The following is a 43,525-nucleotide window of genomic DNA, read 5'->3' as shown; positions in this document are numbered from 1 at the left end:
CGTTGTGGATACCAAAACAAAGCCGTTAAGAATCTCGCCGTGCGTGAATGGGATTGCCCCTCGTGCGGCACACATCACGAACGAGATCTTAACGCAGGACTTAATCTTAGAAACGAAACCAAACGCATCTCAACCGCAGGAACTGTGGAGATCGCCTAATCAATTAGAAATCAAATGGTTTCTGTACTTAGGAATCCCCCACTTCAAGGAGCGTTAGCGAGTAAGTGGAGGGTAGTTCAAACGTGTTCAAGCATTCGCTCTAAAGCGAGAACGGCATGTTCTGCTGTTTTTGGATCAACTTTAATTTGATTGATGATCTTACCTTCTTCCAGTCCTTCGAGGGACCACAATAAATGTGGAAGGTCAATTCTGTTCATCGTCAAACATGGGCACATAAACGGATTCAGCGAGACAATTTCCTTATCAGGATGCTGGTCAATAATCCTTTTCACAAGATTCATTTCTGTTCCAATCGCCCATTTGCTTCCGGCAGGAGCTGCTTCAATTGTGTCGATGATATATTTTGTAGAGCCTGCCAAATCACTTTCAGCAACTACCTCTCTGCTGCATTCCGGATGTACGATGATTTTCATATCAGGCTTGGCGAGGCGCAAATCTTCGATATTTTTCACCGTGAATTTTTCATGGACAGAACAATGCCCTTTCCATAAAATCACGATAACATCCTCTGGATTCCCATCAAATTCAAGCTCGTTTGTCAGCGGATTCCAAATTGCCATCTTATCAAGCGGAACACCTAAATTATAAGCCGTATTTCTTCCTAAATGCTGATCTGGCAAAAATAGAATCCGCTGCTTTTGTTCAAAAGACCAGCGCAGCATTTTTTCTGCATTTGAGGAAGTGACAGTTGCCCCGCCATTTTTCCCGACAAATGCTTTGATTGCTGCGGTTGAATTCACATAGGTCAATGGCAGAATTGTATCCCCATACATTTTCTGAAGCTTTGTCCATGCCCGCTCAGTCTGCTCAATATCCGCCATGTCAGCCATCGAGCAGCCTGCTCTCATATCAGGCAGCAAAACATTTTGTCCTTCACTCGTCAGCATGTCTGCTGTTTCAGCCATAAAATGCACGCCGCAAAAAACGATGTATTCTGCCTCTTTGTTTTCTGCAGCGGCCTGTGCAAGCTGCAGGGAATCCCCCGTAATATCTGCAAACTGAATAACCTCATCTTTTTGATAATGATGACCAGGTATCAGCAGCCTGCGGCCAAACTTTTCTTTTATCTGTTTAACTCTTTCGATCATGTCCTCTTCTGTGAGTTCTTTATAATGAGAAGGCATTTTTTCATTTGTTTCAAATTGAAGCATATCAAGAACATTCACTGTAACTTCCTCCTTATTCTGCATTCATGCTTAAATCAAGAGATTTGGCGGAATGAGTCAGCATTCCAAGTGAAATATAGTCCACTCCGGTGTTACCGTATTCAGCCAGGTTTTGAAGGGTAATACCTCCGGAAGCTTCTGTAATGATAGACGGAGGTGTCAGATCAGCAAAAGCTTTCACTTCTTCAGGGCTCCGGTTATCAAACATAATGATGTCCGCTTTTGCTTCGATTGCTTCTAGGAGCTGCTCCTCAGATTCGATTTCAACCTCTACTTTTATCATGTGCCCTGCATGCGCCCTGACCTGTTTTACAGCTTCAAAAATAGAACCGCTGCTTGCAATATGATTATCTTTAAGCATAATTCCGTCATATAAGCCAAATCTGTGATTGTATCCGCCGCCGCACCGAACAGCATATTTTTCAATCATTCTTAGGCCGGGTGTCGTTTTCCGGGTGTCCGTAATCTTCGTATGAACAGAATTCAGGCAAGTCACTGCCTGATTTGTCAGTGTCGCAATTCCGCTCATTCTTTGAAGCAGGTTTAGGATGACTCGTTCTCCTGTAAGGAGGGAACCTATCGGACCTTCAATGACAGCTGCATGTTCACCTTTATTTATTTGTTCACCATCTTGTTTCAGAAGGTTAACTGATACATTACGATCAAGAATTTCATACCCGATTCTGATCACATCCGCACCCGCAAAAGTCCCGTCTTCCTTGGCTGTAATCACAGCATTTCCCCGCTGGGCTTTTGAAAAAATATACGAGCTTGTAGCGTCATGATCGCCGATATCTTCAATAAAGAAAGCTTCTAATTGTTTTTTCAATTTAAGTAAATTCAATTTCCATCACCTCTGAATCATTCTTTAACCCTGTATCGTATTTAGAAAGAAGAATTTGTTTTTTCAGCCATAACCGGTCTTCTTTATAAGGATAATCTGTTCTAAAATGGCCGCCCCTGCTTTCTGTCCTTCTCAGTGCAGAAGCCACAATAAGCCAGCCTGCTGTCAGCATATTTATTTTTTCGTATTCTTTATTTGTGAAGTTATTCACATTGATATCCCAAAAAGAGATTGGCAATAAGAATTTCTCAAACCAGCATTTTGCAACAAAAAGGCCTTCTTCAGAACGCTCAATGGCAGCAAAGTTCGTCATCAACCACTTTATCTCTTCCTTGGAAGGTAAAATGATTTCCTGCATCCTGCTGGTTCTGGTTTTCACCGATTCAGGTTCTCCAAATGCATGTTGAGGAGAATTTAAGATGTGCATGCCTAGGCGGCTGCCAAAAACAAGGCCTTCAAGCAGTGAATTACTTGCCAGTCTGTTTGCACCGTGAACTCCTGTGCAAGCAGCTTCCCCAACTGCATATAACCGGCTGACCGACGTTTTGCCATCTATATCTGTTTTGATTCCGCCCATAAGAAAATGCATTCCCGGGGCTACTGGAATCAAGCCTTCATTTAGATTGACCCCATGTTTTTTACACATTGCGGAAATCGTTGGAAAGCGCCTTTCAAAGGCTGGGATGGACGAGATGTTAAGGAACACGCGGTGTCCTTTTTTCATCTGTGAAAAAATCGTTCTTGCAACGATATCCCTTGGAGCAAGATCTCCAAATGCATGAATACCTTCCATGAATCGAATTCCACTCTCATTTTGAAGGAAAGCTCCTTCTCCTCTTACTGCCTCAGATATAAGCCCTACACATTCACCATTCACCAGAAGCATTGTCGGATGAAATTGAGTAAATTCCATATCCGTGAGGACAGCACCAGCCCGAAATGCCATTGCAAGTCCGTCACCTGTTGTAACCTGTGAGTTGGAAGTATGTTTGTATAGACTGCCGCAGCCGCCCGTTGCGAGAATGGTGTGCCCGGCAAAATACTGCTTAAGGTCACCTTGAGCATTCCGCGTAAAAACCCCCCTGCATATTCCATCACTGATAATAAGGTCGAGCGCCATTTCATCTTCAATGATTTCTGTGTTTTCATTTAACTGTGATAATAAAAAATGAATCACAGCTTTTCCTGTGGCATCTCCGCCTGCATGAAGAATTCTGCTGAATCTGTGTGCGCCCTCCTGACCAAGCAGTAAATTACCATGTAAATCCTGATCAAACTGAAACCCATCTTTTATAAGACCAAGAACTTCTTTTGCCCCTTGCTTTACAAGCAGTTCAGCAGCAAAAGCATCATTATGATGAGATCCTGCCGTCATCGTATCATCGTAATGACCCTGCCAGCTGTCATATTTGTCAACAGCTGCTGCAATTCCCCCTTGGGCCAGCATAGAATTGCTCTCGTATTTAGTTGATTTAGTAAGTATGGTGACTTTTCTTGATGATTGAAGCTGATAGGCTGCAGACAGAGCTGCAATGCCGCTTCCGATAATGACTGCATCCGTTTGAGGCACAAAATAACCCCCTATTCTTTACAAGTGTCTTGACACTTATATTTACATAAAACTAAAATAATGACAAGAGATTTTTTTGAACCTTGAGAGGAGACTCAAATTTGATTTATTTAGATTACGCGGCTACAACACCCATTAGCGATGAAGCCCTCCATGTATTTGCCGAGGCATCAAAAAAGGCGTTCGCAAACAGCAATAGTCTGCATGATGAAGGAGATGCCGCCAGAACGTTATTAGAAGCTTGCCGCGGGCAGATAGCAGACCTGATTGGCGGTAATGCCTCTGGAGTTTGCTTCACTGGCGGAGGCAGTGAAGCTAATGTGCTTGCCATTGAAACACTCTTAAAAAATTCTCCTAAACACAAAAATCATATAATTGCGTCTGCACTAGAACATTCTTCTATCTATAATTATTTACTATCTCTCGAGCAAAAAGGCTATGAGGTAACATTTTTATTGCCTGATAAACATGGTAAACTACATGTAGAAGCAATAAGAGATGCCTTAACGGAACAAACCGCACTTGTTTCCATTCAGCACGCAAATTCTGAAATAGGCTGCATCCAAAATCTAGAGAATATCGGTTATTTTTTACACGATAAGCCTGTTTATTTTCACAGCGATTGTGTTCAGTCGTTTGGAAAGATTCCCATTAAAGCAAATGCGTGGAAGGTGGATGCGATTTCTGTTTCAAGTCATAAGGTGTATGGACCAAAAGGGGTCGGGGGCCTCTATTTGAATCCTCGTAAACACCTTACTCCTGTTCTTTCGGGCGGCACACATGAAAATGGATTTAGAGCAGGCACGGTGAATGTACCGGGTATTGCAGCATTTACCTATGCTGCGGCGGCAGCTTGTTCAGTCATGCAGACAGAATTCAGCAGACTGGAATCGTTGAAGAAAAGATTTTCAGCAAAACTCAGCGACTATCGCGAACATGTTCACATGATCAATAAAGATCTGGATGATCAGCTTCCAACTATTATTGGCCTTGTGATTCGTGGGATCGAGGGACAATATATGCTCCTTGAAGCCAACCGAAGAGGACTGGCCATTTCCACAGGTACAGCCTGCCAAATTGGCATGCAGACTCCTTCAAAGGCGCTGATGGCTATCGGCCTGACCAGCGATGAAGCCCTGCAGTACATCCGGATTTCAACAGGTAAACATACAAATGCCGAAGATCTTGATAAAATGGCTGTCATCATAGAAAAAGCAATTAACGAGAGGTATATGGAAAGAAGGGAAAGACTGCATGAGCGAAGGTAAAATCCCTGGAACGAAAAGAAGAGAATTAATCCTGAATTGGCTGAAAGAAACGAAAGTTCCCATGAAAGGCAGCGACATGGCAAAGAAGACTAATGTCAGCAGGCAAGTCATTGTTCAGGACATTTCTTTGTTAAAAGCACAAAATGAACCGATCCTTGCAACAAGCCAAGGCTATGTTTATATGAAACAGGAAAATGATGAACTGCCTGCCTATAAGCGCATCATCGCAAGCAGCCATAAACCCGAAGCAACGGGTGAAGAACTGAATATCATTGTTGATTACGGTGTAACCGTGAAAGATGTGATCATTGAACACCCTGTATACGGGGAATTGACAGCATCCATTATGGTAAGCAACCGTAAGGAAGTTCGTGATTTCATTGAAAAAATTGAGGAAACAAAGGCAGCCTATTTATCCCAGCTTACAGAAGGATTGCACTTGCATACATTAGTAGCTGACCGTGAGGAAAAATTAGATGAAGTATGTGCTGCTTTGAAGACGGCGGGGTTTCTTGTTAACGAAGAAGATTAAACTAGATAAAAACCGGCTTGCATTTTGCAAGCCGGTTCATTTTTTATATAGAATAAGCGCTGTATGTACCAAGAGTCCGGACACTGCAGCCCAGGGCCTCAAGCTCTGCCATCGCACCTGGAATCAGGACATCATCCATTTTCATATCAATGTCGATAATAAAAAAGTAGTTTCCAAGACCTGTTTTCATTGGTCTTGATTCGATTTTTGACAAATTCAGCTTTCTCCATGAAAAAGCAGACAGCACTTGGTGAAGGGCCCCCGACTGATCTGAAGGCAAGGTAATCATGAGGGTTGTCCGGTCTGTGATCTTATTTAATTTTGTCTTGATATATGTATGCTGGTTTGGGTGCAGCACAGCAAACCGGGTATGATTATGGGTATAATCATGGATATTCTTGCGGACAATTTTGAGATTGTATTCTTCAGCTGCCAGTTCATTTGCGACAACCGCAATATTTTCTTCAGGATGCTCCTGTATGTATTTTGCAGCTGCACCGGTAGATGTCGCGTACTCATACTTCGCTTTAGGAAGCTGATGATGAAGAAATTTATGACATTGCGCAATGGCATGGGAATGAGAGTATACTCTTTCTGCATCTTCCCAAGAGTCTTCCCTTGATGGATGAACCATCAAGTGCTGCTGAATAGGCGCCACAATTTCCCCAATGATGGAAAGCGGCTGTTCATGAACGAGGTAGTCGATCGTTAAGTTAACAGAACCCTCTAACGCATTTTCAAGCGGGACAACAGCTAAGTCAATTTTCCCATCAGCTGCTGCATCCATGCATTGCGGGATGGTCAAAAATGGAACATGCTCGGCATGATCTTCGAAAAATTTTGTGACGGCAAGATGTGTAAATGTAGCTGCCGGACCTAAATAACCAACTTTATATGACATAAGAAACCCTCTCCCCTAAGCTCCAGATCCTAATATCTCTACTTTCTCAACAAATTCAAGACGCTTCAGCTTGGCCATGACGCTATTGATATCTTCTTTCATTCCATTTGTATTTAAAGACAGCGTGACATTTGCGCGTCCCTGCAGCGGAATCGTCTGATGGATTGTCAGTACATTGCAGCCTGCTGTGGCCACAACTGCGAGAAGCTGTGATAATGTGCCTGATCTGTCTTCCAGATGAAAAAAGAGCGTGATAATGCGCTCGTTTACCATTGTATGGAATGGAAAAACAGCATCACGGTATTTATAATAAGCGCTTCGGCTCATGTCCACGCGCTGAACAGCTTCAGCAACAGAGTCTGCTTTTTTTCGTTCAATCAATTTTTTAACCTCAAGCGTTTTTCTCATCGCCTCAGGCAGAACGTCTTCCCGTACTAAAAAAAAGGTTTCTTCCTTCATGACCTGCTCCTTTTCTTCATCTGCCTGTGAAAAAAGAAGAGCGGATTAAGGCTCTTCTTCTTTAGGCTATTCAACAAATTCAAATTCAAATTCAAGCAATCGCACGATATCGCCGTCTTTTGCTCCTCTTTGACGGAGCGCTTCGTCGACACCCATTCCGCGCAGCTGTCTTGAGAAACGTCTAATTGACTCTTCGCGCAGGAAGTTTGTCATTTTGAAGAGATACTCCACTTTCTCTCCTGATACGACAAATGTTCCGTCACTGTCACGGGTAATTTCAAATTCTGCTGCTTCTTTATCAAATTTATAAAGAACACGGTGATCGGAAAGATCCTCTTCCTCATAAAGCGGGAATTCCGGTGTCTTTTCAATTGTGTTCATGATTTCAAATAATAGTTCGCGGACGCCCTCACGGGTAATAGCAGAAACAGGGAAGATTGGAAGGTCATCCTCAAGCTTTTCTTTAAAAGCTGCAAGGTTTTCTTCTGATTCCGGCATGTCCATTTTATTTGCAACGATAATTTGCGGTCTTTCTGTCAGACGCAAATTGTATTCTTTGAGCTCAGCATTGATAGTCAGATAATCTTCATAAGGATCACGGCCCTCGCCGCTTGACATATCAATGACATGAACGATGACTCGGGTTCTTTCAATGTGGCGCAGGAATTGATGACCAAGTCCCACTCCTTCATGTGCACCTTCAATTAAACCAGGCAGATCCGCCATAACGAAGCTGCGGCCATCTCCTGTTTCAACAACACCAAGGTTCGGCACAAGCGTTGTAAAATGGTATTCGGCAATTTTCGGTTTAGCCGAGCTTACCACAGATAACAGCGTTGATTTTCCAACACTCGGAAAACCGACTAAGCCAACATCTGCAAGAAGCTTAAGCTCCATAATGATGTTCCGTTCCTGTCCGGGCTCTCCATTTTCAGAAAGCTCAGGAGCAGGATTGGCAGGTGTGGCAAAACGGCTGTTTCCGCGTCCTCCGCGTCCGCCTTTTGCAATAACAGCCTGCTGTCCGTGTTCAGTCAGGTCAGCAATAACCGTTCTTGTTTCTTCTTCCATAACGACCGTTCCAGGCGGAACTTTAACAATCATCGGCGTGGCATTTCTGCCATGCTGATTTTTCGACATGCCGTGCTGTCCGCGGTCTGCTTTGAAATGACGCTGATAGCGGAAATCCATTAATGTGCGCAGGCCCTCTTCCACTTCAAAAATAACGTCAGCGCCTTTACCGCCGTCTCCGCCTGCAGGTCCGCCCTTAGGAACATATTTTTCGCGGCGGAACGCAACTAGCCCGTTTCCTCCGTCGCCGCCTTTTACATATATTTTCACCTGATCTATAAACATGGTAATCCTCCGCTCCAAGCCAATTATGCAACTGCGACCGTAATGGTCAGTTCGTCCGGGGAAAGCTCATAATGTATTACTGACACCTGATTCTCTTCATTTGACTTCAGCCAATTTAATAACAATGCTGTCTCTGTTATTATGCCATTAAAATCAAAAAAGAATCGAACTTGTCCCTGATTGGCTTCCGTTTCTATTGTGATGCTTAAATGATTCTCATTAGACTTGTCAACGGAATTGTCAAGAACCTGAAAGAATTGCTCACACCATGCAGCAACCTTCACATCGTATTCGGACAAGTCATTAATGGAACCAAGGACTTCATACTCCAGAGAATAGTGATGCCTTTTCCAATTGAACGTCATTAAGAGGCTCGCAAATGAAAGCATTTTTAGATTGCAGAGCTTTGATTCGCTTTGTGCTTCGATGACGATTTCTTCAATAATCTGCTGTACGCGATCGTGTCTATTTAATGATAAGTTTCCTTTGATTAATTGCAGTTTATTCATCCAATCGTGACGTGAATGACTTAACACGTCGACAATATTCCACTCTTCATTTGTTTTTTTCATGTCGGCACTCCTACTCCCTTTTTTCTCTATTCTTTTCTCTAGGAGCTTTAAGACTTGGAAACTGAATGTCGTACTAAATTATAACAAACTATCCGGGGGAAAATAAGTGCAATTTGAAAAAAGCAAGAGGAAATCAATGTTATGGGGAGGTTTTCATGAAAAAATAACTGTTTTATCGTAAGATTTCTGTTTTAAGTACCACATCTTTCCGCTAACTGCTGATTTCATACTTGTGGCTCAAAACAGAATTGAAAATAAAGAAAAACTCTAACCAGAGGGCTAGAGTTTTCCTAAAAGAAATTATGCTTCTTGTGCTACAGGATATACGCTAACTTTTTTACGGTCACGTCCGAATCGCTCGAAACGTACAACTCCGTCCACTTTCGCGAAAAGAGTGTCGTCACCGCCGCGGCCAACGTTTTCACCTGGGTAAATTTTCGTTCCGCGTTGACGGAAAAGGATAGAACCACCGCTTACGAATTCGCCATCCGCACTTTTAGCGCCAAGACGCTTAGAGATTGAATCACGACCGTTCTTAGTAGAACCTACTCCTTTTTTAGAAGCGAAGAACTGAAGATCTAAACTTAAAAACATTCTAGTCCACCTCCTGCTGATTGTTATTTATCGTAATTTTTATGAAATGTCCATAGTTCAATTCAATTGACTGCAGCGATACGAGCATGCCTTCAAGCAGCAGCTGAGCCTGTTCGCCCGCTTTTTGCTCTAGATCATGAGGCAGCTGAAACGAAAGAAATCCTCCGTCTCCTCCCTGTTCAACAATCGGCGTTATGCCTGTTAACTTATGTATCGCATTAACAGCGCCAAATGTGACGGCAGATGCTCCGGCACAGACAATATCCTTTCCATGTACATCGAAATCGGCATGTCCAGATAATGTAAAGGATTCAATTAATCCGCCGCTTGAGCGGTTAATGACTGCTTTTATCATCTTAAATGGCCTTAAGCGTTGATTGCGTCAATTACAAGTTTCGTGTATGGTTGACGATGACCTTGTTTTTTGCGGTAGTTTTTCTTAGCTTTGTATTTGAATACAGTGATCTTTTTAGCGCGGCCTTGTTTTTCAACTTTCGCTGTAACAGTCGCTCCATCAACGATCGGGCTACCAACTTTCACGTCATCTCCGCCAATGAATAAAACTCTGTCAAAAGTAACAGTGTCGCCTTGTTCACCAGCAAGCTTTTCAACGTAGATCGCTTGACCAGCTTCTACCTTGATTTGTTTTCCACCAGTTTCAATAATTGCGTACATTCCTATGCACCTCCTAATTAGACTCAGACTCGCCAGCAAACAGGTGATCCGGAGCAATCCGAAAAACTTTATACCTGCATCTGTGCGGTTGTAGCACGGGTGCTACAATCAATAACATAACAATACTATCAAAATAGGCTCCAGTATGTCAATTATATTTTATCTTTATTTTTCAAAAGCCGCTGAATCATTTCACGATTTCCCAGCTGCACAATTTTATAGTGATCGGTCCATTCTTTCTTTTCCCTCAAAAAGATCTCAAAGTGCAGGGCTTTTTCCAATCGTTTAAGATGTTCATCATTTTTCCCTCTTAATATTTCAGCAGCATGGGGAGGCAGTTCAATTAAGGCAGCCTCATGCTCCATGTACTGCAGCTCCCATAGTTCCCGTTCAATTTTGAAAGCGATTGTTTCAGAAGACAGCACTTGGCCTGTGCCGCTGCAGACCGGGCAAGGTTCGGTGATGAGAGAGGGAAGATCGGGACGCACTCGTTTACGGGTCATTTGAAAAATATTCATTTGAGTAAAACCAAGCATTTTTGTTTGAACTCTGTCCAGCTTCGCTTCCCTGAGCATTTCGCGCAAAATAGCCTGCCTGTCCTCCTGCCTTGGCATATCAATGAAATCAATGATGATCATTCCGCTTAAGTTGCGGAGCCTGATCTGTCTTGCCGCTTCTCTTGCCGCTTCTAAATTCGTCTTCCTTACCGTATCCTGCAGTGAAGACTTGCCTGAGAATTTCCCTGTATTTACATCAATAGCGGTTAATGCTTCTGTCTGATCGATCACAAGATAGGCGCCATTTTTCAGCCAAACCATCCGTTTCAGTGCTTTATCTATTTCCTGTTCAATCTTGTACGCATCAAAAACAGGCTGCTTTGATTGGTGAAACACAACTTCCAAGATCTCATACCGGCTTTTTAAATCCAGGGCGAGATCGCTGTCATCGCACACGATCTGCTGCAGCGTACCAGGATCGATTTCCCGCAGGATTCTGTCAAAGAATGGCGTGCCTTCAGTTAAAAGGGCAGGTGCCTTCGTATTTGCATGCAGCAGAGCCTCGTATTTTTTCTTCAAATATCGATACTCGTTATGTAAGGTTTCTTCTGCTTGTCCGCTTGCTGCAGTCCGGAAAACAAGTCCTTCATTCTCTTCGCAAAAATGAGTTCCAATGGACCTGAGCCGCTCCCTTTCAGATGGATCCTCTATTTTTTTTGAAACAGCCGTATAGCCTGAAGTCGGCATGTATACGAGATATTGTCCGCCAAATTCAAGGCTCGCGGTCAGTTTCGGTCCCTTATGTTCAGTTGCTTCTTTTGCCACCTGAACCAAAAGCTGCTGTCCTTCATTAAGCTTGGCTGATTTCAAATCAGGGGGGAGATCATTAACTGAAAGGTATCCGTTCTTTTCTAACCCGATATCGACAAAAGCGGCCTGCATGCCTTTAAGAACATTTAAAACACGGCCCGCATATATGCTGCCGGCCGTTTCGTTTATATGATGAATGTGAATTTCCTGAACTAGATTTTCTTCAAGCAGTGCACAGCGATTTTGACTGCCTTTTGCATTTAGAACTAACTTACGCAATGATCATCCTCTTTTCTGTAGATGTCTTTCTCATATTTACTCATTTTATCAGTCCTGCGTCAATAATCATAATTCAGCTCGCCGACAGTTGATTGTGTCCGCTTATCAGCAAAAAAGGCATGAAGAAGTTCATTTTCATCGAGCTCAAACAGCTTCTTTCCGTTTCGTTCAACAATAATCGGATGCTTGCACCCCCGTCTGAATTTCAGCAGCGTTTGATAGATGGGCTCTCCTTCATCTACAATAATCGGCTCTAATATTCCAGGGTCCTGCTGGTTGCCGTAATATCTCTCGAGCAAAAATCTCATGCTCACAAAACTGCGGTGTTTATATTCCATATATAAAGAATAAATAAGGAAACCTGCAATCACCCAAACATTAAGCTGCTGCGGGTAAAAAAGGAGAAAAAATAGAAGATACAGAGCTAAGGACACAGCTGAAACCATAAGCATAGTCCGATGAGCATCCTGATAGGACCGCTTCATTGATACGATCAAAAACAGCAATTTTCCTCCGTCCAGAGGCCAAATCGGCAATAAATTGAACAGAAGAATCATGACATTGTAGAAGGTAAAGAGCTGATAGGTTTCATAACTAAGAAAACCTGCCGTTTGCAAAAGGAAAGCTGCTCCCTGGAGTGGAAGATGCTGCAGAGGTCCTGCGGCAATTGTCAAAAGCTCTTCCTTCAAAGGCCTGTTCCCGTGCTCCTCCACTTCTGCCACACCTCCAAATGGAAGCAGAACAATCGATTTCAGTCTCCAGTTGAAATGTCTGGCTGTCATGGCATGACCCAGTTCATGTATGAGGATAATGGACAGCAAAATCAGCAGTGACTGAAAATGAGCCGTCATAATCGAAATCCCCATGATTAACCATAGAATAGGGTGAATATGAATGTGAAGAAAAACAGATAAATATTTAGTCAAAGGATATCACCTGAATCGGGTCGATAAATTGATCACCCTTTTTAATAGCGAAATAATACGTCCCCTTTTGATCTTCTGACGCTTTGATTTTGCCGATTTCTTTTCCGCTTTCCACAAAATCATAAAGGGAAACATTTACTTCCTCCAGATTGCCGTACCAGCTCTCGGTTGAATCTGCATGCTGAACGACAACCGTCAAACCAGAGTCTTCTTTTTTAGCAATTTCAATAACAATCCCTTCATTCATTGCTTCTACAAGATTGCTGCTCGTTTCAACCATCACACCCTGGCCATTATCTTCAAACGTCTCAAGCACTTTTCCTGAAGCTGGAGCTGTGAATTCTGTATCTTCAGACTTTGGTGCCTGATCAGAGGTTTTAATAAGGGCAAGCGGGTCGCCAAACTGCTCACCGTACCACTTTGAAATCATGGCAAACTGAAAGTCCTCTTCAAAGGTACTTGTGACCACATTCTGAACTTTTTCAAAAGGAGGCGAATCATTCTTAAAAACAATGGCGGCCACGAGAACTAAGCAAGCTCCAATCAGCAGCTTAAACATAAATACATCCGGTTTAAATAATGGATGGGAGCCGCCTCCGCCTCTTTCCGGATCATAAGTGTGATAAGCGGAGCCTCCATATTTTTCTTCATCATCTGTGAATGATAAATCGGGCAGCTGTTTTTGAGGTTTTATCCTCTCAGCTCCTAAACTGCGGTCCCGTTTTCTTTTTGCCATTCTCCTGCGCAAATCATCCGCTCGATTCCCCATTGCCACACCCATCCCCTCGAATCACATTTACTCAATTTTATGCCTTGTCCTTTTGGAATATGACAAGCCTGCGGAACGGCATCCATGTGTTTTTGAAAATGGAGCAGCAGTGAAATTTATATAAAAAAAGCAATCTCCTAAAATCAGAGATTGCTTTTTGAATGAAATGAAGTATAAAATTTTGCGCTTCGGCTTATTTTGATTCCTTATACTCTTACGCCGAAAAAGCGTTTTATTTTTGTAAAGACACCTGGATTTGCATCTTCTAATGATTGCAGAGGAATGGATTCTCCCAGGATGCGGCGGGCAATGTTCCGGTATGCAATAGATGCGCGGTTGTTTGAATCCATTGCGATCGGCTCACCATTATTAGACGCTTTAATGACATCATCATCATCTGCTACGATTCCGATTAAGTCGATCGAAAGGTGCGTCACAATTTCATCCACATCAAGCATGTCCCCATTTTTCATTAAATGGTTGCGGATTCGATTGATGACCAGCTTCGGCGGTTCAATGCCCTCTTCTTTCTCAAGCAAACCGATAATGCGGTCTGCATCACGCACTGCTGATATTTCAGGAGTAGTCACAACGATTGCCTTGTCAGCACCTGCAACAGCGTTTTTAAAACCCTGCTCGATGCCTGCCGGACAATCGATCACAATATAGTCATAGTCTTGCTTAAGCTCATCTACAAGCTTCTTCATTTGTTCAGGATTTACAGCCGATTTATCACTCGTCTGCGCAGCAGGAAGCAAATAGAGCCTGTCTTCAAAGCGTTTATCTTTTACAAGCGCCTGATGAATTTTACAGCGGCCATCAACAACATCCACTAAATCGTAAATGATGCGGTTCTCAAGCCCCATCACAACATCGAGGTTTCGCAGGCCGATGTCTGTATCTATGAGACATACGCGTTTTCCTAAAATCGCTAAAGATGTTCCTAAATTAGCAGAAGTCGTTGTTTTGCCAACTCCGCCTTTGCCAGAGGTAATAACGATAGCCTCACCCACGGTCAAATTCCCCCTTCAAACCTTGTCAAGTTAGGTCGTAAATGAGTCAACTGCTGCAGTCGATCAATGATGATAGTTTCACTTTCATCTATGTAAGCACATTCCATCTCGTGCTTTTCTGTCTGAATATAATCAGGTGCACGGTTTACAATGTCGCAAATTCTGATTTGCGACGGTTTCATCACCGATGCGGCGATGACGGCCGACTTGTTCCCGTTATATCCAGCATGCGCAATGCCTCTAAGCGTTCCCATGATGAAAATGTTTCCGCGTGCAATAACAGTGCCGCCCGGGTTAACATCTCCGATCAGGAGCAAATCGCCTTCAACTTTTAGAACCTGTCCGGATCGAATCATTTTAGCAACCGAGACCACCTCTGCTTCTTTTTTCATTTGCAGGGCATGATCTTTTGTCACAACATTGCTTTCAAACGTTTCAACAACCAGATTCCGTTTTTTTTGTATAACAGCTTCAATTTGATCCTGCTGTTTTTGATGAAGCAGACGGTTACCCGCTTTAACGTTAACGGTGATATATGGCCCATCTTCATGAATGTATTGCTTTAAGGATAACATTTGCTCAAGTTCATTCAGCAGTTCTTCAAAAGAACATGAATCATCGAGATGCAGCGTTAATCCATCTTTTGTACCTTTTATTGTGACAAATTGCTGTTTTTGAGCCTTCATGACGTTCACCTCAACGACTATACTATTTCGACAGATAGATGCAATCTTCCTCTTTTTTTATAAGAGAATTTTGATTATTCGGCTGATGATCCAACATGTCTGCCGCAGCGATAGCCATAAACCAGAATGTGATTCATCAATAATCGCTAGTCATCCAGATAATCACTTTTGACTCTCGATATAAAGCGGCTCATCGGATAAATCAGGAAAACAGCCCCGACAGAATTCGCAGCCACTGTAGGCAAAAGCCTCAGATTAGTAAAATCATAGAATGGCAAATTGGAGTAGCCGATCAGCATTTGAATGCCATACGAGTAGAATTCCAAAAGTGTAACAGCAAGCAAAGACAAGAAAAGCACAACGAGCATATTTCCCTGCAGTGCTTTCAAAGCTTTTGAAATTAAATAAGCGAATAGCGGATAGGCAAATAAGTAAATGCCAAGTATTTCTGTATACACAATGTCATGCAGCAGTCCAAAAACCAGGCCGTAAATCAGTCCTAATTTTTGACTGTGATATGCCGTGATAAAAACGATCGAGAGCATAACAAAGCGCGGAATGATGACCTGGTCCTCATTTGTAAATGGAAGCTCAATCAAGTCAACAAACGTGCTTTCAGAAATAAAAATAAATAAGATCAAAAGAGGAAGGAGAATGCGGTTCATTATTCTTCCTCCTCCTCTGGATCCATATTATCGATATCAATTGTTTCTTTCACTCGCTCTGTAACAAAAACACGATCAATATCATAAAGATCAGCTTCAGGTTTAATGTAGGCCATTTGCGAGAGTCCGTATGAATCAGGCTCTACTTCCATGACTTCACCGATGACAAGTCCTTCAGGGAATATTCCGCTGCTCCCAGAAGTGACCACCTTCTGCCCTTTTTCGATTTTAACATCCGATTCAATTTTTTTAAGGAGCAGCGCTTTTTTCTTCTCATCATATCCTTCGATTAATCCGAAAATATTTGGCTGCCCTTCCTTGCCCTGTATTTCAGCTGCAATCCGGTTTTTTCGGTCTGGCGAGCTTAATAGCTGAACGGTTGAATTGAATTTTGACGTATTTTTTATTTTTCCGATTAATCCTTTATCCGTAATGACGGCCATGTCCTTTTGGATACCGTGCTGTGATCCTTTATCAATCGTAATCAGATCAAACCAGCGGCCAGGATCCGGATTTCTTGCAATTAGAGTGGCAACGATTGGATTATATTTTCTAAGCGATTCTTCTGCACCGATTTCAGCCCGGAGCTTTTCATTGTCCCGCTTCAGCTCTTGAAGCTCGGTCTCTATTTTCATATGCTCGTCAATTTTGCTTTTAAGCAATTTATTTTCTTCATATGTATTTTTCAAATCGCCGACATTCTCAAAGAAGCCCGCTACATATTGTGCGGGCTTATGAAATACAGTTTGGAATAATCCTGTTGAATCTTTAACAAATTGTTCTGGCCATGTTAGCTGTCTGTCTTCTTTTAAAGAATACCCAATCAATGCCACTAAAAAGATGATACTAACCAGCAACAAGATAAGACGTTTATTCAAGAAAAACTGTGGCATGTGACTTTACACCCTCTTAATGTTTATTTCACAATTAGCGGCTGTCTCTTGCTTTTGTTTTGAACAAATGAATATGCTCAAGAGCTTTCCCTGTACCGATTGCAACACAATCAAGCGGGTTTTCTGCAATTAAAACAGGCATGTTTGTTTCTTCGCTGATCACTTTATCAATGTTGCGAAGCAAAGCTCCGCCTCCAGTAAGAACAATGCCGCGGTCCATAATATCCGCCGCAAGCTCAGGCGGTGTTTTTTCAAGTGTATTTTTAACAGAATCAACAATTGAATTGACCGTATCACGCAAAGCTTCTGCAATTTCTTTAGCGGTAATTTCAATCGTTTTTGGAAGACCTGTCAATAAATCACGGCCGCGAATGTCCATATTATCAACACCTTCAGCGGACCCTGCAGAACCAATTTCCATTTTAATAGATTCTGAAGTACGGTCACCAATCATTAGGTTATATGTTTTGCGGATATAATTGACAATGGCATCGTCCATTTCGTCACCGGCAACGCGGATAGATTGAGACGTAACAATTCCTCCAAGAGAAATAATCGCCACTTCTGTCGTTCCTCCGCCAATATCAACTACCATGCTTCCAGTCGGTTCCCAGACAGGAAGATTCGCACCGATTGCAGCTGCAAACGGCTCTTCAATCGTATAAGCATCACGTGCGCCTGCTTGTCTTGTCGCGTCAATGACTGCACGCTCTTCTACTGCTGTAATGCCGGAAGGAACACAGACCATAACATAAGGCTTGCTTGCGAAAACACCTTTACCTTTTGTTGCTTGTTTTATGTAATACTTCATCATTGATGCAGTTGTTTCATAATCGGCAATTACGCCGTCTTTCATCGGGCGGAGCGCCACAACATTTCCAGGTGTGCGTCCAATCATATTTTTTGCGTCGTTTCCTACTGCAACGATAGACTTAGTGTCTGTCTGCATCGCTACAACAGAAGGTTCACGAACCACAATTCCTTTTCCTTTAACGAAAACAAGGGTATTTGCTGTACCCAAATCTATACCAAGGTCTCTTGTCCCAATTCCAAACATCAGATGTATCTCCCTTTCTAAAAACCGAATTACTTTCTACTATTTATTTTCAAATGTCATATGAGAACTAAAAAAACTCATAAACATTATTATAGCGTAATTACGCAAAAATAAAAGTGTTACAAATATCCTTTTTCTTTTAAACTCACATATTTTTGCTCACCGATAATAAGATGGTCCAAAAGCTCTATTCCTAACATTTTACCACACTCTGTTAACCTTTTTGTGACTTCGATGTCTTCGCGGCTTGGAGTAGGGTCTCCCGAGGGGTGATTATGGATGCAGATAATTGAAGCTGCCGACCGTTTCAGAGCTTCTTTATACACTTCGCGGGGATGGACAATCGAGGCATTAAGGCTGCCGATAAAAACCGTTTGTTTGTGAAGCACTTGATTTTTCGTATTTAAATAGAGGCAAACGAAATGCTCCTGTGATAAAAACCGCATTTCTTCCATTACATAATTCGCACCGTCTTGAGGGGACTTGATGACATATCTGTCTTCGTATGTGAGTCGGTTAATTCTTCTGCCCATTTCAAGAGCAGCGAGGATCTGCACGGCCTTCGCTTCCCCTATTCCAGAGATGCTTGTCAGTTCCCCAACCGATGCTTCTTTAAGAAACCTTAAACCCTCAAAGTGAGTGAGGAGTCTATTTGAAAGCTGCAGAACAGATTCCTTTTTTGAACCTGTTCTAAGCAAAATAGCAAGCAGTTCGTGATTTGCAAGACTTTCAGGACCGTCGTGGATCAATCTTTCACGGGGCCTGTCTTCTTCAGGGAAATCATGGATTTTTAAAACTTCCAATCGTCGTCTCCTCCTATTTCCCTCTCTGCTTAATCCTTTATTTAAGCGAAAACCCTGCTTTCTTCAGCTCTCTGACCGTGCGTGCGACAGGCAATCCCACAACCGAAAAATAGTCGCCCTTTATTTCTTTTACAAATAGGGAACCGAGCTCTTGAATTCCATAGGATCCTGCTTTATCCATCGGCTCCTCTGTCTCGATGTAATCTTCAATCTCTTCTTCTGAAATTGTCCAGAAGGTGACATCTGTCTGTTCATAAAACAAGATTTTCTCTTTTTGAAAAAGAATGGCAACCCCCGTTAAAACCTGGTGAGTATTGCCTGATAATTTAGTAAGCATCCGCTTTGCTTCTTCTGTATTGGCCGGCTTGCCTAAAATTTCTCCATTATAAACAACAACGGTATCTGCTCCAAGAACAATTGATTCATTGAAACGGTCTGCAACGGCTGCAGCTTTTTGCTCTGCAAGCGACATCACAATCTCAGAAGGCGGAAGCTTTGGATCCACAACTTCTTCTACATCACTGATTACAACTGTAAAAGGCACACGAACATTCTCAAGCAGTTCTTTTCTGCGCGGAGAACCTGATGCCAAAATAAGGTGCTGCTTCATTCTTCAACATCCTTTCATTCGGTTTAAAAGGGAGATACATTCGTATCGTAGCAAACACTGGGGGGATATACAAATAGGAAAAATCCGATTTTGCAGAACATAAGCGCAAGCACCAAGGCCCGCTCCGACAGGCAGATAAGAATCCGACAGAAAAGTCCGGGTCCCGATTTTTCATGTGAAAACAGGTTTAGGAATCTGGTTGGTGAAATATGATCGCTGCACTGGAGCGGGAAACGGGAGGTATTCTCTGCTTTCATTTTTTGGAGAGGTTATCCGTGTCATTCTTCCCCTCCAATACCGTTATTCGATTTAGCGGGGTACGATTCCGCCGCTTACTTACCCTCCAATACCGTTATTCGATTTAGCGGGGTACGATTCCGCCGCTTACTTACCCTCCAATACCGTTATTCGGTTTTGCGGGGCGTTTCAACTTGCCATTGATCAGATCACAGCAAAGTCCGGTTCCAGACTTTTTTGGCGGTTTCGTTCTGACCGGAACTAGGCGATTCCGCTTGCCACAGATAACATTATTTCCCTTATTCACAACCTTTTACATTTTATAATTTCGCTATACAACAAAAAAAGATTGTCCTCAATTAAAGGACAATCTTCATTTTAATGTCAGCAAGAGATCCATAAGCTTTTGCTGGGCAGCCCATCCTGTTTTTTCGTTTACATCTTCTTTTAGAAGCATGGAAACATCCGTCAAACCTTTTTTCACAGCTGCAAGATTTTCATCTTTCGGTTTGAGTTTGTTCAGTTCTGTCAAAATCGCATCAGATTCCGCCTCAATCCTATCTGTCTGACCTGTAACAGCAGATGAAGATAAAGTCACTAACGATTTAAAATGATTGATAATGGCACTTGCGTCTTCATTTGTTTTGATAGAAAAAACAGCACTTTTCCCGCTCCATGGTTCGATGGCGCTGGTTTTGTACACATTGCTCAAACCATCTGTTTCCTGTTTGGCATTTCCGACACCGCCATACACAAAGTATGATCCCTCTTCTTCAACAGCTATAGCAGGAAAACCTTTGCTTTTAAGGTCAGAAGCTGTCGTTTCTGCTCCTTCCTCTGATGAAAATTTTCCTATTTGAGCGAAGAACAGCTGAATGTCAGCTGAAGCTTCCCCTGAACCTGCCGCGCCATCCTTAGAATCGGCTTGAGAGGCTGCTTGCTCTGTCTCAGCGTCAGCCTGCTGCAGAGCTGCCGGCAAATCCTCATTTGAAATAAAGTTCAGTGCAACGAATCCAAAGCTCACGCCAAGCACAATCGCGAGAATGATGGTAACCGCATATTGTTTAAATGGATAGGCGCTAAGCGGATTCTTTCTGCCCATGCCGAAGTAAGGGGAGACTTTGCCCTTTGAAGATGATTTTTTAGAAGCAACTACTTTCGGATCATCCTGAAACACTTCACCGTCGTCCTCAGGCAAAACCCAAGAAAATTCATCCTCTTTCTCTGCACCAGAAGCGGCAATTTCTTTCTCAGCCATCACTTTCTCATCCCAGCTCAGAACAGGAAAATCCAGAGAGACTCCATCCTGTCCGTTTTCGTCCGGTTTCTTTTTCCCCTGTTTCACACTCTTCAGTTTGCGTTCTTCCCCATTGATCTTGATCTTAATTGCATTTGCCCGCTGCTTGTCCAATTCAACACCGCCTATCTGAAACGATTCTCGTATCTGAATTCCATGCTAGCATACGAAAATAAAAAAAGAACAAGACATTTGTCGTCTTGTTCAGAAAGGTTTTCGTCAAATAAACACCCTATTCGCCATCCTCAGATTCAAGTGACGGAGAAAGAGGATTAAATTTATTGCTTGGCTGTGGAGCAGCCACCTTAGGTGTTTCCGCGCTGAGATCCTGCAAACCATCCGCATAAAAAGCTGAAACCTGCAGCGTATATGTGAGCGGCTCTGCTTCCTGATCAAGTGAAGTAAGCTCAGGAAGCCCTTCAAACGTCAAGATATCAACTTTGGTGATCCGAGGCTGTTTCTCTAGGGTTTCAATAAATGTTTCCATCTCAAAGTAATGGATGGATGTAACTTCAAGTGACAGAATCACCCTTTTCAGACCTTCAGGTGCATCCAGCAGGGGCGCAGGCGATTCTGCAGCGACTGCAGGAGAAGAGTCCTGCGTCTCTGCCGAATCAGCTGTTTCCTGTGTTCCGCCCTCTTCAGGTGCTGCTGCCTGACTTTCCAAAGATTGATCTGCTTCAGGTTCAACGGGAGCAGCAGGCGGCAGCAGAGCGTCTTCACTTTCAGCAAATGTCACATTCTGAATCCTGCTGTTTGACACAGTTTCTGCTTTTTCCAGGTCAAGGACAAGCTGCTCAACCATCGGGGAAACCGGGACCTTTCGCTGTAATTCTACAGAATTTACAACTGGCTTAGTTTGTGTCGAAGTGTCGCTGCTTTTTTTCTGCTTTAACTGCTCTTCTTGCATGGTTTTCATACTTGCTAGACTATCAATCTCAGAATTCACTGGTTTGATGAATAGATAATAGGCACCGGCATATAGAGATCCGAGCACCAAAGCGGCTGCAAGCAGCAAAATGAGATGTTTTTTATGAAGATGGATTGTCATTGGTTTCATCCTCACTGGATTGATTCACATAGTCTGGGTTTACTTTCAGCAAATATTGAGCTTCAGATCTCGGAAGAGCCTCTTCACTCGCTGAATCTCTTTCTGAAAGAGAATTGTCTTGATCTGCTTCTTCTGCTGCTGCAGACAAACTAGTTAAATTTGCTTCAGCGAAAAAAATAGAGTCCTTCAATCTCGCTAAATAGTAGGCTGCTTCACGATTGGTGTCAAACTGAACGGTAAGCGTCAGTTCTCCAGCATCATTATATGAATAAGCTTTGAAAAACCCTCTCTCAGGAAGCTGTTTAGATAGCTCTCTTAAGATAGGTACTGTATCAAGAGAAACACCCGATGAATAATCAACAGCTGCCTGTAAAGCGGCTATTGACGATTGAGAGCTACCTGCTGTGCCTGAGTCATTTGTAGTCAAGGCTGCATTTTCCGCCTCAAGCTGTGTGATTTCTTTTTGAATGGCACTGAGATTTTGATTCGCTGAATAGCTTTGTATGAAAAAGATGACAGCCATAATTAACGTTAGGAATGCAATAATGAAATAAAGGGATAAATTAGCAACGTTTCTCGGGTCTTTTTTCGGAAGTAAATTAATATCAGCCAGCATCTAGTGCACCTCTTTTAATGCAAGACCTGCCGTTAAGTAAAACGAAGCAGGAAGCGGAGACTTGTCTGCAAGCTCTGCCTGCACATGATTCAATGTATCAATTCTCAAATCATACCTGGTGTTAAGCCTTTCATGAACAGCAGCAAGCATGGGATGATCGCCTGTCAAGATAAACGATGAAACTTCATCATTGCCCTGATTTAAGGAGAAACGATAAAAATTCAGAACGTGATCCATTTCTTTCAGAATTTCATCAACCTGCAGCATAAATTCCTCTCTTGAAACAGAAACCTTTAAATATTTTTCGCCTGATTGCTGAAAAATCAGTTCTTTGTTTTCTTGAAAGGTGATGTCTCCATGATCCAGAATCATGTGGTTTTTCTCTATTTCTATATTGCGCATAAAAACGGGCTGCTGCTGCTGAAAAATACTTAAATTCACAGCTGACAAATCAAATTGAATCAGCATGGCTGATGAATCTGTCTTCTCAGCTTCACCCAATTGAGAGTAAAGACGATAATGGCAGAGCGGAGAAATATCTGCAGCGAGAGGCTTTAGTTTTGCCCCATCAAGCAAATCTGAATAGGATCGCACAAGCTCTTCACTTGAAGCAAAAAGGAGCAATTGAAGATGCTTGTCGCTTCTTGACAAAACAATATAGTCAAAGACTGCCTCATCGAAAGGGAGATGAATAGATGAACCAATTTCAACATAAAGATGCCCTCTAATTTCATCATCTTTAAGGTCACCTGGAACCATAACCTTCCGGATGACGACAAAAGCATCAGGAACCGTAAACCGGACTTTTCTGCCCTTGATGCCCCAATCCTGTACACACTCGTCCAAGATCATCGACAACGTATCAAAATCCTGAATGACGCCTCCGCGAATCAACCCTTCCGGGAGAAAGCGTTCAACACATGTCTGGACGACCACCGGCTTTGACTGTTTTAATTCTATGTATCGGATCACTTCATCTTTAATAGTCAAATTCCCTATTTTCTTTTTAAGTGCAAATCCAGATAAATTCACTTGTTTCTCCCCCTACCCTATAAACCAATCAATCTGAAATACCACATTAAAAGTTCTTCGCCGTAAAAGTAAGCAAGCAATGTCCCAGCCATAATAGACGGACCAAACGGCATCGGCTGCCTGCGTTTCACTTTGCCCGTTAAAATAGCAGCAAGGCCGATCACGGAACCAGCCAGGCAGGATAAAAAGAAGGACAGCAGAACCAGTTTCAAGCCAAGAGCGAGACCAAGCACAGCAAACAATTTTATATCACCGCCGCCCATGCCGCGGCCTTTGCTCAAGAAAGCAATCGAGAAGAGCAAAATGAAACCGGCCGCAGCCCCAATCAGCGAATCCCACCAGGGAGCCAGCGGAATAAAAATTCTTTCTATTAAAAACAAACCTGCAAAAAAGAGCAGCACTTTATCAGGAATAATCATATATTTAATATCCGAGACAAAGATAATCATAAATAACGAGATGAGAGTAAGCGCAATAACCAATTCTTTTGACCATCCCACCAGCAGCGGTGATATCGTAAAAAGAATTGCCGTCATCATCTCAACAAACGGGTAAAGCGGAGAAATCCTCGCCCTGCACGTTCTGCACTTCCCGCCCTGAAGCAAGTAGGAAACAACAGGAATAAGCTCTCCTGCCGTTAACGTATGATGACACCCCGGACATGCTGACCGGGGCGCCACTATGGATTCTTTATTTGGTATGCGGAGACCTACTACGTTGAAGAAGGATCCTAGTAGGAGGCCACTAATAGCCAGGTACATAATTAAAATCGATGTCATATCCAATAAAACTCTTTCATTAGTTCTTCAGTTTATCTGCAATTTGTTGCTCTGTAGCACCTGTACTAAAATCAGTTATAGCAGAATTAACTTTATGTCCAGTTAGAGTATAAACTAGTTGATTACCATTTTTAGAAATCGTCAAAGTAAAATCACTAGGCTTGTCTAGATACTCCGCTAAATCGTTTTTAGTACTCGTTTTAACTAATGATACCGGGTAAGAAGTAGGGTTTTTAGAAGCCACATATAATTTTGAAGCATCGATAATCTGTGAAGCCTCAGATAAAGCAGCATCCTCTTTAGACTTTTGTATAACTCCCCCAATAGCCGGCACAGCAATAGCAGCAATAATCCCTAAAATAACAACAACAGCAAGTAACTCAATAAGCGTTAATCCTCGTTCGTTCTTTAACATCTTTTTAAGCATGTCTTTCTCCCCTTAACTAGTAAATTGGTAATATAGTCCTTTGTATGCAGACTATGGTTATTGTAGCATATAAATTGGATGATGTTGTTAATTTTTTGTCAAATTTTAATTTATTTTGTTAAAAATATCAAACATAGGTACTAGGATAGAAGTCACGACCACCCCGACAATTCCTGCAAGGAAAACAATCATTAACGGTTCGATTAATGATTTGAGCCGATCTGTCGCCTGTTCTACTTCTTCCTCATAAAAATCAGCTACTTTTGAGAGCATTTCATCTAATGATCCCGTTTCTTCTCCAATCGCAATCATCTGGGTGACCAGCGGCGGAAATACCCAATGATCCTTCATTGGCTCTGTCAAAGAGTTCCCTCTTTCCAGAGCATTTCTTGAATCCTTCAGTACTCTGCTGATCACTTCGTTTTCAACGATATTCTCAACTATAGATATAGCCTGTAAGATTGGAACGGAGCTTGAGAACAGGGAACTTAACGTTCTTGTCATTCTTGCAAGAGCTGCTTTTTGCAGCATTCTTCCGAAAATAGGGGTTTTCAAGATGACAATATCCAAGTAATACTTCGTTGAAGGCTGACTCTTCATGAATACAAGACCGATCGAGATTGCTAGAATGCCTAAAATGACCGCCCACCAGAACGTTTGCATCCACACGCTTGCTCCAAGTACAAATTGGGTAATCAGAGGCAGTTCTGCTCCAAAATCGCTGAACATATCTACAAATGTCGGCACAACCGCTACCAATAAAAAGATGACTACTGCTATAGCAACAATGCCGACAACTGCAGGATAAGCTAAAGCTGAAATGATTTTCTGTCTGGTTTTATACTGCTTTTCGTAATGAACGGCCAATCTGTCTAATGTTTCATCCATGTTCCCGGCAGCTTCACCAGCCTTCACCATGTTAGTAAACATCGAAGTGAAGATCTTTTTATTCTTTCCGGCCGCTGCTGAGAGAGGGTTACCTGAACGCAAGTCCTCTTCTACGTCAAATAAGGCTTTACTTAGAGCCTTGCTGTCTGTTTGTCTTGCCAGAATATTTGTCGCTTCTACGACAGATATTCCTGCTTTTAACAGCGTTGAAAATTGCCTCAGGTAGATGACAAAATCCTGCAGTTTCACAGGGTTTCCAATGCTGATGTCTTTTGTCAGCAGCGTTTCCTGCAATTCTTCTATTTTTGTGATCCGCACGCCTTTTTCTTGAAGCTTCAGAACGGCTTCGCGCCGTGATGTACCGACGATCACTCCGCTTGACTGGCCAGTTTTTCCACGGCCTTCATATTTAAATCTAGCCATTAATCATCGTCTCCTGTAAAAAGGGATCCGGCATTTCACGCAGAATCACTCCTGATTGCACAAGTTCTCTTATGCTTGCCTCAAGCGTCATCATTCCTTGATCGCGGCTAGTCTGAAGAATGTTATAAATCTGGTGGATTTTTTCATTGCGTATTAAATTGGCGATTGCCGGATTGTTGACCAATACCTCTGTTGCTGCTCTTCTTCCTTTAAAATCAATCGTCTGAAACAGCCGCTGCGACACAATCGAAACGAGAACCGAGGCAAGCTGAATTCTTACCTGCCCCTGCTGATTTGGAGGGAAGACATCAATGATCCTGTCAATCGTTGAAGGAGCGCTGGATGTGTGCAGAGTCCCTAAAACGAGATGTCCTGTTTCAGCTGCGGTAATGGCAGTATGCACTGTTTCTAAATCCCGCATTTCCCCTACTAAAATCACATCTGGATCCTGGCGCAGCGCTGCTCGTAATCCATTTGCAAAATTCAAAGTATCAAAGCCGACTTCTCTCTGATCAATGATGCATGATCCATGTTTATGCAAATACTCAATCGGGTCTTCTAGCGTAATAATATGCTTTCTGCTCGATTGGTTCATATAATCGATCATCGCTGCAAGAGTTGTAGATTTCCCGCTGCCAGTAGGACCTGTAACCAATATTAACCCTTGTGGTTTGCGGGAGATCGTGCTTAAAATCTCTGGCAGTTTGAGGTCCTGAAGTGTTGGGATTGATGTAGGAATAATCCTGATTGCAAGCGCTACACATGAGCGCTGCTTATACGTATTCACCCTGAACCTTGAGACCCCGGGAATGCCATAGGAAAAATCAAGCTCGCCTTTTTCCTGAAACTTGTCCCACATCGCCTGCGGCAAAATCGATCTCGCCATCTCCTCTGTATCAGCAGGCTGAAGAATGGTATTGCTGTATTTTTTCAGTTCCCCATTAATTCTCAGCATAGGCGAAATTCCGACTGTTAGATGAATGTCAGAGGCCATCAACTCAAAGGCGGCACGCATAATTCCTTCTAATTTTGATTTCATTTATTTATCACTCCGATAGAGCTACACGCAGAATTTCTTCTGTTGTTGTCAGCCCTTGCTTTACTTTAAGAAGACCATCATCAATTAGAAACAGCGTTTTATTTTTAACCGCCAGATCACGAAGCTTCGAGAACGATTCCCCGTTCATAATGACTTTTTTCATTTCATCGGTCATCACTAAAAGCTCATGTATGGCAAGTCGTCCTTTATAACCGGTCATGTTGCACGTACCGCATCCTCTGCCTCTGACGATTGCGTCTACAGTCATGCCTCTTTTAGCAAAGATCTCCGTTTCTCTTACTGAAGGCGGAACACTCTCAGCGCAATCACGGCAAACTTTTCTGACAAGACGCTGAGCGACAACCCCCGATAATGATGTGGCTACAAGAAAAGGTTCTACTCCCATATCTATTAATCGGGTAATGGTACCGACTGAATCATTCGTATGCAGCGTACTTAATACAAGATGTCCTGTAAGCGAAGCCCGGATTGCAACTTCTGCTGTTTCCTTATCCCTGATTTCCCCGACCATGATAATGTTTGGATCCTGTCTTAGAATGGAGCGAAGACCTTTTGCAAACGTCATGCCAACAATTGTGTTGACCTGGATCTGATTGATGCCTTCAAGCTGATACTCAACAGGATCTTCAATGGTAATAACATTGACATCCTCTGAATTCAGTTTATTAAGTGCAGCATATAAAGTAGAGGACTTTCCAGACCCGGTCGGACCTGTGATCAGCACAATCCCGGATGGGCGTTCGATCAAATTTGTGAAACGCTGAAGATTCGTCTTATGGAAACCAAGCTGATTCATATCATTAAGGGCACTGCTTAAATCAAGCACCCTTAAAACGATCTTCTCTCCAAATACGGTCGGCAAGGTAGCTATCCGCAAATCAATCGGATGAAAATCGAGATTCAGCTTAATTCGGCCATCCTGCGGAATCCGCTGCTCTGTAATGTCAAGATTGGACATAATTTTGATTCTTGCTGTCAGAACACTTTGCATATGTTTAGGCAGCGTTCTTTCTGTTTTCAGAACACCATCGATGCGATATCGTACAGCAATTTTTGTTTCTTGCGGATCAATATGAATATCACTTGCCCGCTGCTGCACCGCATTTTGCAGCAATTGGTTGACAAGCCTTACGATGGGAGAATCTGCATCAGCCAGTCTTTCATCCTGCACCGCTTCTTCAGGCGCTCCAATCAGCTGATCGATATCTTCTTCCATATCAAAATATTTTGTAATCGTGCGCAAAATATCATCTTTCGTCGCAATGGCCGGCTCAACCTGAAAGCCTGTTGAAAGTCTCAAATCTTCAATTGCGTAAAAATCCATTGGATCCGCCATAGCTACAAAAAGCTTGTCTCCCTCTTTTTTTAAAGGAATCATATAATTGCGCTTGGCCGTTTCTTTTGGGATCAAGGTAAACAGTTTGGTGTCAAAAGGGTAACGGAACAGACTTACATGCGGAATGCCAAGCTGAAATTCAAGAACTTCAATCAGCTGCTGTTCGGTTATATAACCGCGCTGCAGCAGGGCATCGCCAAGTTTTTGCTTTTCGCTTTTTTCCTTTAGCGTCAGCTGCAGCTGTTCCTCTGAAATAAGACCCGTTTCAACAAGGAGGTCCCCAAGTCTTTTTCTCATTTGCTTCATGACTTATCTCTCCCCCTTTTCAAATGCCGGTTCTTCCCATAACTCACGATCTTCAGCAGAAATAGGAGAAGTGGAAGAAAAAGAATTCACAGTCTGGCCTGGACTCAAAGCACTGTTTGATGCTTCAGTCGGATTCTTAGTTTGATCTGAATTCGAATGAGGATTTAGATTAGAATTTACACTTGGTGCAGCGCCATCTGTTCCAGGGTAAACTTGTGTGTCAGCTTGATTTGATGAAGGAGTTTCACCTTCATTAGGAGACGCAGAGCTTTCTTCTGGAGCTGCTTTTAATGCTGTCTTTTCAATCCGGTGCACAGGAGCATAATAATCATCTGAAATAAACTCAGTCGAAACGATGTTCCCTTCTTGATCGAGCTCATTGCGGTAGACGGAAATAGACTTCCCTTCTATCCCCTCTTCTTCTACTCTTGTTGTATTTTCTGCCAGGGCAGGATCATACTGGATGATTTTTTCAGGTTTATAGCTTTTGTCATTTTCCATCGTTAAGCTGTAGATTTTTTCAAATTCCAGTCCTTCCAGTGAAATGAGCAGGGAACTGGCATCTTGTGTGAGGTTTACTTCAAAAACAGTATCGTTTGGGTTATAAAAAATAAAATCCTGCTTACCCATAGTGAAACTCGCTTCTTTTCCCAGCTCAGAATAGGAAGGCAGCACCTGGCTTATATGTCTTTCAACTATCTCAAAATTTGCAGAAAGAATCGTTTGATAAATTCCCGTTGCAATCCACTTTAAAGTGGCATCATCAAAGTCCTGCAGACCGGCCGTTTCTATATATGATGAGAATGAAAAAGTTTGTTTAGGTTCAATCGTCAATGTCAGCGGATTTCCCAAAATGAATGTCTCATTTGGCAGGGATGTACTTGCAATAATGGTTTTGGGCGCTTTTTCTTTCAAGTAATATTCATCAAGATTAATTGAAATAATTCCTTCTATCAGCTCTGATGAGGCAGCTTCAATCTCAGCAGATAAAGCTTTTCGATCAACGGCATGTAAGATTTCCGCGGGCAATTCAGTTTGAAGAAACGCTGTAAAAGCTTCTTCATTCAAGTTAACCGCAATGGCTGCAGCCTTATTTTCAAGTGCGAGTTTTGCTGTTCTTTTCACATCAAATTCCACAAGTGTTAAATCTAGAGTGAACTCTTTATCCGCCTGAAGGAAATAAAAGCTCTTTTCTTTCCACGACTTAATGGCATCATCCAGCTTGGCAGCGGCTTTTTCTTCTGTTAAACCTGAAAGATCAACACCGCTTACAACCGCACCTTCCGGAACCGTTTTTTCAGAAAATAGTGCTCCGTAAGCCTTTGCACCAAAGATAGAAAAACCAAAAATGAAGAACACACATCCTGCTAATAGGACAAAGATTTTTAATTTCACAGCCTTCTCCATTTTTATGACCTTCCTTTAACTAGTTTCGTTTTGTTTAGAAGCGATTCAAAATCTATTTCAATATCTTCCTCCCCGGAAGAAACAAAGGCCAGTTCAGGAATATAGTCATCCACTAAAAGGTTTGACGAAGGACGGGGTAAATCTGCAGAAAAAGCTGTATTTTCTGGCAGAGCAGACGGTTCAACAGCATTAGGTACTATCTCCTCCATCCTGAGAGAATTTACAAATAAGAAGCCAGCCGCCCCTGTCAAAATAACCAGAATCAACAATCCACTCAATAATGAGAAAAAATAACTAGCTGCAACACCTACTATCGCAAGCAAGAAAGACAGCGGAGCAACAATCCATATCTTCGACCGCTTTACCGGGATCTGCTGCCTTGCAAGGATAGGAAAAATAATCAGGACACCTACTATAGCTAAAATCATTTGTTCTGCACTCAAACCCCAACACCCTTTACTAGTTAAATAAACCCATGAAATAAGAATTAATAATTTCCAAATACTAGACAAAAATCGACTAGTTTTATTGTATAATAGCTTTTAAGAGAAGAAAAGAAAGAAATGGAAGAATTGCCAATATATTTTGTATATAAGCAGGTGAGTGTAATGAAACAGCGGTTTATCAGTCAGAGAGGATTCACTTTAATTGAAGTTCTGGCATCTATTGTGATACTTGCCATCATGTTTTCAGTTTTAAGCGGGTTCTTTGTAAATAGTGCTTCCTACTCAAATACATTCGACAAGAAGTTGTCTGCCCTGCAGCTGAGTAAGAGCCTTCTGGAGAAATATCAGGCGGAGGGTTTTGAAGAAGCTGGTACAAAAGTTGGACAAACGGAAAAAATATCAGGAAAAGCAATAACAGAAAAGCTCGGATTACCTGAATCGATGTTTAATGCCGCTGATTATGAAGCTGATGTTTCCTTTCTTCCTCCAGATCCAAATAGGATTAAGACAGATCAATTAATCCGAATTCAAGTTACTGTTTCAGTCCATACAGGAAATACTTCTAGTACTTCAAAGATTGAGGGGTACATTCGAAAATGATGAAGCTGGTAAAAAATCAACAAGGAATCTCCTTAATTGAACTGCTGGCTGTGCTGGCATTGTCTTCAATGGTTATTATTTTAGGTGCTTCCTTTCAGACTGGGATGTTTAAAGCAGGGAATCTCACGATAACAAAAAATGAATTGAGGAATGAATCTGTTCTTATTCTCGATGCTCTAAATAAAGCAATGGAAAACGCAGATGAATTTGCATCTGACAATCAGATTGGTGCTGAGCTGAAAGCTGTAAATCTCTTAGAAATCGAAAAAATTTATGATGAGAATAAAAAAGAATTTACCGAAAGCAGAAACACATTCTCTATAGAAGTAAGAGGGAATGCCCTGTTCATCAGAGGCAAGCAGGTTAGCGATGAACGCCACGTCTTAAGAGATACGAAATTTCTTATAAATGGGAATCAATTAGTATGTACAATCATCCTCAATACGAAAGATTCTAACGGTGAACCTTATAAAATCATTAAAATATTTGACTTGTCCTGATGGAGGAATCGGTATGAACCTAAAAAATCAAAACGGGTATGCTCTCTTGAATGTTGTTCTTATTTTCACAATCGTGACGATCTTTGGAATTTCTTTAATTGGAATGACGCTCAGCTCACAGAAATTTACTGCTTATTCTGAGAGTTATACAGAGAATCTTGCTATAGCGGAAATGAAGATGGATGAATCGATGATCAGATTAGAAACAAAGTTAAATCAATTTAATAATGAGATGAATTTGAATCAAATCAGCGGAGAGGTTTTAAAATCAGAATTGGAAGCCAACATTAAATCTTTAAATTTATCTAGTGAAGATATTAAATTCGAGCCAAAAAATATTAGAACCAATACTTCTAGCGATAACCGCTTTTCTGAAATGGTCACTATTAAAGTTCAAATCGGTGAATCAGACAGGTATTTAACTAAAACGGTCACTATTACATCGGCTGCAGATATTTTCAGATTCAGCACGGTTACAGAAGGAAAGCTCACATTTAATGGCGCTGCTTCTATTATGGGAGATGTTTTCGCTGACAATGGAATTTATTTAAGTAAATATGCAAAATTTATCAAAGGGGATATTTACATGCCTCTCTCAGATTATCCAGTCATCGAAGGTAACATTACAGTTAAAAAAGCAACTTCTTTAGGCATGAAATTTTTCGAAGGAAAAGAACCTATCTGGCATCCTGTCAATGATATTGCTACTTTGCAAACCTATTTGACTAATAAACCCACGATGAAAGACAGATCTGTTCAATTCAATCAATTTAACATTTCTACGATAGTCAACGATAAGAAAAAGGAATATAACAAAGACATCCGCAATATCAATCATGCCACAGAAGATTCCTATCTAAACTCTTCAAGAATAATAAATCAAAGTACAAAATTTTATAATCTCCTGTACTTAGATAAAAGCTTAGAAGTGAAAGGAAATCTTTTTTTAGAAAATGGTCTAATTATGACATCTAAAGGAAGACTGAAAGTATCCGGAAATGTGTATATTAAAGAAAATCGTAATTGGAGAAACTATTTATCTGGTACAATATCTATGAATAATGAAGAGAATTTCATTTATATTGATGGTGATGCGACCATAACCGATTTGACAGTCAACTCTCACTTATACAGTCAGGGAAATGTTGACATTAAACAGAACCTAAATATGAACGGAACAATTTTTGTATTTGGAGAAAGTACAATCGAAAATCTATCTAATCAAAGCGGAGGTACTGCTGTTATCTTAAGCAAAGGTAATTTAACAGTAGCGAATAATAATCTCTATGAAAAAAACGCAAGACAAATTGACGCCTTCTTATACTCAGATCAAGATCTTGAAATCTATGGAGTCGGGTCTAATATTAAGATAAATGGAGGCATCTACGGTAAAAATATTACTTTAAATGCTACTAAAGGGGAGACTTATCCTACAACAGGATATTCTTCTTATAACCCTAATCTAAATACAAGCAATTTTAATTCTATAGGAGGCTTGTATATAGAAAAAAACCAACACAATCCGAACCTGCCTTCCCGCCTGCAAATAGAATTCAAACCAGAGTTAATTCAAAATCCTCCAGTCGGTCTGCCGACAGTAGATAAACTGCAGATCACGGAAATCGACCAAAAAATCGAATAACACCAAAAAAACCAGCACCCATACAAGGATGCTGGTTTTCTATTTCACATACTCCGCCACCCTGTTTCGTCCTGCCTGTTTGGCTCCGATATACATGGCACGGTCAGCATGTCTGATAAGGTCAAGCGGTCCCTCTGCATCATAAGGAGCAGTTGCGTATCCTATGCTCGCAGTGATCGGAACGGATTGGCGCCTGCCAATGGCATGAATGCCCTGATCAATCAAGAATGACCGGTTGGCTATCGTTTTGCGGATCCCTTCAGCGATGGCAAAGCATGCCATCTTGTCCACGTTTGGCAGAAGGATAACGAATTCTTCTCCCCCATATCTTGCAACGGTGCCCCTGTCTCCGATAAACTTTACAAGCCGGTCTGCGAGTGCGATCAGGATTTCATTTCCCGCCTGGTGCCCGTATGTATCGTTCACTTTTTTGAAGTGATCAATATCGAGCAAGATTAGGGATAAATGATTTAGTTTACCGCCTTCTAGTTCCATATACTCCGATTCAAGCAGCTTCTCCATATAGCGATAGTTATAGAGACCTGTTAGCGCACATCGTTCACTTTGTTTTTTCGTTTCCTCATAGCTTCTTGCATTATCAATCGCAACGCCGAGATAAGCAGTTAATAAATCAACGATCATCAGCTGTGACTGATCATAGGAGCGTTTTTTGTCAGAAGCAAGCACCACGATGCCAACGACTTTTTGGTTTCTGACAATCGGTACCGCAATCATACTTTCAATCGTTTCAGGCAGCAGGGTTTTCTCAAGCTTTGCCCAATGTTCGCGTTTTTTGTAAAGAACGCTTTTCTTTTTGGCATAAACCAGGCCGCCGATCCCCTGATGAACGGAAAGCGTTTCTTTTGTATTGGATAAAATTTGTCCATTTTCAAGCTTCCGGATGACTTTAAGCTCATATTCATTGATGACATCAATTATATAAGCGTAGTCTGTTTTGATCATGGATGTCAGCTTATCAATATAGACGTCCAGTACTTCTTTTACTTCCAGCCTTTCAGTAAGCTGATGGCCGATTTCACTCGATTGCTGAAGGTATGTATTCAAACGCTGGCTGTTTGACAGCAGGAGCAGAATAAAGGATATTCCGACAAAGGGAATTCCTACATAGAACAATGCTTCTAGACCTAAATCTTTATATAAAAGATACAGCATGATTCCAACGGGCAGGAACATGAGAGTGGTGAAGATCTCCCATAAGAAATCTTTCGAAAAGAATTTTTCTTTATTTTTATAAAAGAAGCCTCTGATCACATGCTGGAGAAAAAAGTGATTGGTCAGGCAAATGGTGAAAGCATAAATAATGACCTTCGCTAAGAATTCCAGAGTGAATTCAGTTTGCCCGTGTGATCCGCCAACAGCATAATAGACTGCCGCCCCTGCGATCGAAACGATTATGAACATCAATGAATTTGTGGGGTAGCGGTAGATTTCTTTAAAACCTACGCGAAGCTTAATAAGAAGAACCGTCAGGGAAACCTGCATCAGGATCATTTCAACAAATGGACCGAAGAGCAGGAAAACAGAAATCGATACACCCTGTGCGAAAAAAACAGGCGTTTCGTTTACGATAATAGGAAAGATGGAAACAATACACATCAAGATCAGGAAAGTTGCAATTTCCAGCTCATTGCCCGCTATCATCGGCGGCCAAAAATAGTAGGCTGCACAAAGTGCTGATGGAAACATAATGGCCCAGGACACCCACAATACAACTTTAAGATGTTTATCCACGTACTGTTCCCCCTCTCTATCTTTTTATTATTTTTATATTTTAACAAAAATTCAGATATCTGTCATTTATTTTAGGACTATCAGCCTAATTTTCCGATAAGAAATTTCGACAATAAGGCCTGACTTCTGAAATAAAGTACAAAGATCCTGTAACCAAGAAGATATCTCCAAATTCTCCCGCTGTCATCATTTTATCAAAAGCAGATTTCCATTCTTCATCAAAATCTTTTTTCGGATGCCTGCACGCCTCAAAAAGCTCTGCAGCCGAAGCAGCCCTTGGAAAATCAAAGGTTGTAAAATGCATGCTGTCTGCAATCGATGAGAGAATATCAATCATCTCAGCGTATTCCTTATCTTTTAATGCAGAAAAAAGAATATGAATCTTTTTGCCGTGATAATGGCGTTTCATCACTGCTGCCAGGCTTTCTACTCCCTCTTTATTATGAGCACCGTCAACAATAATGGCGGGGTATTCGGATACCTGTTCAAATCTGCCGCTCCAGCTTGTCTGCAAAAGACCTTTAATAACATGCTGCTCATCGATATGAAATAATTCATTCGCCCGCAGATAATCAAGTGCCATCACTGCAAGAGCGGCATTTTGGACTTGGTGCTCTCCGCGCATTGAGATCTCAAGATTTTGATAATGACTGAACGGCGTCTTCATTTCAAACCTTTCTCCTCTTGGGATAGGCTGGTGAGACAATACTGGAAAAGAATCATAGTAAAGTGAAGCGTTCATCTCATTTGCCTTCTTCTTTATGACGTTTAAAGCACGTTCATCTGCAACAGACGTCAGCATAGGAATGCCCTGCTTGATAATACCCGCTTTTTCACCAGCGATTTCTTCGATTGTATTGCCAAGAATATTCATGTGATCATACCCGATGCTTGTGATCATCGTTAAGATCGGCTCTGCAATATTGGTTGAATCATATGTGCCTCCAAGACCTGTTTCAAGCAGCAGAATATCCGTTTTTTCATGTCTTCCAAAATAGTAGAAAGCCATGGCCGTGATCACTTCAAATTCAGTCGGTCCGCCGAGCTCTGTCTCTTCAAGTTCATCTGCAAGAGGCCTGATCATATTTACTAAAAACAGCATTTCTTCATCAGAAATGGGTTTGCCGTTCATGCTGATTCTTTCGTTGAATGTTTCTAGAAACGGAGAGGTAAACGTACCTGTCGTATACCCTGCTTCTTGAAGAACATTGCGCATATAGGCAATAGTTGACCCCTTGCCATTTGTCCCCGCAACGTGAATGGCGCGAATGTGTTTATGGGGATTATTTAATTTTTCCATCATCCAGGTCATCCGCTTCAATCCTGGTTTGATCCCAAATCTTAAGCGGGAATGAATCCAATCTACAGCTTCCTCATAGGTTTGAAACATGAGCCTCTGCCCCTTTTCTCTCTATTTACATGAAAACTCGGGTGTGATTCTGCCAATCACAACCCGAGCCTCTTTAAAAAGCTTACCCTTTTAATTCGCTGATTCTTGAAAGAACAGCTTCTCTTTTCTCCACATAATCGCTTTCTTTCGCACGTTCTTCTTCAATTACTTTTTCAGGTGCTTTTTTCACAAAGCCTTCGTTGCTCAGTTTCTTTTGAACACGTTCGACTTCTTTATTTAATTTGTCCAGCTCTTTTTGAAGGCGTGAGATTTCTTCGTCAATATTGATTAAGCCTTCAAGAGGGAAAATAAGCTCTGCTCCCGTTACTACAGAAGTCATTGCTTTTTCGCCTGACTCTGCATCCGTGCTGATTGTCAGACTGCTTGTGTTGCAGAAACGCTCAATGTATGCGCGATTTTGATCAAGCTGCTGTGCAATATCCGCATTTTTCGCTTTAATCAGCATTCGAATCTGCTTGCTCATAGGTGTATTTACCTCTGCACGCACGTTTCTTACAGAACGGATCACTTCAACAAGCAGCTTCATATCTGCAGCAGCATCAAAATCCGTTAATGAAGCATCAACTTCAGGCCATTTAGCAATTGTAATTGATTCGCCTTCGTGAGGAAGGTTCTGCCATATTTCCTCGGTAATGAATGGCATGAATGGATGAAGAAGTCTCATCGTGTTATCAAGCACATAAGCAAGAATGGAACGAGTTGTTTTCTTCGCCTCTTCATTGTCCCCATAAAGCGGAAGCTTCGCCATTTCGATATACCAGTCACAGAAATCATCCCAGATGAAGTTATAAAGAAGGCGGCCTACTTCACCGAATTCATATTTATCAGCAAGTTTGGTCACATGCTCAATTGTTTCATTCAATCGAGTCAGAATCCATTTGTCAGCCACTGACTTTTCTCCGCTGATATCAATTTCTTCATATTTCAGGCCGTCCATGTTCATTAAAGCAAAACGTGAAGCATTCCAGATCTTATTTGCAAAGTTCCAAGTCGCTTCTACCTTTTCGTAGCTGAAACGCAAGTCCTGGCCTGGAGAGCTTCCGGTAGACAGGAAGTAACGCAGTGAATCTGCCCCGTATTTTTCGATGACTTCCATTGGATCGACACCGTTGCCAAGAGATTTGCTCATTTTGCGGCCTTGTTCATCGCGTACAAGTCCATGAATCAGCACATCTTTAAATGGACGCTGACCTGTAAATTCAAGACCCTGGAAAATCATGCGGGATACCCAGAAGAAAATAATATCGTAGCCCGTTACGAGCACATCTGTTGGATAGAAGCGCTGATAGTCGATTGATTCTGTGTCAGGCCAGCCCATTGTCGAGAACGGCCATAGCGCAGAACTGAACCAAGTGTCGAGCACATCCGTATCCTGTTCCCAATTTTCAATATCTGCAGGCGGTGAGTGATCCACGTGAACCTCGCCTGTTTCTTTGTTATACCATGCCGGAATTCTGTGTCCCCACCATAGCTGTCTTGAAATACACCAGTCACGAATGTTTTCCATCCAGCGCATGTACGTATTTTCAAATCGGTTCGGAACAAAGTTTACTTTTTCTTCTTTGCTTTGAAGCTCAATCGCTGCATCAGCAAGCGGCTGCATTTTAACAAACCATTGTGTTGAAAGGTATGGTTCAACAACAGCTCCGCTTCGTTCACTGTGCCCTACAGAATGAAGATGTTCTTCAATCTTGAATAAAACATCCATCTCTTGAAGATCTTTCACAATTTGCTTGCGGCAGTCAAAACGGTCAAGGCCATTGTATTTGCCTGCTTTAGCATTCATTGTTCCATCTTCATTCATAACGAGAACACGTTCTAAGTCATGGCGGTTTCCGATTTCAAAATCGTTTGGATCATGTGCAGGCGTAATTTTAACTGCTCCTGATCCAAATTCCATATCCACATAGTCGTCGCCGACAATCGGAATCTCGCGGCCAACGATTGGAAGCACAACTGTTTTTCCAATCAAATGCTTGTAGCGGTCATCTTCAGGATGAACCGCAACCGCTGTATCACCAAGCATCGTTTCAGGACGGGTTGTAGCGATTTCAATAAATCCTGAGCCATCAGACAGAGGATAGCGCATATGGTAAAAAGCGCCTTGAACATCTTTATAAATAACTTCAATGTCCGATAAAGCTGTTTTTGTTTGAGGATCCCAGTTGATGATATATTCACCGCGGTAAATAAGTCCCTTTTTATAAAGTGATACAAATACTTCATTTACCGCTTTTGATAACCCTTCGTCTAAAGTAAAACGCTCTCTCGAGTAATCAAGTCCAAGCCCAAGCTTTGACCATTGCGTGCGGATATGAGAAGCATACTCCTCTTTCCACTTCCATGTTTCTTCAACGAATTTTTCCCGGCCAAGATCATAGCGGGATTTGCCTTCCTCGCGCAGCTTGCCTTCTACTTTTGCCTGAGTAGCAATTCCTGCATGGTCCATCCCAGGAAGCCACAGCACATCATAGCCCTGCATTCTTTTCATGCGGGTCACAATGTCTTGAAGCGTTGTGTCCCATGCATGCCCAAGGTGTAGCTTGCCCGTAACGTTAGGCGGCGGAATAACGATTGTATAAGGCTGTTTTTCCTGGTCGTTAGTCGCTTCAAAGTACTTGCCCTCAAGCCAGTAGTTATAGCGGTTACGCTCGATTGCCTGTGGATCATATTTTGTAGAGAGTGTTTGTTCATTGTTCTCCATTTTTCTTCCTCCTTAAAAATAAACCGGTGATTAACTAGAAAAGCGCAAGCGCCTTGTTCAGATCCGACAGGCAGATAAGGATCCGCCATAATAGTCCGATTTTGACTTTTAAAGCGGAGCCGTTCTGACCGAGGAGTCAGGCGCAGGAGCTGGACAAAATAAAAAACTCCTCTCATCCAATAAAAGGACGAAAGGAGTTGATTTCGCGGTGCCACCTTTTTTCATAGGCGAAAATAAGCCTATGCTCTCAAATGGGATAACGGCGTTCATGCCGATTCTCTCTACTTCAAGTTCAAGAGAATTACTCGAGGGCGACCTTCAAGCGAGCTTGTTTAAGAAATCTTTCAGCAAATGATTTCTCTCTCTAAAAACAGCTTTCGGCTTTACTCTTCCCTGTCAATGTATGTTCTTTTATTCAATAAAAGCATATATGTATTATTGTATACAATCTTATCATTTTACGTCAATCATCTTCTCCAATTTTTCTGTCCTTTATTCACAGTCAGCACAAATTTGGGTAAATGCACATATCTTGTTAGCATGAGCCAACAGGTTAGGAGAATTTGTATGCGCAGAAAAATTAATTACTACAATATGTCACCATGGGTAAAGCAATTCAAAGTGATTGCAGGTCAGTTCATTGTACCGATCACGATTTTCCAGACGATACGGACTTTGATCTTTCCTTCTCCAGTAGACCTTGTTCTATTATCCCTGCTGATTTTACTTGGTGTATCCCTTCACATGGAGTGGATTTAAAGAACCCAATCATAGAGATGATTGGGATTTTTTTATGAGATAAGAAAGGATAAAATTTTGCGCTTCGATGGCGAGCGGAATCGCTCAGGCTCCTCGGCCAGAACGGCTCCGAAAGTATTGGCAAAAAGCACCTTTTCTGTCGGATCCTTATCTGTCTGCCTGCGCTAAACGGGCGCTTGCGCTTTTCTTATGATGATTGCTCTGCTGCTATTTTCTTATTCTCTTCAATTTGCGTTACTTTCATAACAAAATACTCGATATTTTTAAACGTCCAATAGGATTTGATGAGATCCTGATTCCGTTTGAGCTGGGGGACACTCCGGGTTCCATGGTTCATATGCTTTTTTAAATTTCTGTAAATGAAATCCGGGTATGCCAGATAGCAAGTGAATAAAAGCATTTCTTCTTCCCTGAAGGGAAAATGCTGCTGATGCGTATAGAGCCAATCCACACAATCATCATCTGCAAATGGATACGTATGAAACGTGCGATGATAGAAGAGAAGCAGATCATCGATTGGAGATGAGTATCTGGATTGTTCAAAGTTTGTTAAAAATCCAGTGCCCTGTTCATCATATAGGTAGTGATGGATAGAAGCTCTGCCATGAATAATAACCTGGCGGGTATCTTCCTTTTCCTTCATCATCTCATACCATTCATCAAGTTTCTTTCGTGCAAAATCCGTCGCTCTTGCTGTTTCAAAATAATACGTAACCGCCTGCAGTTCAAACGGGGACAAGTACCATCTTTTTTCGCATTCTTCTACATATTTTTCGTAAATGGCTTTGTTGTCATCCCATTGCTTGGATAACGTTTCATAATGTCCTTTAAGTGCATCCTGATTCAATTTATCCGAAGCTGCTGTTTTCTGATGGAGCACAGCGAGTTCCCTGAACATGTTTTTATGGCGCTCATCTCTCTCCTCTTCCGGTTCATTGTGAAGCCATGGCATGATGTAATACCAGTTCTCGCCATCTGAGGTGAAAAATTGCCGGTGTTTATTTCTGAAGATCGGCACATAGCCTGAAAATCCTTTTTGATGAGCAGTATGAAGGGTTTCTATAAAATTCCCATTCCGGTTTGCTGCAACTCTTTTTAAAGCATAAGATGCCCCAGAGCTTGCATAGATTTTGGTCAGTTTGTCACTGATTGATTCCGCGTACTCGCCAGTTAAATCATATTGGCTGATTACAGGCGCCAGCTTATCCATAATTCCTCTCACCACTCTATACCTCACCTTCCTTTAAGAAGGAATAAGTGAACGATTTTACCTTGTTTTATAAAGATTGATTCTTATAAAAAAAACAGCTGAGGAATACTCCTCCCCAAGCTGTTCAGTCCATCTTAATGCGTGTTTGCATAAACCGGAATATATAATGTCTGCCCTTCATGCACATCTGCCGTTGAGCTAATTTGGTTTACCCTGTGCAGCTGCTGGACCGTGATATTATAACGGTCGCATATGCTGTCAATGGAATCACCCTGCTGAACAATGCAGATTTTCAGTTTTGAAAACTCTTCTTCGTCTTCTCTGCCAAAAAGCTTTGTTAAATAAAGAGAGTTCTCGGTCTCCTTCGGCTGCTCCTGCTTTTTCGCTTCTTCTTTTCGGCTTTTTGGACTTTTTTTAGGCGGTGCTGAGTAAACCTCTTCGATCTCATCTTCAGCTGGCCTTCCTGCATTATAATGAATTTCAGGCTGTACAATTTCTTCTTCTATTGCCTGCTTTCTGACCTCTACATCAAAAGGCTGATAAAACTCTTCTTTTTCAGGAGTGCCGCTGTTCTCAGCATGTACGGCATCATAGCTTTCTGAATATGCTTCCTGAGTCTCCTCTTCATAGAGCAAAGCCTGAGACGAACGGTACAAAGGCTCAAGCTCTTCTTCAGTTGAGTGGTTATATGTGTGCTCTTCTTCTTCTTCTTCCTCTTCCTGAACTTCTTCAAAAGAATCCTGACTTGCGATTCCGCTTATTTCTAAATCTGCAACAAGCTTCAGATTTCTGCTTTCAGATAGATCATAGTCAAACGATTCAATCGTCACATATACTTCTTCTAAATTTCCAATTCTGTTTCTTGGAATTGTAATATCCACAGGAAATCGGTGAACAAGCTGCGAAATGCCGTCTTCCTCCCGGGTTTCAACACTGCTTATGAACCGGAGATTGGCATATTCAAATTCCTCTTCGTTATAATCCTCATCTATTTTGTACTCACCCGTTAACTGCAGTGCACCCCGAATGGAGATGTACTGGTCAAATTCCTGGATGGTGATGTCTGGATCTAATGAGATGGATAACAGCTCACCTACTTCCTGTCCCTTTTGAAACCAAACGGATTCTTCAACAGAAAACCGTAATGATGATTGTTGATCCTGTGACAACTTGAACTCCTCCTTTCAATGGCCTAACCAAATAGCTATGACATTAAAGGTTTATGTTCCAGATTCAAAGATTATGAGTGATTTTTAGAATTAGACTTATTTCAATCAGGGCTTTTTAGTATTTTAAATTCAGTGTTTCAACTATCCCCGGACCGGGAATATAGACTGTAACATACAAAAAGGAGTGATCTGCAATGTCAAAAGATCAAGGTTTAAGCGACAAAGTAAAAGGCAAGGTAAACCAGGCCAAAGGTGAAGTGAAAGACCAGGTCGGCAATGCGACAGACAATCCGAACATGCAGCGAGAAGGCAAAAAAGATAAGGTTAAAGGCAACATCCAAGAAGGTGCAGGAAAAGCGAAGGATGATTCCCGCCGCTATTAATGTACATAAAGAGAGCCTGGCCAAAGCCGGCTCTCTTTTTTATCGTGAACTTCTTCCCGAAAGAAGACTCCCTCTTCAATCGTGAGAAGGGCGTTGCCAAACGATAAGTGGGAGATGAATTTCGGTTGGAGGTAGCCAAAACGTTCCCTCTTATGTTATTATAAGAACATACGTTCCTGTTTTATCGTTGATCGTAAACAAAGCATACAGCTTCCGTATCTATCCCACTAAAGAACAAGAAACTCTCATTGCTAAAACAATCGGCTGCAGTCGTTTCGTATTCAACCGGTTCTTAGAGAGATGGAATGATTCATATACAGGAACGGGGAAAGGATTAACCTACCAGTCTTGCTCCGCTGAATTAACTCAGCTGAAAAAAGAATTACTGTGGCTAAAAGAAGTTGATAGCATTGCCCTTCAATCCTCACTAAAAAATCTTTCTGATTCGTATACACGGTACTTTAAAAATCAGAACAAAGCACCGCGTTTTAAGTCTAAAAAGAATAGCGTGCACTCCTATACGACCAAACATACGAATGGAAACATTGCGATAATCGAAAATAAAATCAAGCTGCCTAAACTTGGTCTTGTCCGATTTGCAAAAAGCCGTGAAGTAACAGGACGTATTCTTAATGCGACAGTTAGACGTCATCCAAGTGGTAACTATTTTGTTTCGGTTTTGACAGAAACAGAGGTTCTGCCAAAACCGAAAACGGGTTCCTCTGTTGGTGTTGACGTTGGGCTAAAACACTTTGCGATCCTTTCTGACGGAACCGTATTCGAAAATCAAAAACACTTCCGCAAACTGGAAAAGAAACTAGTAAAAGCACAACGTATTCTTTCCAGACGAAAAGAATCAGCATTAAAGAGAACATGCAAACTTGATGATGAAAAAAACTACCAAAAACAAAAGGTGGAAGTGGCAAGAATCCACGAAAAAATCAGGAACGCACGCTCAGACTACTTGC

At 41.9% G+C, this 43,525-nt stretch carries 45 protein-coding genes and 2 other annotated features; of the genes, 9 read left to right on the top strand and 36 right to left on the bottom strand.

Annotated features, from left to right (window positions below):
• Nucleotides 1–159: zinc ribbon domain-containing protein (locus GJU41_RS23625; protein WP_154319770.1), on the top strand; the 159-nt coding region annotated here is incomplete at its 5' end.
• A gap of 77 nt (nt 160–236) precedes the next feature.
• Here GJU41_RS23625 and nadA read toward each other — a convergent pair.
• From nadA to nadB, 3 genes are read right to left on the bottom strand one after another with little or no spacing between them, the layout of a single operon-like run.
• Nucleotides 237–1,304: a quinolinate synthase NadA gene (gene nadA / locus GJU41_RS23620; protein WP_487247390.1), complete on the bottom strand. Its 1,068-nt coding sequence runs from the start codon at nt 1,302–1,304 to the stop codon at nt 237–239.
• 55 nt (nt 1,305–1,359) lie between these two features.
• On the bottom strand, nt 1,360–2,190 hold the full coding sequence (nadC, locus tag GJU41_RS23615; protein ID WP_070879471.1) for a carboxylating nicotinate-nucleotide diphosphorylase: 831 nt from the start codon (nt 2,188–2,190) through the stop codon (nt 1,360–1,362).
• Nucleotides 2,177–3,760 (bottom strand): L-aspartate oxidase, encoded by a 1,584-nt coding sequence (nadB, locus tag GJU41_RS23610; RefSeq protein WP_170292900.1) that lies wholly within the window; start codon nt 3,758–3,760, stop codon nt 2,177–2,179. The genes nadC and nadB overlap by 14 nt, the downstream gene beginning before the upstream one ends.
• 101 nt (nt 3,761–3,861) lie before the next feature.
• Here nadB and GJU41_RS23605 point away from each other — a divergent pair, with 101 nt between their 5' ends.
• Both GJU41_RS23605 and GJU41_RS23600 read left to right on the top strand, forming a co-directional pair.
• The gene (locus GJU41_RS23605) at nt 3,862–5,028 is read left to right on the top strand and encodes an IscS subfamily cysteine desulfurase (RefSeq protein WP_154319768.1); all 1,167 of its coding nucleotides are present in this window, start codon (nt 3,862–3,864) and stop codon (nt 5,026–5,028) included.
• Nucleotides 5,015–5,560, top strand: coding sequence for a transcription repressor NadR (locus GJU41_RS23600; RefSeq protein ID WP_070879469.1), 546 nt, complete (start codon nt 5,015–5,017; stop codon nt 5,558–5,560). Before GJU41_RS23605 ends, GJU41_RS23600 begins: the two co-directional genes overlap by 14 nt.
• A gap of 43 nt (nt 5,561–5,603) precedes the next feature.
• On the opposite strand, the gene pheA is transcribed toward GJU41_RS23600, so the two are convergent.
• From pheA to GJU41_RS23460, 28 genes are all read right to left on the bottom strand, one after another.
• Nucleotides 5,604–6,461, bottom strand: a complete 858-nt coding sequence (gene pheA / locus GJU41_RS23595) for a prephenate dehydratase (RefSeq protein ID WP_070879468.1) — start codon at nt 6,459–6,461, stop codon at nt 5,604–5,606.
• A 15-nt stretch (nt 6,462–6,476) separates the two neighbouring features.
• Nucleotides 6,477–6,920: an ACT domain-containing protein gene (locus GJU41_RS23590; protein WP_070879467.1), complete on the bottom strand. Its 444-nt coding sequence runs from the start codon at nt 6,918–6,920 to the stop codon at nt 6,477–6,479.
• 66 nt (nt 6,921–6,986) lie between these two features.
• Entirely contained in the window at nt 6,987–8,273 is a 1,287-nt protein-coding gene (obgE, locus tag GJU41_RS23585; protein ID WP_070879466.1) for a GTPase ObgE, read from the bottom strand.
• A gap of 23 nt (nt 8,274–8,296) precedes the next feature.
• Complete coding sequence (locus GJU41_RS23580) at nt 8,297–8,845, bottom strand: sporulation initiation phosphotransferase B (RefSeq protein ID WP_070879465.1); 549 nt, start codon at nt 8,843–8,845, stop codon at nt 8,297–8,299.
• 300 nt (nt 8,846–9,145) lie between these two features.
• Entirely contained in the window at nt 9,146–9,439 is a 294-nt protein-coding gene (gene rpmA / locus GJU41_RS23575; protein ID WP_070879464.1) for a 50S ribosomal protein L27, read from the bottom strand.
• Between the two features lies 1 nt (nt 9,440).
• Nucleotides 9,441–9,794, bottom strand: coding sequence for a ribosomal-processing cysteine protease Prp (locus GJU41_RS23570; RefSeq protein WP_070879463.1), 354 nt, complete (start codon nt 9,792–9,794; stop codon nt 9,441–9,443).
• An 11-nt stretch (nt 9,795–9,805) separates the two neighbouring features.
• Nucleotides 9,806–10,114, bottom strand: coding sequence for a 50S ribosomal protein L21 (gene rplU / locus GJU41_RS23565; protein ID WP_070879462.1), 309 nt, complete (start codon nt 10,112–10,114; stop codon nt 9,806–9,808).
• A gap of 15 nt (nt 10,115–10,129) precedes the next feature.
• Nucleotides 10,130–10,214: a sequence feature (ribosomal protein L21 leader region), on the bottom strand.
• A gap of 52 nt (nt 10,215–10,266) precedes the next feature.
• A complete protein-coding gene (locus GJU41_RS23560; RefSeq protein ID WP_154319767.1) occupies nt 10,267–11,700 on the bottom strand; it encodes an Rne/Rng family ribonuclease in 1,434 nt (477 codons plus the stop codon).
• Between the two features lie 59 nt (nt 11,701–11,759).
• Complete coding sequence (locus GJU41_RS23555) at nt 11,760–12,626, bottom strand: M50 family metallopeptidase (RefSeq protein ID WP_070879460.1); 867 nt, start codon at nt 12,624–12,626, stop codon at nt 11,760–11,762.
• Entirely contained in the window at nt 12,619–13,395 is a 777-nt protein-coding gene (locus GJU41_RS23550) for a M23 family metallopeptidase (protein WP_070879459.1), read from the bottom strand. Before GJU41_RS23550 ends, GJU41_RS23555 begins: the two co-directional genes overlap by 8 nt.
• Before the next feature lie 206 nt (nt 13,396–13,601).
• Complete coding sequence (gene minD, locus GJU41_RS23545) at nt 13,602–14,408, bottom strand: septum site-determining protein MinD (RefSeq protein WP_070879458.1); 807 nt, start codon at nt 14,406–14,408, stop codon at nt 13,602–13,604.
• A gap of 2 nt (nt 14,409–14,410) precedes the next feature.
• Nucleotides 14,411–15,094, bottom strand: coding sequence for a septum site-determining protein MinC (minC, locus tag GJU41_RS23540; protein ID WP_070879457.1), 684 nt, complete (start codon nt 15,092–15,094; stop codon nt 14,411–14,413).
• Nucleotides 15,095–15,240: 146 nt separating this feature from the next.
• Nucleotides 15,241–15,759: a rod shape-determining protein MreD gene (gene mreD, locus GJU41_RS23535; protein ID WP_070879456.1), complete on the bottom strand. Its 519-nt coding sequence runs from the start codon at nt 15,757–15,759 to the stop codon at nt 15,241–15,243.
• Nucleotides 15,759–16,652, bottom strand: a complete 894-nt coding sequence (mreC, locus tag GJU41_RS23530; protein WP_070879455.1) for a rod shape-determining protein MreC — start codon at nt 16,650–16,652, stop codon at nt 15,759–15,761. The genes mreD and mreC overlap by 1 nt, the downstream gene beginning before the upstream one ends.
• Before the next feature lie 34 nt (nt 16,653–16,686).
• Nucleotides 16,687–17,709 (bottom strand): rod shape-determining protein, encoded by a 1,023-nt coding sequence (locus GJU41_RS23525; protein WP_070879454.1) that lies wholly within the window; start codon nt 17,707–17,709, stop codon nt 16,687–16,689.
• A gap of 119 nt (nt 17,710–17,828) precedes the next feature.
• Nucleotides 17,829–18,512: a RadC family protein gene (radC, locus tag GJU41_RS23520; protein ID WP_154319765.1), complete on the bottom strand. Its 684-nt coding sequence runs from the start codon at nt 18,510–18,512 to the stop codon at nt 17,829–17,831.
• A 37-nt stretch (nt 18,513–18,549) separates the two neighbouring features.
• Nucleotides 18,550–19,122, bottom strand: a complete 573-nt coding sequence (locus GJU41_RS23515; RefSeq protein WP_070879452.1) for a Maf family protein — start codon at nt 19,120–19,122, stop codon at nt 18,550–18,552.
• A gap of 610 nt (nt 19,123–19,732) precedes the next feature.
• The gene (locus GJU41_RS23510) at nt 19,733–20,770 is read right to left on the bottom strand and encodes a hypothetical protein (RefSeq protein ID WP_154319764.1); all 1,038 of its coding nucleotides are present in this window, start codon (nt 20,768–20,770) and stop codon (nt 19,733–19,735) included.
• A 118-nt stretch (nt 20,771–20,888) separates the two neighbouring features.
• Nucleotides 20,889–21,707, bottom strand: coding sequence for a hypothetical protein (locus GJU41_RS23505; RefSeq protein ID WP_154319763.1), 819 nt, complete (start codon nt 21,705–21,707; stop codon nt 20,889–20,891).
• A complete protein-coding gene (locus GJU41_RS23500; protein WP_154319762.1) occupies nt 21,688–22,323 on the bottom strand; it encodes a PilN domain-containing protein in 636 nt (211 codons plus the stop codon). The genes GJU41_RS23505 and GJU41_RS23500 overlap by 20 nt, the downstream gene beginning before the upstream one ends.
• Entirely contained in the window at nt 22,324–23,355 is a 1,032-nt protein-coding gene (gene pilM, locus GJU41_RS23495) for a type IV pilus biogenesis protein PilM (RefSeq protein ID WP_154319761.1), read from the bottom strand. It lies immediately after the preceding gene.
• A gap of 17 nt (nt 23,356–23,372) precedes the next feature.
• Nucleotides 23,373–24,134, bottom strand: a complete 762-nt coding sequence (locus GJU41_RS23490; protein ID WP_154319760.1) for a prepilin peptidase — start codon at nt 24,132–24,134, stop codon at nt 23,373–23,375.
• 19 nt (nt 24,135–24,153) lie between these two features.
• Nucleotides 24,154–24,561, bottom strand: a complete 408-nt coding sequence (locus GJU41_RS23485) for a type II secretion system protein (protein WP_154319759.1) — start codon at nt 24,559–24,561, stop codon at nt 24,154–24,156.
• A 105-nt stretch (nt 24,562–24,666) separates the two neighbouring features.
• Nucleotides 24,667–25,872, bottom strand: coding sequence for a type II secretion system F family protein (locus GJU41_RS23480; RefSeq protein ID WP_154319758.1), 1,206 nt, complete (start codon nt 25,870–25,872; stop codon nt 24,667–24,669).
• Entirely contained in the window at nt 25,865–26,911 is a 1,047-nt protein-coding gene (locus tag GJU41_RS23475; protein WP_154319757.1) for a type IV pilus twitching motility protein PilT, read from the bottom strand. Before GJU41_RS23475 ends, GJU41_RS23480 begins: the two co-directional genes overlap by 8 nt.
• Nucleotides 26,912–26,918: 7 nt before the next feature.
• Complete coding sequence (locus GJU41_RS23470) at nt 26,919–28,574, bottom strand: GspE/PulE family protein (protein ID WP_154319756.1); 1,656 nt, start codon at nt 28,572–28,574, stop codon at nt 26,919–26,921.
• Nucleotides 28,575–28,577: 3 nt separating this feature from the next.
• On the bottom strand, nt 28,578–29,981 hold the full coding sequence (locus tag GJU41_RS23465; protein WP_154319755.1) for a VanW family protein: 1,404 nt from the start codon (nt 29,979–29,981) through the stop codon (nt 28,578–28,580).
• A 2-nt stretch (nt 29,982–29,983) separates the two neighbouring features.
• Nucleotides 29,984–30,424 carry a hypothetical protein gene (locus GJU41_RS23460; RefSeq protein ID WP_154319754.1) on the bottom strand — a complete coding sequence of 147 codons (441 nt, stop codon included), beginning with the start codon at nt 30,422–30,424 and terminating at the stop codon, nt 29,984–29,986.
• 165 nt (nt 30,425–30,589) lie between these two features.
• On the opposite strand from GJU41_RS23460, the gene GJU41_RS23455 reads away from it, so the two are divergent.
• Genes GJU41_RS23455 through GJU41_RS23445 form a run of 3 tightly spaced genes read left to right on the top strand, consistent with a single transcriptional unit; the run spans nt 30,590 to nt 33,169 of the window.
• Nucleotides 30,590–31,027, top strand: a complete 438-nt coding sequence (locus GJU41_RS23455; RefSeq protein WP_170292899.1) for a type IV pilus modification PilV family protein — start codon at nt 30,590–30,592, stop codon at nt 31,025–31,027.
• The gene (locus GJU41_RS23450; protein WP_154319752.1) at nt 31,024–31,527 is read left to right on the top strand and encodes a PulJ/GspJ family protein; all 504 of its coding nucleotides are present in this window, start codon (nt 31,024–31,026) and stop codon (nt 31,525–31,527) included. Before GJU41_RS23455 ends, GJU41_RS23450 begins: the two co-directional genes overlap by 4 nt.
• Nucleotides 31,528–31,540: 13 nt before the next feature.
• Nucleotides 31,541–33,169, top strand: a complete 1,629-nt coding sequence (locus GJU41_RS23445) for a hypothetical protein (protein WP_154319751.1) — start codon at nt 31,541–31,543, stop codon at nt 33,167–33,169.
• Nucleotides 33,170–33,208: 39 nt separating this feature from the next.
• Here the strand turns inward: GJU41_RS23445 and GJU41_RS23440 are convergent, their stop codons facing one another.
• From GJU41_RS23440 to GJU41_RS23430, 3 genes are all read right to left on the bottom strand, one after another.
• On the bottom strand, nt 33,209–34,921 hold the full coding sequence (locus tag GJU41_RS23440) for a sensor domain-containing diguanylate cyclase (protein ID WP_224771108.1): 1,713 nt from the start codon (nt 34,919–34,921) through the stop codon (nt 33,209–33,211).
• Between the two features lie 85 nt (nt 34,922–35,006).
• Nucleotides 35,007–36,311, bottom strand: coding sequence for a bifunctional folylpolyglutamate synthase/dihydrofolate synthase (locus tag GJU41_RS23435; RefSeq protein ID WP_070879437.1), 1,305 nt, complete (start codon nt 36,309–36,311; stop codon nt 35,007–35,009).
• Between the two features lie 82 nt (nt 36,312–36,393).
• Nucleotides 36,394–39,036: a valine--tRNA ligase gene (locus tag GJU41_RS23430; RefSeq protein WP_154319750.1), complete on the bottom strand. Its 2,643-nt coding sequence runs from the start codon at nt 39,034–39,036 to the stop codon at nt 36,394–36,396.
• Between the two features lie 180 nt (nt 39,037–39,216).
• Nucleotides 39,217–39,445, bottom strand: a binding site (T-box leader).
• A gap of 158 nt (nt 39,446–39,603) precedes the next feature.
• Here GJU41_RS23430 and GJU41_RS23425 point away from each other — a divergent pair.
• On the top strand, nt 39,604–39,795 hold the full coding sequence (locus tag GJU41_RS23425; protein ID WP_070879435.1) for a hypothetical protein: 192 nt from the start codon (nt 39,604–39,606) through the stop codon (nt 39,793–39,795).
• A 187-nt stretch (nt 39,796–39,982) separates the two neighbouring features.
• On the opposite strand, the gene ysxE is transcribed toward GJU41_RS23425, so the two are convergent.
• Nucleotides 39,983–41,020 (bottom strand): spore coat protein YsxE, encoded by a 1,038-nt coding sequence (gene ysxE / locus GJU41_RS23420; RefSeq protein ID WP_154319749.1) that lies wholly within the window; start codon nt 41,018–41,020, stop codon nt 39,983–39,985.
• A gap of 119 nt (nt 41,021–41,139) precedes the next feature.
• Nucleotides 41,140–42,174: a stage VI sporulation protein D gene (spoVID, locus tag GJU41_RS23415; RefSeq protein ID WP_070879434.1), complete on the bottom strand. Its 1,035-nt coding sequence runs from the start codon at nt 42,172–42,174 to the stop codon at nt 41,140–41,142.
• Nucleotides 42,175–42,368: 194 nt separating this feature from the next.
• Here spoVID and GJU41_RS23410 point away from each other — a divergent pair, with 194 nt between their 5' ends.
• Entirely contained in the window at nt 42,369–42,557 is a 189-nt protein-coding gene (locus tag GJU41_RS23410; RefSeq protein ID WP_154319748.1) for a CsbD family protein, read from the top strand.
• A gap of 187 nt (nt 42,558–42,744) precedes the next feature.
• Nucleotides 42,745–43,525: RNA-guided endonuclease TnpB family protein (locus GJU41_RS23405; RefSeq protein WP_154319747.1), on the top strand; the 781-nt coding region annotated here is incomplete at its 3' end.

It is taken from the genome of Metabacillus idriensis, assembly GCF_009674765.1.
Classification (GTDB): domain Bacteria; phylum Bacillota; class Bacilli; order Bacillales; family Bacillaceae; genus Bacillus_P; species Bacillus_P idriensis.
Note: the sequence above shows the minus strand (reverse complement) of the source record. Positions and strands in the feature narration are given on the sequence as shown.

Coding starts and splice junctions, on each gene's coding strand:
- nadA (WP_487247390.1), bottom strand. CDS start 1,304: ATGCCTTCTCATTATAAAGAACTCACAGAAGAGGACATGATCGAAAGA.
- GJU41_RS23600 (WP_070879469.1), top strand. CDS start 5,015: ATGAGCGAAGGTAAAATCCCTGGAACGAAAAGAAGAGAATTAATCCTG.
- pheA (WP_070879468.1), bottom strand. CDS start 6,461: ATGTCATATAAAGTTGGTTATTTAGGTCCGGCAGCTACATTTACACAT.
- GJU41_RS23590 (WP_070879467.1), bottom strand. CDS start 6,920: ATGAAGGAAGAAACCTTTTTTTTAGTACGGGAAGACGTTCTGCCTGAG.
- obgE (WP_070879466.1), bottom strand. CDS start 8,273: ATGTTTATAGATCAGGTGAAAATATATGTAAAAGGCGGCGACGGAGGA.
- GJU41_RS23580 (WP_070879465.1), bottom strand. CDS start 8,845: ATGAAAAAAACAAATGAAGAGTGGAATATTGTCGACGTGTTAAGTCAT.
- rpmA (WP_070879464.1), bottom strand. CDS start 9,439: ATGTTTTTAAGTTTAGATCTTCAGTTCTTCGCTTCTAAAAAAGGAGTA.
- GJU41_RS23570 (WP_070879463.1), bottom strand. CDS start 9,794: ATGATAAAAGCAGTCATTAACCGCTCAAGCGGCGGATTAATTGAATCC.
- rplU (WP_070879462.1), bottom strand. CDS start 10,114: ATGTACGCAATTATTGAAACTGGTGGAAAACAAATCAAGGTAGAAGCT.
- GJU41_RS23550 (WP_070879459.1), bottom strand. CDS start 13,395: ATGGGGAATCGAGCGGATGATTTGCGCAGGAGAATGGCAAAAAGAAAA.
- minC (WP_070879457.1), bottom strand. CDS start 15,094: ATGAAGGCTCAAAAACAGCAATTTGTCACAATAAAAGGTACAAAAGAT.
- mreD (WP_070879456.1), bottom strand. CDS start 15,759: ATGAACCGCATTCTCCTTCCTCTTTTGATCTTATTTATTTTTATTTCT.
- mreC (WP_070879455.1), bottom strand. CDS start 16,652: ATGCCACAGTTTTTCTTGAATAAACGTCTTATCTTGTTGCTGGTTAGT.
- GJU41_RS23525 (WP_070879454.1), bottom strand. CDS start 17,709: ATGTTTGGAATTGGGACAAGAGACCTTGGTATAGATTTGGGTACAGCA.
- GJU41_RS23515 (WP_070879452.1), bottom strand. CDS start 19,122: ATGAAGCAGCACCTTATTTTGGCATCAGGTTCTCCGCGCAGAAAAGAA.
- GJU41_RS23505 (WP_154319763.1), bottom strand. CDS start 21,707: ATGACAATCCATCTTCATAAAAAACATCTCATTTTGCTGCTTGCAGCC.
- GJU41_RS23500 (WP_154319762.1), bottom strand. CDS start 22,323: ATGCTGGCTGATATTAATTTACTTCCGAAAAAAGACCCGAGAAACGTT.
- GJU41_RS23490 (WP_154319760.1), bottom strand. CDS start 24,134: ATGACATCGATTTTAATTATGTACCTGGCTATTAGTGGCCTCCTACTA.
- GJU41_RS23485 (WP_154319759.1), bottom strand. CDS start 24,561: ATGCTTAAAAAGATGTTAAAGAACGAACGAGGATTAACGCTTATTGAG.
- GJU41_RS23480 (WP_154319758.1), bottom strand. CDS start 25,872: ATGGCTAGATTTAAATATGAAGGCCGTGGAAAAACTGGCCAGTCAAGC.
- GJU41_RS23475 (WP_154319757.1), bottom strand. CDS start 26,911: ATGAAATCAAAATTAGAAGGAATTATGCGTGCCGCCTTTGAGTTGATG.
- GJU41_RS23470 (WP_154319756.1), bottom strand. CDS start 28,574: ATGAAGCAAATGAGAAAAAGACTTGGGGACCTCCTTGTTGAAACGGGT.
- GJU41_RS23465 (WP_154319755.1), bottom strand. CDS start 29,981: ATGGAGAAGGCTGTGAAATTAAAAATCTTTGTCCTATTAGCAGGATGT.
- GJU41_RS23455 (WP_170292899.1), top strand. CDS start 30,590: ATGAAACAGCGGTTTATCAGTCAGAGAGGATTCACTTTAATTGAAGTT.
- GJU41_RS23450 (WP_154319752.1), top strand. CDS start 31,024: ATGATGAAGCTGGTAAAAAATCAACAAGGAATCTCCTTAATTGAACTG.
- GJU41_RS23445 (WP_154319751.1), top strand. CDS start 31,541: ATGAACCTAAAAAATCAAAACGGGTATGCTCTCTTGAATGTTGTTCTT.
- GJU41_RS23435 (WP_070879437.1), bottom strand. CDS start 36,311: ATGTTTCAAACCTATGAGGAAGCTGTAGATTGGATTCATTCCCGCTTA.
- GJU41_RS23430 (WP_154319750.1), bottom strand. CDS start 39,036: ATGGAGAACAATGAACAAACACTCTCTACAAAATATGATCCACAGGCA.
- GJU41_RS23425 (WP_070879435.1), top strand. CDS start 39,604: ATGCGCAGAAAAATTAATTACTACAATATGTCACCATGGGTAAAGCAA.
- GJU41_RS23410 (WP_154319748.1), top strand. CDS start 42,369: ATGTCAAAAGATCAAGGTTTAAGCGACAAAGTAAAAGGCAAGGTAAAC.